This is a genomic window from Streptomyces lichenis (assembly GCF_023218175.1).
Taxonomy (GTDB): domain Bacteria; phylum Actinomycetota; class Actinomycetes; order Streptomycetales; family Streptomycetaceae; genus Streptomyces; species Streptomyces lichenis.
Genome location: NZ_JALPTH010000016.1, coordinates 1 through 56,268, shown reverse-complemented (window position 1 = coordinate 56,268; position 56,268 = coordinate 1). Strand labels below are relative to the sequence as shown.

Annotated in this window: 47 protein-coding genes, 1 tRNA gene and 2 pseudogenes (1 of these 50 only partly in view); 29 read left to right on the top strand and 21 right to left on the bottom strand. The window is 73.4% G+C overall.

Features of this window, described 5'->3' with window-relative positions; all coding sequences use genetic code 11:
- The 3 genes from M1O15_RS17410 to M1O15_RS17400 all read left to right on the top strand — a co-directional run.
- Positions 1-729, top strand: partial view of an LLM class F420-dependent oxidoreductase gene (locus M1O15_RS17410; protein WP_248634799.1) — the 3' portion only. 99 nt of this gene lie to the left of the window's left edge; the window shows 729 of its 828 coding nt (coding positions 100-828); its start codon lies beyond the left edge, outside the window; its stop codon occupies positions 727-729.
- Positions 730-782: 53 nt separating this feature from the next.
- Positions 783-3,389 carry a bifunctional FO biosynthesis protein CofGH gene (locus M1O15_RS17405; protein ID WP_248634798.1) on the top strand — a complete coding sequence of 869 codons (2,607 nt, stop codon included), beginning with the start codon at positions 783-785 and terminating at the stop codon, positions 3,387-3,389.
- Positions 3,390-3,582: 193 nt separating this feature from the next.
- Positions 3,583-4,701, top strand: a complete 1,119-nt coding sequence (locus tag M1O15_RS17400) for an ADP-ribosylglycohydrolase family protein (RefSeq protein ID WP_372499496.1) — start codon at positions 3,583-3,585, stop codon at positions 4,699-4,701.
- 134 nt (positions 4,702-4,835) lie between these two features.
- On the opposite strand, the gene M1O15_RS17395 is transcribed toward M1O15_RS17400, so the two are convergent.
- From M1O15_RS17395 to M1O15_RS17385, 3 genes are all read right to left on the bottom strand, one after another.
- The gene (locus tag M1O15_RS17395) at positions 4,836-5,030 is read right to left on the bottom strand and encodes a DUF397 domain-containing protein (protein WP_248634796.1); all 195 of its coding nucleotides are present in this window, start codon (positions 5,028-5,030) and stop codon (positions 4,836-4,838) included.
- 310 nt (positions 5,031-5,340) lie between these two features.
- Complete coding sequence (locus M1O15_RS17390; RefSeq protein ID WP_248634795.1) at positions 5,341-6,210, bottom strand: helix-turn-helix domain-containing protein; 870 nt, start codon at positions 6,208-6,210, stop codon at positions 5,341-5,343.
- 397 nt (positions 6,211-6,607) lie between these two features.
- On the bottom strand, positions 6,608-7,336 hold the full coding sequence (locus M1O15_RS17385; protein ID WP_248634794.1) for a GOLPH3/VPS74 family protein: 729 nt from the start codon (positions 7,334-7,336) through the stop codon (positions 6,608-6,610).
- A gap of 179 nt (positions 7,337-7,515) precedes the next feature.
- On the opposite strand from M1O15_RS17385, the gene M1O15_RS31675 reads away from it, so the two are divergent.
- Both M1O15_RS31675 and M1O15_RS17375 read left to right on the top strand, forming a co-directional pair.
- Positions 7,516-10,116 carry a serine hydrolase gene (locus tag M1O15_RS31675; protein WP_308282359.1) on the top strand — a complete coding sequence of 867 codons (2,601 nt, stop codon included), beginning with the start codon at positions 7,516-7,518 and terminating at the stop codon, positions 10,114-10,116.
- Positions 10,117-10,455: 339 nt separating this feature from the next.
- Positions 10,456-12,546 carry a DUF8823 domain-containing protein gene (locus M1O15_RS17375; protein WP_248634793.1) on the top strand — a complete coding sequence of 697 codons (2,091 nt, stop codon included), beginning with the start codon at positions 10,456-10,458 and terminating at the stop codon, positions 12,544-12,546.
- A 13-nt stretch (positions 12,547-12,559) separates the two neighbouring features.
- Here the strand turns inward: M1O15_RS17375 and M1O15_RS17370 are convergent, their stop codons facing one another.
- Positions 12,560-13,768 (bottom strand): S1 family peptidase, encoded by a 1,209-nt coding sequence (locus M1O15_RS17370; RefSeq protein ID WP_248634792.1) that lies wholly within the window; start codon positions 13,766-13,768, stop codon positions 12,560-12,562.
- A 316-nt stretch (positions 13,769-14,084) separates the two neighbouring features.
- Between M1O15_RS17370 and M1O15_RS17365 the strand changes: the two genes are divergently transcribed.
- The 7 genes from M1O15_RS17365 (at position 14,085) to M1O15_RS17335 (ending at position 20,124) form a co-directional block, all read left to right on the top strand.
- Complete coding sequence (locus M1O15_RS17365; RefSeq protein WP_248634791.1) at positions 14,085-14,666, top strand: snapalysin family zinc-dependent metalloprotease; 582 nt, start codon at positions 14,085-14,087, stop codon at positions 14,664-14,666.
- Positions 14,667-14,978: 312 nt separating this feature from the next.
- Positions 14,979-15,251 carry a helix-turn-helix domain-containing protein gene (locus M1O15_RS17360; RefSeq protein ID WP_248634790.1) on the top strand — a complete coding sequence of 91 codons (273 nt, stop codon included), beginning with the start codon at positions 14,979-14,981 and terminating at the stop codon, positions 15,249-15,251.
- A gap of 207 nt (positions 15,252-15,458) precedes the next feature.
- Complete coding sequence (locus tag M1O15_RS17355) at positions 15,459-15,815, top strand: hypothetical protein (protein WP_248634789.1); 357 nt, start codon at positions 15,459-15,461, stop codon at positions 15,813-15,815.
- Positions 15,816-15,822: 7 nt separating this feature from the next.
- Complete coding sequence (locus M1O15_RS17350; RefSeq protein WP_248634788.1) at positions 15,823-16,464, top strand: DUF5819 family protein; 642 nt, start codon at positions 15,823-15,825, stop codon at positions 16,462-16,464.
- A complete protein-coding gene (locus M1O15_RS17345) occupies positions 16,461-17,486 on the top strand; it encodes an HTTM domain-containing protein (RefSeq protein WP_248634787.1) in 1,026 nt (341 codons plus the stop codon). The genes M1O15_RS17350 and M1O15_RS17345 overlap by 4 nt, the downstream gene beginning before the upstream one ends.
- A gap of 70 nt (positions 17,487-17,556) precedes the next feature.
- Entirely contained in the window at positions 17,557-18,408 is an 852-nt protein-coding gene (locus tag M1O15_RS17340; RefSeq protein ID WP_248634786.1) for a serine hydrolase domain-containing protein, read from the top strand.
- Positions 18,409-18,654: 246 nt separating this feature from the next.
- Complete coding sequence (locus M1O15_RS17335; RefSeq protein WP_248634785.1) at positions 18,655-20,124, top strand: phytoene desaturase family protein; 1,470 nt, start codon at positions 18,655-18,657, stop codon at positions 20,122-20,124.
- Between the two features lie 85 nt (positions 20,125-20,209).
- On the opposite strand, the gene M1O15_RS17330 is transcribed toward M1O15_RS17335, so the two are convergent.
- The 4 genes from M1O15_RS17330 to M1O15_RS17315 all read right to left on the bottom strand — a co-directional run bounded on the left by M1O15_RS17330 (position 20,210) and on the right by M1O15_RS17315 (position 23,174).
- A tRNA-Arg gene (locus M1O15_RS17330) sits at positions 20,210-20,282 on the bottom strand.
- 83 nt (positions 20,283-20,365) lie between these two features.
- The gene (locus tag M1O15_RS17325) at positions 20,366-21,550 is read right to left on the bottom strand and encodes an amidohydrolase family protein (protein ID WP_248634784.1); all 1,185 of its coding nucleotides are present in this window, start codon (positions 21,548-21,550) and stop codon (positions 20,366-20,368) included.
- Complete coding sequence (locus tag M1O15_RS17320; protein WP_248634783.1) at positions 21,547-22,725, bottom strand: MAB_1171c family putative transporter; 1,179 nt, start codon at positions 22,723-22,725, stop codon at positions 21,547-21,549. Before M1O15_RS17320 ends, M1O15_RS17325 begins: the two co-directional genes overlap by 4 nt.
- Complete coding sequence (locus tag M1O15_RS17315; RefSeq protein ID WP_248634782.1) at positions 22,725-23,174, bottom strand: M48 family metalloprotease; 450 nt, start codon at positions 23,172-23,174, stop codon at positions 22,725-22,727. The genes M1O15_RS17320 and M1O15_RS17315 overlap by 1 nt, the downstream gene beginning before the upstream one ends.
- Positions 23,175-23,300: 126 nt before the next feature.
- On the opposite strand from M1O15_RS17315, the gene M1O15_RS17310 reads away from it, so the two are divergent.
- Positions 23,301-23,609: a hypothetical protein gene (locus tag M1O15_RS17310; protein WP_248634781.1), complete on the top strand. Its 309-nt coding sequence runs from the start codon at positions 23,301-23,303 to the stop codon at positions 23,607-23,609.
- A gap of 166 nt (positions 23,610-23,775) precedes the next feature.
- Complete coding sequence (locus tag M1O15_RS17305) at positions 23,776-25,452, top strand: class I adenylate-forming enzyme family protein (protein ID WP_248634780.1); 1,677 nt, start codon at positions 23,776-23,778, stop codon at positions 25,450-25,452.
- 6 nt (positions 25,453-25,458) lie between these two features.
- Here M1O15_RS17305 and M1O15_RS17300 read toward each other — a convergent pair whose 3' ends face one another.
- Positions 25,459-26,763, bottom strand: a complete 1,305-nt coding sequence (locus tag M1O15_RS17300) for a M6 family metalloprotease domain-containing protein (protein ID WP_248634779.1) — start codon at positions 26,761-26,763, stop codon at positions 25,459-25,461.
- A 381-nt stretch (positions 26,764-27,144) separates the two neighbouring features.
- Between M1O15_RS17300 and M1O15_RS17295 the strand changes: the two genes are divergently transcribed.
- The 3 genes from M1O15_RS17295 (at position 27,145) to M1O15_RS17285 (ending at position 29,942) form a co-directional block, all read left to right on the top strand.
- A complete protein-coding gene (locus M1O15_RS17295; RefSeq protein WP_248634778.1) occupies positions 27,145-28,050 on the top strand; it encodes a LysR family transcriptional regulator in 906 nt (301 codons plus the stop codon).
- Positions 28,051-28,152: 102 nt separating this feature from the next.
- On the top strand, positions 28,153-28,764 hold the full coding sequence (locus M1O15_RS17290; protein WP_248634777.1) for a cysteine dioxygenase family protein: 612 nt from the start codon (positions 28,153-28,155) through the stop codon (positions 28,762-28,764).
- Entirely contained in the window at positions 28,764-29,942 is a 1,179-nt protein-coding gene (locus tag M1O15_RS17285) for a YeiH family protein (RefSeq protein ID WP_248634776.1), read from the top strand. The genes M1O15_RS17290 and M1O15_RS17285 overlap by 1 nt, the downstream gene beginning before the upstream one ends.
- 10 nt (positions 29,943-29,952) lie before the next feature.
- Here M1O15_RS17285 and M1O15_RS17280 read toward each other — a convergent pair whose 3' ends face one another.
- Positions 29,953-30,525, bottom strand: coding sequence for a MarR family winged helix-turn-helix transcriptional regulator (locus M1O15_RS17280; protein WP_248634775.1), 573 nt, complete (start codon positions 30,523-30,525; stop codon positions 29,953-29,955).
- A gap of 110 nt (positions 30,526-30,635) precedes the next feature.
- Here M1O15_RS17280 and M1O15_RS17275 point away from each other — a divergent pair, with 110 nt between their 5' ends.
- A complete protein-coding gene (locus tag M1O15_RS17275; RefSeq protein ID WP_248634774.1) occupies positions 30,636-31,442 on the top strand; it encodes a dioxygenase family protein in 807 nt (268 codons plus the stop codon).
- A gap of 22 nt (positions 31,443-31,464) precedes the next feature.
- Here the strand turns inward: M1O15_RS17275 and M1O15_RS17270 are convergent.
- A pseudogene (locus M1O15_RS17270) lies at positions 31,465-32,000 on the bottom strand (GNAT family N-acetyltransferase).
- Positions 32,001-32,157: 157 nt separating this feature from the next.
- On the opposite strand from M1O15_RS17270, the gene M1O15_RS17265 reads away from it, so the two are divergent.
- Positions 32,158-33,168 (top strand): sigma-70 family RNA polymerase sigma factor, encoded by a 1,011-nt coding sequence (locus tag M1O15_RS17265; protein WP_248634773.1) that lies wholly within the window; start codon positions 32,158-32,160, stop codon positions 33,166-33,168.
- Between the two features lie 183 nt (positions 33,169-33,351).
- Here the strand turns inward: M1O15_RS17265 and M1O15_RS17260 are convergent, their stop codons facing one another.
- Complete coding sequence (locus M1O15_RS17260; protein WP_248634772.1) at positions 33,352-34,404, bottom strand: helix-turn-helix transcriptional regulator; 1,053 nt, start codon at positions 34,402-34,404, stop codon at positions 33,352-33,354.
- A 63-nt stretch (positions 34,405-34,467) separates the two neighbouring features.
- Here M1O15_RS17260 and M1O15_RS17255 point away from each other — a divergent pair, with 63 nt between their 5' ends.
- On the top strand, positions 34,468-36,165 hold the full coding sequence (locus tag M1O15_RS17255) for an MFS transporter (protein WP_372499490.1): 1,698 nt from the start codon (positions 34,468-34,470) through the stop codon (positions 36,163-36,165).
- Between the two features lie 357 nt (positions 36,166-36,522).
- Here M1O15_RS17255 and M1O15_RS17250 read toward each other — a convergent pair whose 3' ends face one another.
- From M1O15_RS17250 to M1O15_RS17240, 3 genes are all read right to left on the bottom strand, one after another.
- Entirely contained in the window at positions 36,523-37,281 is a 759-nt protein-coding gene (locus M1O15_RS17250; RefSeq protein WP_248634771.1) for a DUF6227 family protein, read from the bottom strand.
- Between the two features lie 150 nt (positions 37,282-37,431).
- Complete coding sequence (locus M1O15_RS17245) at positions 37,432-38,490, bottom strand: P1 family peptidase (RefSeq protein WP_248634770.1); 1,059 nt, start codon at positions 38,488-38,490, stop codon at positions 37,432-37,434.
- Between the two features lie 98 nt (positions 38,491-38,588).
- The gene (locus tag M1O15_RS17240) at positions 38,589-39,824 is read right to left on the bottom strand and encodes a low temperature requirement protein A (protein ID WP_248634769.1); all 1,236 of its coding nucleotides are present in this window, start codon (positions 39,822-39,824) and stop codon (positions 38,589-38,591) included.
- A gap of 142 nt (positions 39,825-39,966) precedes the next feature.
- Here M1O15_RS17240 and M1O15_RS17235 point away from each other — a divergent pair, with 142 nt between their 5' ends.
- Positions 39,967-40,563, top strand: a complete 597-nt coding sequence (locus tag M1O15_RS17235) for a pyridoxamine 5'-phosphate oxidase family protein (protein ID WP_248634768.1) — start codon at positions 39,967-39,969, stop codon at positions 40,561-40,563.
- Positions 40,564-40,657: 94 nt separating this feature from the next.
- Positions 40,658-40,882, top strand: a complete 225-nt coding sequence (locus M1O15_RS17230) for a hypothetical protein (protein WP_248634767.1) — start codon at positions 40,658-40,660, stop codon at positions 40,880-40,882.
- An 82-nt stretch (positions 40,883-40,964) separates the two neighbouring features.
- Here the strand turns inward: M1O15_RS17230 and M1O15_RS17225 are convergent, their stop codons facing one another.
- The 5 genes and pseudogenes from M1O15_RS17225 to M1O15_RS17205 all read right to left on the bottom strand — a co-directional run.
- A complete protein-coding gene (locus M1O15_RS17225; protein WP_248634766.1) occupies positions 40,965-41,597 on the bottom strand; it encodes a hypothetical protein in 633 nt (210 codons plus the stop codon).
- A gap of 186 nt (positions 41,598-41,783) precedes the next feature.
- Positions 41,784-42,776, bottom strand: coding sequence for an S-methyl-5'-thioadenosine phosphorylase (locus M1O15_RS17220; RefSeq protein WP_248634765.1), 993 nt, complete (start codon positions 42,774-42,776; stop codon positions 41,784-41,786).
- Positions 42,777-42,902: 126 nt separating this feature from the next.
- On the bottom strand, positions 42,903-43,271 hold the full coding sequence (locus M1O15_RS17215; protein ID WP_248634764.1) for an FmdB family zinc ribbon protein: 369 nt from the start codon (positions 43,269-43,271) through the stop codon (positions 42,903-42,905).
- A 68-nt stretch (positions 43,272-43,339) separates the two neighbouring features.
- Positions 43,340-44,629, bottom strand: a complete 1,290-nt coding sequence (locus M1O15_RS17210) for an MFS transporter (RefSeq protein ID WP_248634763.1) — start codon at positions 44,627-44,629, stop codon at positions 43,340-43,342.
- A 719-nt stretch (positions 44,630-45,348) separates the two neighbouring features.
- A pseudogene (locus M1O15_RS17205) lies at positions 45,349-46,791 on the bottom strand (potassium/proton antiporter); the annotation flags it as partial.
- A gap of 372 nt (positions 46,792-47,163) precedes the next feature.
- On the opposite strand from M1O15_RS17205, the gene M1O15_RS17200 reads away from it, so the two are divergent.
- Positions 47,164-50,025: a penicillin acylase family protein gene (locus tag M1O15_RS17200; RefSeq protein WP_248634762.1), complete on the top strand. Its 2,862-nt coding sequence runs from the start codon at positions 47,164-47,166 to the stop codon at positions 50,023-50,025.
- Positions 50,026-50,127: 102 nt separating this feature from the next.
- Here M1O15_RS17200 and M1O15_RS17195 read toward each other — a convergent pair whose 3' ends face one another.
- Positions 50,128-50,808, bottom strand: coding sequence for a 5-formyltetrahydrofolate cyclo-ligase (locus M1O15_RS17195; RefSeq protein ID WP_248634761.1), 681 nt, complete (start codon positions 50,806-50,808; stop codon positions 50,128-50,130).
- A 143-nt stretch (positions 50,809-50,951) separates the two neighbouring features.
- On the opposite strand from M1O15_RS17195, the gene galU reads away from it, so the two are divergent.
- From galU to sepX, 6 genes are all read left to right on the top strand, one after another.
- A complete protein-coding gene (gene galU, locus M1O15_RS17190) occupies positions 50,952-51,863 on the top strand; it encodes a UTP--glucose-1-phosphate uridylyltransferase GalU (protein ID WP_248634760.1) in 912 nt (303 codons plus the stop codon).
- Positions 51,860-53,185, top strand: a complete 1,326-nt coding sequence (glp, locus tag M1O15_RS17185) for a molybdotransferase-like divisome protein Glp (RefSeq protein ID WP_248634759.1) — start codon at positions 51,860-51,862, stop codon at positions 53,183-53,185. Before galU ends, glp begins: the two co-directional genes overlap by 4 nt.
- Before the next feature lie 75 nt (positions 53,186-53,260).
- Positions 53,261-53,896, top strand: a complete 636-nt coding sequence (gene moaC / locus M1O15_RS17180) for a cyclic pyranopterin monophosphate synthase MoaC (protein WP_372499489.1) — start codon at positions 53,261-53,263, stop codon at positions 53,894-53,896.
- A complete protein-coding gene (locus tag M1O15_RS17175; RefSeq protein ID WP_248634758.1) occupies positions 53,893-54,501 on the top strand; it encodes a MogA/MoaB family molybdenum cofactor biosynthesis protein in 609 nt (202 codons plus the stop codon). Before moaC ends, M1O15_RS17175 begins: the two co-directional genes overlap by 4 nt.
- Positions 54,498-55,124 (top strand): GNAT family N-acetyltransferase, encoded by a 627-nt coding sequence (locus tag M1O15_RS17170; RefSeq protein WP_248634757.1) that lies wholly within the window; start codon positions 54,498-54,500, stop codon positions 55,122-55,124. Before M1O15_RS17175 ends, M1O15_RS17170 begins: the two co-directional genes overlap by 4 nt.
- A gap of 152 nt (positions 55,125-55,276) precedes the next feature.
- A partial coding sequence (gene sepX, locus M1O15_RS17165) for a divisome protein SepX/GlpR (protein ID WP_248634756.1) occupies positions 55,277-56,268 on the top strand: 992 nt, incomplete at its 3' end.

Here is a 56,268-nt window from a genome sequence, read left to right as displayed (position 1 = left end):
CCCGAGCACACCCACATCCCCGTCGAGCGCACCACGCCCTATCCGGCCGGGGGCGAGTTGCCGCCGGAGTACGGGCGGACGCTGGAGCCGTTCAGTGCGCTGGCGCAGGCCGCCGCGGTGACCGAGCGGATCACCCTGGGGACCGGGATCACGCTGGTCGCGCAGCATGACCCGATCGACCTGGCCAAGCAGGTGGCCACGCTGGACCATCTGTCGGGTGGGCGGTTCACGCTGGGGGTGGGGTACGGGTGGAACCGGGAGGAGGCGGAGGACCACGGGGTGGACTGGGGGTCGCGGAGGCGGGCGGTGCGGGAGCGGATCGGGGTGATGCGGGCGCTGTGGGCGGAGGAGCCGACCGCGTACGAGGGGCGCACGGCCTCGGTCCGGGCCTCGTACGCGTATCCCAAGCCGGTCGGAGGGGCGCCCCGGGTGCTGTTCGGCGGGGCGGCCGGGCCCCGGCTGTTCGCGGCGATCGCCGAGCACGGCGACGGCTGGCTGCCCATCGGCGGTGGCGGTCTCACCGAGGCGCTGCCGGCGCTGCGCGCTGCCTGGGAGGAGGCCGGACGGGGAGGGGAGGGCCCGCAGATCGTCCCGTACGCCGTGCGGCCCTCGGCCGGGAAGCTGGCCCGCTTCGCCGACCTGGGCATCGGGGAAGTCGTCGTCCAGCTTCCTCCGGCGGGGGAACCGGAGGTGCTGCGCACCCTGGACGCGTACGCGGAGTTTCTCTGACCGGTGCCCCTGCGGCTCGGGCCGGTGCATGGGCGGCTCGTATGCTCGGGGACATGACGGATGACCAGCCCGTACGCCGCCCCGCCGCTCCCACCGCCCCGACGGCCAACGCGATGCGCCGTGCGCTGAGGCGGGCCCGGGACGGGGTGGCGCTCGATGTGTCGGAGGCCGCCGTATTGCTCCAGGCGCGCGGCGAGGATCTGGCGGATCTGACGGCCTCCGCGGGCCGGGTGCGGGACGCCGGGCTGGCGGCGGCCGGGCGCCCCGGCACCATCACGTACAGCAAGAGCGTCTTCATCCCGCTCACCCGGCTGTGCCGGGACAAGTGCCACTACTGCACCTTCGCCACCGTGCCCGGCAAGCTGCGGCGGGTCGGGCACGGGATGTTCATGTCGCCCGACGAGGTGCTGGACGTGGCCCGGCGCGGCGCCGAACTGGGGTGCAAGGAGGCGCTGATCACCCTCGGTGACAAGCCGGAGGACCGCTGGCCGGAGGCGCGGGAGTGGCTGGACGCGCACGGCTATGACGACACCATCGCGTATGTGCGGGCGATGGCGATCCGGATCCTGGAGGAGACCGGGCTGCTGCCCCACCTCAACCCCGGGGTGATGTCGTGGACGGACTTCCAGCGGCTGAAGCCGGTCGCCCCGTCGATGGGAATGATGCTGGAGACCACCGCGACGAGGCTGTGGAGCGAGCCCGGTGGGCCGCACTACGGGTCGCCGGACAAGGAACCGGCGGTCAGGGTGCGGGTGCTGGAGGACGCGGGGCGGTCCTCGGTGCCGTTCACCTCGGGGCTGCTGATCGGGATCGGCGAGACCTACGAGGAGCGGGCGGAGTCGCTGTTCGCGCTGCGGCGGGTGGCCCGCGCATACCACTCCATCCAGGAGCTGATCATCCAGAACTTCCGCGCCAAGCCGGACACCGCGATGCGCGGGATGCCGGACGCGGAGCTGGACGACCTGGTCGCCACCATCGCCGTGGCCCGGCACATCATGGGCCCCTCGGCCTGCCTCCAGGCCCCGCCGAACCTGGTGGACGAGGAGTACGGGCGGCTGATCGGTGCGGGCATCGACGACTGGGGCGGGGTCTCGCCGCTCACCATCGACCATGTGAACCCGGAGCGGCCCTGGCCGCAGATCGAGACCTTGGGGGAGAAGTCGGGGGAGGCGGGGTTCCGGCTGGCGGAACGCCTCTGTGTGTACCCGGAGTTCGTACGGCGGGGGGAGCCGTGGCTCGATCCCCGGCTGCTGCCGCATGTCACCGCGCTGGCCGATCCGGAGACCGGGCTGGCGGTGCCGGACGCGCCCGTCGTGGGCCGCCCCTGGCAGGAGCCGGACGAGGCGTTCACGGCGAGTGGGCGGACGGAGCTGCATGTGGAGATCGACGGGGAGGAGGGACGGACGGGGGATCGGCGGGAGGACTTCGATGAGGTGTACGGGGACTGGGGGGCGTTGCGGGAGGCGGCGGCGCCGGGGATGGTGCCGCAGCGGATCGACACCGATGTGCGGGGGGCGCTGGCGACCGCCGCCGATGACCCGACACGGCTGACCGACGAGCAGGCGCTCGCGCTGCTGCACGCCGACGGGCCCGCGCTGGACGCGCTCTGCCGGGTCGCCGACGAGCTGCGGAAGTCGGTGGTGGGGGACGAGGTGACCTATGTCGTCACCCGGAACATCAACTTCACCAATGTCTGCTACACCGGCTGCCGGTTCTGCGCCTTCGCCCAGCGCCGCACCGACGCCGACGCCTACACCCTCTCCCTGGAGCAGGTCGCCGACCGGGCCGCGCAGGCCTGGGAGGTCGGCGCGGTGGAGGTGTGCATGCAGGGCGGCATCCACCCGGACCTGCCCGGCACCGCGTACTTCGACATCGCCCGGGCGGTGAAGGAGCGGGTGCCCGGGATCCATGTGCACGCCTTCTCGCCGATGGAGGTCGTGAACGGGGCGAGCCGGACCGGGATGTCGATCCGGGAGTGGCTGACGGCGGCGAAGGAGACGGGGCTGGACTCGATCCCGGGCACCGCCGCGGAGATCCTGGACGACGAGGTCCGCTGGGTGCTGACGAAGGGCAAGCTGCCCGCGGCCACCTGGATCGAGGTGGTCAGCACCGCGCATGAGCTGGGGCTGCGGTCGTCCTCGACCATGATGTACGGGCATGTGGACCAGCCCCGCCACTGGCTGGGCCACTTCCGCACGCTGGCCCGGATCCAGCAGGAGACCGGCGGCTTCACCGAGTTCGTCACCCTGCCGTTCATCCACACCAACGCACCGGTCTACCTCGCCGGGATCGCCCGCCCCGGCCCGACGGTCCGCGACAACCGGGCGGTGACCGCCATGGCCCGGCTGCTGCTGCACCCGCACATCACCAACATCCAGACCAGCTGGGTGAAGCTGGGCAGCGAGGGCGCGGCGGAGATGCTGCGCTCCGGCGCCAACGACCTGGGCGGCACCCTGATGGAGGAGACCATCTCCCGGATGGCCGGATCGGGTTACGGCTCCTACAAGTCGGTACGGGACCTGGTGGCCATCGCCGAGGCCGCGGGCCGCCCCGCCCGGCCGCGTACCACCCTGTACGGGGAGGTCCCCGAGGAGCGGCAGAAGGCGGCGGCCGCCTCCGACGGGCATCTGCCGACCCTGCTGCCGGTGCTGACGGACTGACCCCGGGCCGGTGGCGGGGCCGGGCCCGGCTTGATCCGGCCGTTCACTCCGCGTACCCGGACCGCTCCGCTCCCCTTGGATTACAGTGCAGGCTCCGGCGCCCGGCTTGAGGGTGCACATGTCAGGCCAGAAGCGGCAACCGGTGCGGTGCCGGGCGGGCCGGGGAGGCGGAGGGCGCGAGGTGAGTGCGGCGATCGCGGCGACCGCGGCTGTCTGGGGCCGGACCCAGCAGCAGGACTTCCGCTCCCGGGTACGCGGCTGCCTGCTCGGCGCCGCGGTGGGCGACGCCCTCGGGGCCGGCGTGGACACCCTGTCCACCGAGGCCGTCCGCGAGGCGCACGGCCCCGCCGGGCTGACCGACCTCACCCCCGCCTACGGGCGCCGGGGCGCCGTCACCGCGGCCACCCAGCTGAGCCTGTTCACCGTGGACGGGCTGATCCGCGCCCAGGTGCGCCGGGACACCGGGGCCTGGCACCCGCCGACGGACGTGCACCGCGCCCATCTGCGCTGGGCGGCCACCCAGCGGGACTGGGGCCCCGACGAGCGGCGCAAGGACAACGGCTGGCTGGCCAACGAGGAGTGGCTGTACGTGCGCCGCGACCCGCCCCGGGCCACCCTCACCGGTCTCGCCGACGAGGTCCTCGGCACCCTGGACCGCCCCAAGAACCCCGCCGCGCGCGACGCCGGGGCCCTGGTGCGCTCGGCGCCGTACGGGCTGCTGGTGGGCTGGGAGCCCCAACTGGTGTGCCAGCTCGCCGTGGAGTGCGCCGCCCAGACCCACGGCCACCCGGCCGCCTACCTCTCCGCGGGCGCCTTCGCGGTGATCGTGCACGGGCTGGCCCGGGGCGAGACCGTGGAGGCCTCGGCCCGGCGGGCCCAGGCCCAGCTGACCCAGCGCCCCGGCCATGAACCGGTGGCCGAGGCGCTGGGGAACGCGCTGGATTCCGTACGCCGAGGGGCACCCGGACCGGACGCGCTGGCCGCCCTCGGGGACACCGACGGGGAGCACGCCGAGGACGCCCTCGCCATCGCCGTGTACTGCGCCCTGGTCGCCGAGGACACCGCGCAGGGCCTGCGGCTCGCGGTCAACCACGACGGCCCCTCGGCGGCGACCGGCACCCTCACCGGGGCGCTGCTCGGCGCCCTGCACGGGGAGACCGCCCTGCCGCCGTCCTGGATCGCCGAGTTGGAGGGGCGGCCCAGCATCCTGGCGCTCGCCGACGACTTCGCCATGGAGATGACCCAGGGCCCCGCGCTGCACGGCCCGGAGAGCGCCGCCCCCGGCTGGCTGGCCCGCTACCCGAGGGGCTGAGCCGCCCGCCGGCCCGCCCGGACGTGCCCCGGACACGGCGGAGCCCCCTCGGCCGGGACGGCGGACCAGTCGAGAGGGCTCTTCGCTGTGGCGCGTTCTTCGTGGTGGTGCGTGGGGGAGGGGGGCTCACGCCCTCATCGCGCGGCGACCTCGTGCACGAACGCGCTCCAGGCGGTCGGGGGGAAGGTGATCGACGGGCCGGCGGGCACCTTGGAGTCGCGCACCGCGATCTCGGCGACCAACGGCGACCTGACCTCGACGCAGGCGCCGTTGGCACCCGAGTAGGAGGACTTGGTCCAGTTGTCCGTGCCGCCCTGGATGATGGCCATGTTCTGTGCTCCGTGTTCCTACGAGGCTCGCCCGACGCGGCCCCGTAGCTGCCCGTGCAGAGTCGGCCGAGACGCCGGTACCGGCCTGGCGGATCTCTGCAGGCCGACGTGATCGACGCTACTCGCCGACTTCGCTCTCCGGGGCGGGCGTTCACTCGACCGGATGGCATATTCCAATGAGACTTCCACCGGAGGGTGGGCCGGGTGTACCGTGCCCGCCCTCCGTGCGGAAGCGTCCGTTCAGCGGACGTTCGGACGTCAGCGGACGTTCGGATGTCAGCGGACGTCTCGACTCAGCGGAGGTCTCGACTCAGCGGACGGTGCCGCCCGCGTACTCCTTGATCACGTCTCCGATGAACTGCCGGGTCTGCTCGACGTTCAGCGCTTGGGCGCGCAGGTGCTCGTACATCACGCTGTAGCGCTGCACGTCGTTCGCCTTCTCCAGGTACAGGTCGCTGGTGACGCCCTCGATGTAGACGACCGAGGAGTCCGCGGCGTCCGGGAACTCCAGGATGGCGTAGTGCCCGCCGATCCCGGGGTGGGCGCCCATGTCGAACGGCAGCACCTGCACCGTGACATGGGGCAGGTACGACTGCTCCACCAGGTGCTCCAGCTGCGCGATCATCAGCTGCTTGCCGCCGACCACCCGCCGCAGCGCCGACTCGTCGATCACCGCCCACAGCCGCAGCGGCGCCTCGCCCTCCTTGATCCGGTCCTGGCGGCGGACACGCACATTGACCCGCTTGTCGATGTCGGCCGCCGTCCACTCCGGGGCCGACCCGGTGATCAGCGCCTCCGCGTACGGCCGGGTCTGGAGCAGGCCCGGCACCACCTGGGGCTCGTACACCCGCAGCGAGGCCGCGTCCGTCTCCAGGCCGATGTAGACGCTGTACGGGATGTCGCCGAAGGCGTGCCACCAGCCCTGCTGGCGCGAGTCCTTGGCCATCTGCATCAGCGAGTCGACGACGCGGTGGTCCTCCACCTCGTAGACCCCGCACAGATCGCGGACATCGCGCTGGCTGATGGAGCGGCGGCCGTTCTCCAGACGGCTGATCTTCGACTGCGAGACCAGCAGCCGCTCCGCCACCTCCTCCGCCGTCATGCCCTTCTGCTCACGCAGCCGACGCAACTCCTGGCCCAATCTGCGCCGCCTGACGGTGGGGTTGACGTTGGACGCCACGGACACTGCACCTCCGGCTGTCGAACTGCCGCTCCCGGCGCGACCGGTGCGCGCCCGTGTCCCCACAGGCCTCGGCCGACAGGAGTAGCTCTGCGTATCTACTGCTCAGCAGACTGCCACCAATGGCCGTGCCGCGCTGGAAAACGCCCAGACGCGTGGGCACGGACATCTGCGCGGACCCGGGCCGGGTACGGCCGGACGCGCCGGTGGGGCGGCCGAAGGGGCCGCCCCACCGGGTGGTTCATGCGGTGTGTGCGCTGGGTCACATGGCGCCTGCGCGGTCGTCCATGCGGTTCATGCGGTGACGCGATGCGGTGTTGCGATGCGGTGATTCACGCGGTGGTGCACGCCGGCGCGCGGGTGGTCGCGGAACGGTCCGCGCGGGGCCCGCCCGCCGTCAGTGCGCCACGGCGCGCGCCATCGAGCCGCTGCCGTGCTGCCGTGGCTGCGCCGGCACCGCGCCCGCCGGACGTCCGCCGCCGGGGCCCCGGCGGGGCTGCGCGGCCACGCCGTTCTGCACGTCCATCACGGCGTGCGCCACCAGCCCGCCCATCGGGTCGTGCCGGATCAGGTCCCGGAGCCGCGAGCGCGAGGAGCGCCCCTCGTTCCCGGGGTAGAGGTGCTTGCCGAGACCGACCGCGTGGGCCAGCGCGGCGAGCGCCGCGGTCCGCGGGTCCGGCGGTACGCCGGTGCGGATCGCGCTGTCCAGCCGGGCCCTGATCTCCCGGCTGATCGCCGTCTCCGTCGCCTGGTAGCGCGTCGTCGGCAGCACCCCGCACATCTGGCCCTCGACGGCATGCACCATGCCGCACCGTTCCAGATGCGAGAGATACGTCTGGCGCAACCCCAGCCGGGGCCCGCCGATCCAGTGGACCGCCCGCACCGGACTGCCGCGTCTGCGCAGCAGTTCCAGCGCGGAGTCCAGTGTCGGATCTCCGGTCGGCCGTGGCATCACCACGGCGATACGATCCCCGTCCGGGGCTATCCGTCCTGCCAGAGCGAGCTCCACTAGCTGCGCTCCGGCCAGGCCGAGGTCGAGCGACTGCGGCTGCGCTGTGGTACCCGTGGCCGGGTCCAGAGCGAGCAGCAGAAGCTCCTCCGGAAGTGTTCTGCGGCTCCTGCCCATCCATGCCTCCCCGCGTGGATGAATGACAGGGTGACCCCTCTCACATTCATCTGTCGAGAGCACCCGGGTGCTTTGTACGGGAACCAGTAGGTATGTCGTTCTCGTCTAGCGAGGGAGCCGGGCGGTCACACAGGACACTGGTACATGGTTCGGACAACGCTTTGAACGAAGGAGGCACGGTGGCGGGCGAGTCCCCCGACAGGTCGGAGCAGCGGAAGTCGCCGGGGGAGACGGCGCCGGGGAACCGGAGCGCCGACACGAGCGAGGGTGCCGGGATCGATCAGCCGACGGCGATCTTCCGGGCGCCGGACACCACCTCCCAGCGGACGTCTGAACCTTCGCCGGACGCGGAACCCGTAGCGGAGACCGCGTCCGCCGAGGAAGACGCCGCGGACGGCGCCGAGGGTTCCCGCGAGGGGGAGACACCTGCCGGGTCGGGCACCTCAGACGCTTCCGGGAAGCCCGGCGGGGCGGGCGGGGCGGGCGATGAGCGGCTGCGCGCCGCCGTGGCGGCCTGGGTCGGCCGCGGCGACGACGAGCCGGCGGCGGGGGACGGGAAGCCGGCGGCCGGGGACGACGAGCCGGTGACTGGGGCTGGGAAGCCAGCGGCCGGGGACGACGAGCCGGAGGCCGGGGCCGGGGCCGGGGCGGGGGCGGGGGCGGGGGAGCGGTCGGACGCCGGGAAGCCGGACGACGTGAAGCCCGATGCCGGGAAGCCGGACGATGCTGAGCCCGCCAAGGATGCGGTTGAGCCGGCCGCACCGCGCGGAAACGACACTGCGGCGGATGGCGACGGCGACGGTGACGAGCCCGCCGGGGCCGAGTCGCCCGCCGGGCCCGAGGCGAAGGAGACCGAGCCGGAGGCCTCCGTCTCGGACGGGTCTCCGTCGGACGCCCCGGCCTCGGACGACTCCCCGGTTGCGGACGGCGCCCCGAAGGGTGGCACGGCATCCGACGCCGATGCCGATGGCGATTCCGGTGACGAGGGCGACTCCGGTGGCGGGAAGTCCGTGGACCAGCCCACCACCGTCTTCCGGGCCGTCCAGCGCACCGCGCCCCCCGTCGACCAGCCGACCACGATGCTGAAGACCGTCGGCGCGGGCGCCGGAGCGGCACGCAAGCAGGGCGGCGGCGACTCCACCCGGGGCGACCGTGCGGCATCCCGCCCCGCGCCCGAGTCGGCGGCCGAGCGGACCAGCACGTTCGTACCGCTGCGCACGGACGACGTACGCCCCGCCGGGCGGACGGCCGACCGCGCGACCGGCCCGGCCGCCGCGCCCGCCGCCAAGTCCGCGCCCGCCGCCAAGCCCGGGTCGGCCGAGGCCAAATCCGCCGAGCGCAAGCCCGAGGCCGACAGCACCGCCACCAAGCCGCCCACCTCCAAGCCCGCCGAGCCGAAGCCCGCCGAGCCGAAGCCAGCCGAGCGGAAGCCCGCCGAGGAGACCGCGGCGCTGCCCGCCTCGCTCGGGCCGGAGCAGACCCGGCAGCAGCCCCTGCCGCCACGTCCGCCGCTGGACCTGCTCGCGGAGCTCACCAACACCCCGCCGCCGCCGGAGACCCCGGTCCGCACCGCGGTACGGCGGGTCAAGATCTGGACCCCGCTGGTCCTGCTGCTCGCCGTGGTCTTCGCCGTGGTGCAGGCCGTACGCCCGCTGCCCGCGCCCACGCTGGAGCTGACGGCCAAGCCCACGTTCACCTTCGACGGCGGGAAGCCGAAGCTGCCGTGGCCGGGCGAGGGCCAGGGCTATATGTCCGCGACCGGCCTCGGCACCGTCGACTCGTTCGGCGAGCAGAAGCCGGTGCCGATCGCCTCCGTCACCAAGGCGATGACGGCCTACGTCGTCCTGCGTGACCACCCGATCAAGAAGGGCACCAAGGGCCCGATGATCGAGGTGGACGCGCTGGCGGAGAAGGAGGGCGGCTACGACGCGCAGGGCGAGTCGACGGTGAACACCCTCAAGGAGGGCGACAAGATCTCGCTGCATGACGCCATCGCGGCGATCATGATCCCCTCCGCCAACAACGTCGCCCGGCTGCTGGCCCGCTGGGACGCCGGTTCGGAGGAGGCGTTCGTCAAGAAGATGAACGCCGCCGCCAAGGAACTGGGCATGACCAAGACGACGTACACCGACCCCTCCGGGCTGACCGCCTCCACCGTCAGCACGGCGCAGGACCAGGTCAAGCTGGGTGAGCAGTTGGTCGAGATCCCGGCGCTGATGAAGATCACGGTGCTGCCCGAGTGGACGGACCCCTCCGGCAAGAAGTGGCGCAACTGGAACGAGCTCGTCCCGTTCGACGGCGCGCTCGGCATCAAGACCGGCTCCACCACCAAGGCCGGCGGCAACCTGCTCTTCGCCGCGCACAAGAAGGTCGGCGAGACCGATCAGCTGATCGTCGGCGCGGTGCTGGCGCAGTACAAGACGCCGATCCTGGGCACCGCGGTCGCGGCCAGCAAGGACGCCATGATCGCCACCCAGGACCTGCTGCAGAGCCGGACCGTGGTGAAGAAGGGCGATGTGGTGGGCCGGGTCGACGACGGCCTGGGCGGTACGACACCGGTGGTCGCGACCAAGGACGTCGCGGTCGTCGGCTGGTCCGGGCTGACCGTGAAGCTGGAGCTGTCCGACGGCGGCCGCCCGATCCCGCACACCGCGGCTCCGGGTACGCCGGTCGGCTCGCTCACCGTCGGCGAGGGCGCGAGCCAGGTGAAGGTGCCGGTCGCGGTCCAGGGCGAGCTGGCGGAACCGGGCTTCGGCGCCAAGCTGACCCGTATCGGCTGACGACCGGGCCGGTTCGGATAGGCCTCGGCCGTCCACCCCACCGGTCCCGGCCGTCCTTGGCTGATCCACGCGGGTGCCCCGGAGCGTCGGGGCACCCGCGTGTTAGCGTCCGATCACCGGCGCGGCGCCTCTCAACCGAGGGGTGCCGCGGAGGCGTCTTCCGCGGTACGAGGCGGCTGCCGGGCGTCGCGACGGCCCGGCCCGGAGCACCCCGCACCCCAGGGGCCCGGTTCCGGCCCGCGTGAGCGGAGCACAGCCAGGAAGCCGGCACAGCGGCCGTGACCGCCGCCACGACAGCCGCGAGAGCGGAGAACGCAGAGAGCTGAGGGCCGAGCCGCAGTGACCACCACTGAGCCTGAGCCGACTCGCCGCCCTCCCGGCGCGGCGGCGGACACCGCGGCCGCCCGCCCCCGCGTCCGGGTGCCCGGCACGCGGCTGCCGCACCCCGCCGACACCCCGCCCCCACCCCGTACCACCCCCGAGCCCGGTGCCGAGCCCCCAGCCGAGCCCGGAACCGTATCCGAGCCCCAGCCCGGGACCGCAGCCGAGCCCCAGCCCGGGACCGTATCCGAGCCCCAGCCCGGAACCGCAGCCGAGCCCGGCACCGGCACCGGCACCAGTGCCGACCCCCCTACCGCCCCCGACCCCCGCACCGGTGCCGACCTCCGCACCGCCCCCGCACCCACCTCCGCCGCCCCTTCCGAGGCCCCGCCCCGGCCCCGTGGCGCCCGGCACTGGCTCCGGCACCCCGTCACCGCGGCCACCGCGCTCGCGGCGCTCACCCACGTCCTCTGGTTCCTGGTCTTCGCCAACAGCGGCGGCGACCTCGCGGCGCAGGACGCCTGGGCCGAGTTCGTCGGGCGCCATCCCGACTCCGCGTACAACCTGGCCTGGTACGGCGGGATGCACCCCGTCTCGTACAGCGTGGTCTCCCCGTATCTGATGTCCCTGCTCGGGGTGCGGGCCACCATGATGATCGTCGGCACCGCCTCGGCGGCGCTGACCGCGCTGATCCTGGTCCGGGTGCGGGCGGTGCGCAATCCGCTGGCGTGCGCGCTGGCCGGGGTGTTCGCCTTCCTCTGCAACGCGCTGTCCGGCCGGGTCACCTTCGGCCTGGGCATGATGTTCGCGCTGGGCGCCGTGGCGGCGGTCTTCTGCTGGCCGTACCGCTGGCGCTACAGGCGCTGGGCCAAGGCGGCCGTGGCGGCCCCGCTGGCCGGGCTGGCCACCGCCGCGAGCCCGGTGGCCGGGCTCTTCCTGGGGGTCGCGGCGGCCGCGCTCTTCCTCAACCGGCGCCGCCCCGGGGCGTACGCGCTGGGGCTCGCGCCCGTCGCCGTGGTGGCCCTGTCCGCGTGGCTGTTCCCGTTCTCCGGGACGCAGCCGATGTCCTTCGCCTCCACCCTGCTGCCCTTCGCCTTCGGCCTCGTCGTCCTCGTGCTCGTGCCGCGGGACTGGCGCACTGTGCGCACCGGCGCCGCGGTGTACGCGGCGGGCACCCTGCTGACCTGGCTGGTGGACTCGCAGGTCGGCTCCAACGTCTCCCGGCTGCCGATGCTGTTCGCCGGGGTGCTGCTGCTGGCGGCGCTCCCGTACGCGGTGCCGCGCAGCCGCAAGTGGTACGCGCTGGTGCTGGCGTTCGTGGCGCTCAACGGCTGGATCGGCTTCAAGAGCGTGGACGACGTGGTGCGCACCGCCCCGGACGCCTCCTGGGCGCGGGAGGCGGCGCCGCTGATCAACCAGCTCCAGGGGCTGCGCGCCGAGCGGGCCCGGGTGGAGGTCGTACCGGCCCGCAGCCACCGCGAGGCCTCCGCCCTCGCCCCGTACATCAACCTGGCCCGCGGCTGGAACCGCCAGGCCGACATGGAGCGCAACCCGGTCTTCTACGACGACACGCTCAACGCCGTCACCTACCGGGACTGGCTGCACCGCTGGGCCGTGCACTACGTGGTGCTGCCCAAGGGCGACCCGGACACCGGGGCCGAGCAGGAGGCCGAGCTGGTCGCCGAGGGCCAGCCGTATCTGCGCCCGGTGTGGTCGGACGACAACTGGCAGCTGTTCGCGGTCGCGGACCCGACCCCGCTGGCCGACCCCCCGGCGACGGTCCAGCGGGCCGGGGCGGGCGAGATGACGGTCACGGTCCGCAAGGCCGGGCGGATGCTGATCCGGGTGCCGTACTCGCCCTGGCTCTCCCTCCTCGACGCGAGCGGCCAGAAGGTCGAACCGCCGCAGGAGACCGAGGAGTCCAAGGAGCGCGCGGACGACGAGGACCGGGATTTCACCAACCCGCACGGCTGCCTGCTGAAGGCCGAGGAGGACGCCGAGGGCGACGAGTGGACCGAACTCATCGCCCCGGCGGCCGGTACCTACCGGCTCGGCGCCCCGTACAAGATCTTCCCCCGCGGTACGCCCTGCCCGGAGGAGTTCCGCTAGCCGGTACCGCGCCTCAGGCGGTGTGCAGCCTCAGCCCGTAGCGGTTCAGGATCTCGTTGACCGGCTGGTACCAGGTCTCGCCGCCGCTGGAGCAGTTGCCCCAGCCGCCGGAGGTGACGCCCTGGGCCTGGTCACCGCTGATGAACGAGCCGCCGGAGTCCCCGCCCTGGGCGCAGACGCTGGTCTTGGTCATCTGGTGCACCGCGCCCTGGCTGTAGTTGACCGTCTCGTTCTTGGCGAGGACCCGGCCGCAGTGCCATCGGGTGGTGGAGCCGGAGCGGCAGACGGACGCTCCGACCGGCGCCTCGTTGGAGCCGCGGACCAGCTGGTCAGGGACGGTGCCCCAGCCCAGCACCACCGGTACGGTCCACCAGCCGCTGCCCACGTTCACCCAGGCGTAGTCGTCGCCGGGGAACGAGGAGCCCTGGAAGTCGCCGATGTAGCTGTTGTCCCAGCCGCGCACCTGCTGCCCGGCCCGCCCGCAGTGGCCGGCCGTGACGAAGCCGCCGTGCACCGAGAAGCCGATGGAGCAGCGGACGTTGCCGGTGTAGTACGGGTCGCCGCCGACCGTGCCCGCGGCGAAGGTCCGCGGCGCCTCGGCGACCTCCCGTACCTCCACCGGTCCGGCCGCGGCCGCCTTCCCCAGGAACGCCCGGACATCGTTGTCAGCCCGCTCACCCGCGACCACGCTGACCACGACCTTGTTCGCCTCGGGGTCCACATGCCAACTGCCCACCCCCGAGGGCGCGTCCAGCCGATCCAGCGCGGCCTTGACCCCGTTCAGCCGCCGCTCGCTGTGGCGGACCAACCTCACCTCCGCCCCCGCCCCCCGTACCGACGCCGCGGCCTTCCCGCCCTCTCCCTCGGCTATCGCCACCGTCAGCCGCCCGCTGCCCGCGTCGAACCAGGACCCGCCGTACGCGGCTCCCGCCGCGCGCTTCGCCCGGCCCTCCACGGCGGTCGCCTCGGCCTCGGCGGCCAGTCGCGCCACCGCCTGCGCCTCGGTCAGCCCGAGGTCCCGCCGCATGGCCGCGACCAGCCCCTCCGACAAGGGCTCGGCGACCCGAGCTATGGCGGTGCCGCGCTCCGGGGCGGGCGCGGCGGTGGCCGCCCCGGTCGCGCCGGTGGCATACGCCCCGACCAGTGCGACGACCACGAGCCCGGCCCGAACCCGTCGTCCCGGCACGGTCGTTCTGCACGTCCTCGTACTGCTGCTGTTCATGGGGAGACCCTTCGCTCGTTCCTGCGACAGTGGGGGCGGAACAGGTCTGAGAGCGCTCTCAATCTCGCTCGCCGTGGAGCGTAGCGCCGTCCCAACATCAGGTCCATGCCAATTTTTCCAACGTCGTACGTTGGCCGAAACCACACCCTCGCAACCCCTGATAACCGCGCCCTATCACCCACTGACACCTTGTCACCACACCCCCGCGCTCCCAGACTCACTCCGGAGGACCGCGTCCGGCCCCCACCCGGACCGCACCCCTCCGCATCCCCGCACCTCACCGGGGCCCTTTCCCCCCACCCCCGAAGGGACAGCCATGCCGCACTCCATCTGGCTCAGGTCGGCCACCGCCGCCGCCGTGATCACCCTGGCCGCCGCGACCGCCGCCACCGCCGCACCCGCGCCCGAGCCGGCCGCCGCCAAGGCCGCCGCCGCGGTGACCACCCTCCGCTACGACGACAGCCGCGCCGTCGGCTGGGAGTCGGCCATCGCGGCCGGCGTCGCGAACTGGAACGCCACCGTCAAGAACGTGAAGCTGGTCGAGGCCGCCCCGGGCACCCGCGCCGAGATCCAGATAGTCGCCACCAGCGGCTGGCCCCAGGCCACCCTGGGCCCGGTCCGCCCCGGCGGCTCCGCCCGCGTCGAACTCGGCAGCCAGGCGGTCTCCCAGGGCCACGACAAGACCCGTATCGCCGCCCACGAGATCGGCCACAACCTCGGCCTGCCGGACACCAAGCCCGGCCCCTGCACCCAGCTGATGTCCGGCTCGTCCGCCGGCACCACCTGCAAGAACGCCACCCCCAACGCCACCGAGAAGGCCCGCGTCGACTCCCTCTACGCGGGCGCCGCCGCCACCCTCGCCCCCACCGACGGCCGCGTCCTGGTCGACGCCCCCTGACGCGCGACCGAGGGGCCGGCGGAGAGCGACCGCTCCCCGCCGGCCCCCCCGTCGTCTGCCCGGCGGGGGTGCCGAGGCCGGTCGACGAGGTGAAGCCGGTTTCTCTCGGTGAGGCAACGGTTGCTGACTGTGTTTCAGGTCACTCATGCTGGTTTCCGTTCGCCCCGCGACACTAAACTGCGAGTAAGTATTCGGGCCGGGTGAAACGCTTGCGCGGCGGCTGACCACCGCTTGCCGAAAGTGTGACCGGCCTGCCTTGTCGTGCCTTTTTTCCGCACCGACGGGGCGAGATAGTCAAGGGGGAATTTTCGCATGACCACGGGTGCAGGGAACCGGCCGTTCGACGTTTCCGTCGACATGGCGACGCTGGCACGTCTGACCGGCCGGGAGCGCGAGGTGTTGCGCTGCCTGGCCAGAGGCGAGATGAACCGGGTGCTGGCCCGTCGGCTCGGAATAGCCGAACGGACCGTTCGTGCTCATGTCACCAGTATTGTGCGCAAGTTGGGTGTGGGATCCAGGTTCGAGGCCAGTCTGGTGGCGTTCCATCATTACGAGGCGCTCACCGACGAGGCAATAGCCTCCTGAGGCATTGCCGCATGCGGCAATGCCGGAAAGGCCATGCCCCGGGCGGCGATGCCGGAAAGGTCATGCCCCAGGAGGCAATGGCAGAGCCCGTCCCGCAGGGGCAGGATCGACGGCGTTGTCCGCCATGCAGGGGTAACCACCCGGAGCACCTGGCCGGGCGCATGGCTTCGTCCGAACCTCGATCACCATTTTGGGGGAGTAGACCGAATGAACATGAAGAAGATCGCCACCGCCGCCGGTGTCGCCACCGCCGGTGTCGCCCTGTTCGTCACCACCCAGGGCAGCGCCCAGGCCGCCCCGGCCCAGCCGGCCCCGGCCGTGACCGCCGCCGCCCAGCCTTCGCAGGACAAGGCACCGCAGGCCCTCGGCTCGCTCGTGGGCAAGGCCGCCAAGTCCGTGGGCAAGGCCGCCACCAAGGCGGCCAACAAGGCCACGGCCGTCGGCAAGGGCATGGCCGTGGTGGCGAAGAGCAACGCCGACAACATGCTGGGGCACGGCAGCGTTTTCGCCCCTCCGGCGGACCTGCCGCAGGGAGTCACGGCCGACGCGGTCTTCGACCGCTAAGCATCACGTGACGAACACGTATCGCACGACCAGGAGGGCGGCGCTCGTTGTCGGCGGCGCCCTCCTGGGCGCTCATATGGCCATGGCCGCCCTGTCGCAGGCGCCGCTCAGCCCGGCGAAACTCGTCTACGGCGACCCGGTTGCGGAGTATCTCGACCCGTATTTCTCGCAGAACTGGCAGCTCTTCGCGCCGACACCCGTTTCCGACAACCGGGGAATCCTGGCGAGGGCCACCTGCGCGGACGGATCGGTGACCCAGTACTACGACGTGTCGACCCGTGCGGTGGAGAAGGCGCAGGACTCCCGCTTCTTCCCGTCACGAGAGGTCCGCATCGTCTCCGCACACCTCCAGAACATCACCAACAGCGAGGAGATCGTCAGAAGGATTCGCCAGCGGCAGACCAACGACAAGAAGCCCATGCTTCCTCCGCTGCCCTATGAGAGGGCCACCGAGGCGGAAGCGGTGAAGGGGCTTTCCCGGTACGCCTACGACCAGATGCCCACCGTCTGCAACGGGAAAGCGGCGAAAGTCCAGGTCCGTATGTACGTGGACCAGTTGCCGCCGTGGTCGAAGCGTCATGACCCCTCCGCCGAAGGAAAGGTCCTGGTGAAGGACTTCGCCTGGCAGAAAGCCCGGGATCTGCGATGAGAGACCTGCTGAAGAACGCCACCGCCCGGCTGGATTCCTGGTCCACGGATTACGCGGCCGTCACCGGTGTGTCGGGGACGCGCCTGCTGCTCGGTTTCGTCGGCCTCATGTACTACGTGGGTCAGTACCAGGAGCGGAACTACCTGTTCGGCCCGGACGGGGTGCTGCCGCACGAGGAGTTCACGGCACAGCTGACCGGCTTCAGCCTGTACGCCCTGTCGGCGTCGCCGTGGTACTTCCAGCTCCTCTACCACCTGGGCATCGCCGTCGCGCTGGCCGTGACGCTCGGCGTCGGCGGCCGGCCCGGACTGGCGCTCCACTGGGTCCTGCTGTGGTCGGTCTACCAGCGTCAGCCCGGCCTCCTGGACGGCGGCGACAACCTCGCGTACGTCGTCATCCCGTTCCTGCTCCTGACACGCTGCTACGACCGGTTCGCCCTGCCGACCGGCCTCGCGAACCGTCTCGTCCAGCGGCTGCCCGGCCGACTGCGGGCGCTGTCCGTGCCGTTCCACAACCTGGGCGTCCTCATGGTGGCGGTGCAGATCTGCCTGGTCTACGTGGTCTCCGGCCTCTACAAGGTCATGGGCGAGGAGTGGCAGGACGGCACCGCCCTCTTCTACATCATGCGCGTCGCCGAGTTCGAGTTGCCCGGCTGGTCGAACCTGGTCTACGAGAACGACCTCCTGGTCGTGCTCGGCACCTACGGGACGGTCGCCTTCCTGGTCTACTTCCCCCTGGGCGTGCTCGTCCCGGCGCTGCGTCCCTGGGCGGCCGTTGCTTCCATCTGCTTCCACCTGTCGATCGCGTTCTTCATGGGGCTGACCGGGTTCGCCCTGACGATGATCGCGTGCGATCTTGTCTTTCTGTCCGGAGCCCTCGATCGCGCACTGCTGTGGGCCCGGGGCAGACTGCCCAGGACCTGGGCGGCCGGGGCGGCGGACACGGCGGTACCGGCGGCCCTTCCGGAGGCGGAACGACCGAGCGGGGAGAGCGGAACGAGGACGGCCGCCAAACCCGTCTGACCCACCCGTCTCATCCCACCCGCCCACCCACCCGATCCGACCCGCCTGACTGACAGGAGCGACGGACAACGTGCCCACCCCGATCTGCCTGCTGGGCGGTGCCGGTATAGACGACCGGGTCGCCCACGGCCACGACCCGGACCGGTTCGTGGAAATCGGTTCCCTCAGCAAGGTGTTCACCGGCACCGTCCTGGCCCGGCTGGCCAAGGACAAGGCCGTCGAGCTCGACACCCCGCTGGAGGAGTGCCTGGACGAGGTGCCCGCCGGGACGGGCATCACGCTCCGGCACCTCGCCGGGCACACCTCGGGCCTGCCGCGCCTGCCGGTCCACCCCGCTGGGCCGCCCGGCGACCCGTACGCCGCCTTCACCGAGCAGGCTCTGCGCGCCTCGTTGCGCGAGCTGGACCGCGTGGCCACCGGGCGGCTGGGGCAGGAGGAGTACTCCAACCTGGGGTACGCCGTGCTCGGTCACGCCCTCACCACCGCCACCGGACGCTCCTACCAGCAGCTGGTGGACGAACTCGTCCTGCTGCCACTGGGGTTGGAGGCGGGTGCGGTGACCTCGTCGCCGCCGGGGGAGCGGCGCCTGATCCCCCGCGGTCTGTTCGGCAGGCCCCGGCCCCTGTGGACCATGACGGGACCGATCCTCCCGGCCGGTGGGCTCTGGTCCACCTGCCGGACGCTGTCCCGGGCCGTGACCGGACTGCTCGTCGAACGCCGGCTGGGGCCGCCCGCGCCCGGCTGGCGTCGAGGCTCCTCGCTCACCTGGCACGACGGCGCCACGCGCGGCTCGTCCGTGGTGGCCGCCGCGCACGACGACGGCCGCTGGGTCGTCCTGCACCGCCTGGGCGGCCTGGCCGGCACCGAGAAGCTCGCCAGGAAGGTCTTCCTCACGGCTCCCGCACCGCACGGCCGGACCTGATCACCAAGCGCGGGCCACGGAGGCGCCCCGCGTATCGCCTGGTTCGCCCGGTCGGCACGACACTTCGGCGAGTACGGCCGGCGGCGACGGGCCGCCGCGCCTCGCCGTCGGCACGGGCGCCGCGCTGGTGACCGCCGTGCTGGCGCGGTTCGTACCGCACCGCTCACCGGCCTGCCGCCGTGGCCGCCGCCGGCCCGCTCCGCGCCGGGGCCATCGGATGGCCGGCCTTCCCCTGAGAGGACGTCCATGACGGATGCCGTCGTCGTCGGTTCCGGGCCGAACGGGCTCGCCGCCGCGCTCACCCTGGCCCGTGCCGGGCTCCGGGTCGAGGTGTTCGAGGCACATGAGCACATCGGCGGAGGCTTGCGCACGGAACCGCTCTTCGACTCCGAGGTGCTGCACGACATCTGCGCGGCCGTGCACCCCATGGCGCCGGTGTCCCCCTTCATGAGGTCGCTCGACCTGGAGGGGAACGGCGTCGCCCTGCTGCACTCCCCGGCCGCCTACGCGCACCCGCTCAAGGGCGGCCCGGCCGCCCTGGCCTGGCGTGATCTGGACACCACCTGCGCCGAACTCGGCCGGGACGGGCCGGGCTGGCGGCGGCTGATGCTCCCGCTGATGGAGCGTTCCGCTGACGTGGTGGAGCTGATGCTCTCCTCACAGCGCACACCGCCGAACCCGCGGGCCCTGGCCGTACTGGCCACCCGGCTGCCGGCGCAGGCTCTGCGCGCCGGCGGCGGCCTGCGCACCGAGGCGGCCCGGGCCCTCCTCACCGGGGTGGCCGCCCATGGCATCGGGCGGCTCCCCTCATTGGCGTCCGCCGCGGTCGCGCTGCTGCTCGGGCACCTGGCCCACACCACCGGCTGGCCCGTCCCGCGGGGCGGGTCCCGGGCCGTCGCCGCCGTCATGGCCGCGCAGATCGAGCGGCTCGGCGGCCTGATCCACACCGGCGTCCGGGTGGACAGCCTGCGGGACCTGCCCGCGCGCCGCCTCACCCTGCTGGACGTCTCGCCCCGCGAGCTGGCCCGGATCGCCGTGCTGCCCGCGCGGTATCTGCGCATGCTGTCCCGCTACCGGTACGGTCCGGGCGCCGCCAAGGCCGACTTCCTCATCGAGGGCGCGATCCCCTGGGCCGACCCCCGCCTCGGCCAGGCCGCCACCGTCCATCTGGGCGGGGCCCATGGCACGGCAGCGGAGCTGGCCCGGGCCGAGACCGCCACGGCCCGGGGCCTGCGGGCCCCGCACCCGTACATCATCGTGGTCGACCCGGCCGCCGCGGACCCGGCACGCGCCGTCCGGGGCAGGAGGCCGGTGTGGGCCTACGCGCACGTGCCCCACGGCGACACCCGCGACCCCCTGCCGATGATCCGTGCCGCCCTGGAGAACCACGCCCCGGGCTTCACCGACACCGTGATCGCCGAGCGCGGTGTGTCGGCGGCCCGGCTGGGCGTGTACAACCCGAACTACGTGGGCGGCGACATCGCGTCCGGCGCGATGACCCTGTGGCAGACGCTCGCCCGCCCCGTGCCGCGCTGGAACCCCTACCGGACGCCGCTGCCCGGCACCTGGCTGTGCTCCTCGGCGACCCCACCGGGCCCCTCGGTCCACGGCATGTGCGGATACCACGCGGCCCGGGCGGCGTTGGCCACCTGGCCGGAGGCGGCTCGGTCCACCCCGGCCCGGCTCGGTGGCGGCGGTCGCCCGCTCGAACGCTGACCCCGCCCGCCGCCTGGGCCCCGGGCAGGCAGGCGGCCATGAATCCCGACGGGCACCCGCGAGGTCCGCAGGTGCCCGTCCGCTGTGCCCCCGGCAGGATTCGAACCTGCGACACCCGCTTTAGGAGAGCGGTGCTCTATCCCCTGAGCTACGAAGGCGGGGAGATCGATGTGATCCGGTGCCTAGCGTAGCCGATACGGGCTGACGCCAGGCAGGGCTCCCGTACCCCGGGTGACGGAGGTCAGACGGGGAGATGGCGACCCGCGGTGTAGATGTGGCGGGGGTGGCGGAGGGCGTTCAGGTCGGTGAGGGGGTTGCCGTCGACGACGAGGAGGTCGGCTCGCATGCCGGGGGCGAGGGAGCCGGTGTCGGTGAGGGCGAGGGCGTGGGCGGAGGTGGTGGTGGCCATGTCGAGGATCTCGGGGTGGCCGAAGCCGAGGGAGGCGAAGAACTCCAGCATGCCGACGTAGTCGCCGAAGTGGGCGCCCGGTACGCCGGCGTCGGTGCCGGCGATGAACCGCACGCCGGCCTGCCGCATCTCGCCGATGACGTCGATCATGGCCTGGGCGCGTTCGGGGCCCATCTGCTTCAGGAAGAGCTGCCAGTCGCCGGAGACGCAGCGGCAGACGGCGACGTCCTCGGCGACGATGCGTCGGGTGGTCTCCGGGTCGTGGACGACGCCCTCGGCGGTGCGCCAGGAGCAGTGCTCCAGGGTGCGGACGCCGGCGTCCACGCACTGGGTGATGGTCTCGGTGCCGTGCACATGGGCGGCCACGGGCAGGCCGTGGCGGGCGGACTCACGGACGATCAGGCGCAGTTGGTGGAGGGTGAACTGCGGCTCCCACATCTTCGGGCCGCCCGGGGTGAGCGCGCCGCCCGAGGCCATCACCTTGATGAGGTCGGCTCCGGCGGCCGCGTTGCGGGCGATGCGGTCGCGGATGCCGTCGTCCGAGACGACCTCGCCGCCGAGGAAGTGGCAGTGGCCGCCGTGCGAGGTGAGCGGGGCGGTCGCGGCGAGGATGCGGGGGCCGGACGCCGTGCCGGAATTGATGGAGTCGCGGAGGGGGATGGTGAGGGCGTCGCGGTCGCCGAGGTCGCGGACGGTGGTGATTCCGGCGGCCAGCAGCCGGGTGGCGCGTTCGGCCATGGCGGTGGCCAGGTCGGGGGCCGCCGCCTCGGTCACGGCACGGACCGGGTCCGGCCCGGCGTCGAAGGACAGGTGGACATGGCAGTCGATCAGGCCCGGCAGCACCGTCGCGCCGGGGCAGCGCAGCCGCGGCACTTCGGTGGGGACCGAGGCGTCCAGTGCGGCGGCCGGGCCGACCGCGGCGACGCGGTCGGCGTCGAGGAGCACGGCGCCGTGGGGGATGACATGGTCCGCCGGGCCGGTGATGACGCGGTCCGCGGTGATCAGCAGCTGGTTCACGCTTTCCTCTCGCGGATGGAGGGGGGTTGGGCGGAGGAGATCGTAGGGAAGGCGCGGGATATGGCGACGAGCTCGCGGGCGTCGGCGTCCAGACCGGTCTCCGCGGGCGAGGGCGACGCCACCGGGGTGGCGGGGAGTTCGGTGCCCGTGGCGGGAGCGCCGGTGGACTGCCGTAGGCGCAGGGCCGTGGCGATGAGCCGTGCGACATGGTCGGGCGGGCCGCCGGCGAGGTCCTCGTCGGGGGCGAGGCGCCGCAGGTGCGGGCTCAGCCGCAGCAGTCCGTCCCGGCACTCGATGAGCCGGCGGTAGAAGCGCTGCTGGGGGGAGCTGCGCAGACGGCCCCAGGGCCGCCCGGACGGGTTGCGGACCAGCACGATCTCCGGGTAGGCGGCGGCCAGGGCCGTCCAGAGCGGGGTCAGCTCCCGGTACATCCGGCGGTGGTGGACGGCCGACCGCCACCGGGCGCCCAGGTGCACGGCGGCCGAGTAGCAGGTGCCGACCAGGACGACGCCCATGGACCAGTTGGCCGCCGACCAGTTGACCGTGTTGAACGACTGGTGGGCGCCGGGTGTGTCGATACGGAGCACCACCAGCACCAGGCGCCCCAGGGCCGTGGCGGTCAGCCCGAGGAGCCCGACGGCCATCGTCCGCAGCCCGAGCGCGAGGGGCCGCGACACCGTGCCGGCGAAGCGCAGCGCGTACAGGGCGCAGGCCGCGTACGCGTAGACGAAGTAGGCGTTGCCGACGACGTAGAAGAAGGCGATGGCCGGCTCCGCCATGTGCGGGGTGCTCAGCGAGTGCCCGCGCATCTCCGCCGGCGTGGCGATCATGGCGGCGGTCAGCGCGGTCAGGACGCCGACGAGCAGCGCGGTGTCGATCCGCCGGTACCTGCGGGTGGTGGCGTCCGGGAGGCCCGCGCAGGAGACGAAGAACGAGACGAGGACATAGAGGCCGGACAGGTAGATGCCGTTGTACGCGACCTTGCCCGTACCGGCGGTGGTGGCCCCGTCGATGGCCGAGGTCACCTCGGGGAAGCTGAGGATCTCGCCGGTCAGCAGCAGGAGCAGGCAGAGCACGAGGGAGCGCAGCGCCCGGTCGTACGGTGAGCGCGCCAGGTCCACCGCCTTCCACAGCACGCCGAGGGAGAGAAGGACGATGAGGGGGACTTGGAACATCAGAACCGTCCGGATCCGCCGCCGAGGGCCGGGGCGACGCGGTGCGCGGGGGGAGCGCCCAGGCCGAGCAGCCCGGCCGGTTCCATGATGATGGTGGCGACCAGCTCGGCCTCGCGCTCCTGCGCCTCGTCGTAGCCGGTGCGCTGGAGCACGCGGCGGACGGCGGCGGGCGACAGATGCGGCACCATGCCTTCGAGGGCGTCGGCGATCGGCCGGCTGCCGTGGTGCCCGGCCAGGATGTGCCCCACCTCGTGCGTGATGATGTGGTCCTGGTGGGCGCGGGTGGTCTCGCGCTGGAAGAAGATGTAGTCGGTGGTGGCGGTGGCCATCCACAGGCCCGAGGGGCCGTTGATGGGGAACCGGTACGGCAGCAGGCGGACGGCGCGGCCGCGGTGGTTCCCGAGGAGGGCGCACAGTCCTCGGACGTCCAGCGGCGGACGGAAGCCCATGCTCCGCAGTTCGCGCTTGCACCACCGACGCAACTGTCGCTCCCGCACGGAGGTCCCCTCGACGTCCACTCTGATCACTGATCATGTAACAGCGGGGCAAGGGCCGGGTACAGGGGGATTTTGGACATGATCGGCCCACCGCCGTACCGCCCGGGCTCGCCGCCCACGTCCGGCGCCCCGCGCCCGCGCCCGGCGGTACGGCGGGACCGTGATCTGTGGCGGCCCGGGGGTATCGGCCTGCTGTTCCCCCTGTGGCTGGGCAGCCACGCCGATCTGCTGCTGGGGGTGGAGGCGCAGCTCACCTGTGCGCTGGTGGGCACGGAGTCCGACGCGGCGCGACTGCCGGCCCCCGCGAGCGGCATGCTCCTGGTCTCCGTCCTCGTCCTGACCGTGTTCACGGCCGTCGCCCACTTCACCGCCGCGCGCAGGGAGTGAGCCGCGCGGGGCGCAAGATAGATGGCTCATGCACTTACCTTGACGTGTGCGTCGTGCGGGGCATAGCGTCGCGAGGGCGTGAGCAAGCGCTTAGGTCGAGCGTCGAGCATCGAGCGTCGGGTGCGAGGGTGGTGCCCGGGGACACGAAGGAAGAAGGGCGACCGCCGTGCCGCAGACCGATCCCGTCGAATCGCTCGCCGACCCCGCCGCGCTGCTCACCGCACCCGGTGCCCCGTTCGCGGTCACCACCGGGCCGGACGGCCGGCGGACCTACGCGGACGGGCCCCGCACCCTGCGCGAGTTCGCCGAGGTGACCTGGGCGTACGGCGAGCGGCCGTTCCTGGTGGCGGAGGAACGCACCTACACCTACGGGGAGTTCTTCGCCGCCGCCTGCGCGCTCGCGCGACGGTTCACCGAGGTCTACGGGCTGCGCCGGGGCGACCGGGCCGTGGTGGCGATGCGCAACCACCCCGAGTGGCAGATCGCCTTCTGGGCCACCCAGCTGGCCGGACTGGTCGCCGTACCGCTCAACGGCTGGTGGACCGAGGAGGAGTTCCGGTACGCGCTGGACGACTGCCGCCCCCGGCTGCTGCTGGTCGACGGCGAACGGGTCGCCCGGGTACGGGACTGGGCCACCGCGCACGCGGCCCACCTGCTCGTCTTCCACGCGGAACACGGAGAGGCGGAGGAGCGGTACGAGGAACTCCCCGCCGCCGACCCCGCGCTCGGGCCGCCCGAGGTGGACGTACGGCCCGAGGACGACGCCACGATCATCTACACGTCCGGCACCACCGGCCGCCCCAAGGGCGCCGTGGCCACCCACCTCGCCCAGGCCGGGGCCGCCGCCAACCCGCGCTACCATGCGGCGCTCGCCGCCCTGCAGGCCGGCACCGTGCCCGGGCTCGGCCCCGCCCCCGTCTCCCTCACCACCTTCCCCTTCTTCCATGTGGCCGCCTTCACCTCGGTGTACGCGGTGATGGCGGCGGGCGGCACGCTGGTGATGATGCGCAAGTGGGACGCCCGGCGCGCCCTGGACCTCATCCACGCGCACGGCGTCACCCACTACGCGGGCGTCCCCACCACTGCGCTCCAACTGCTGGACGCCGCCGAGGCGGACCCGCGCGGCCTGGGACCGCTCACCCTGCTCAGCACCGGCGGGGCCGCCGCGCCGCCCGGTATCGCCGCCCGCTGCACGGGCCCGGTCGAGCCGCGCAACGGCTACGGGCTGACCGAGACCAGCGGGGGAGTGCTCTCCCACGCCGGGGACGACTACCGGCTCCACCCAGGCGCGGTCGGACGGCCCACCCCGGCCACCGAGGTGCGTGTCGCGGGGGCCGACGGGGAGCCGGTGGCCGACGGCGAGGTGGGCGAGCTGTGGCTGCGCGGGCAGTCCCTGGTCCGCGGCTACTGGGAGGACCCGGAGGCGACCGCCGCCGCGTTCACCCCCGACGGCTGGTTCCGCACCGGGGACCTGGCGACCGTGGACGAGGGCGGCCGGGTCGCCATCGTGGACCGGCTCAAGGACATGGTGATCCGCGGCGGCGAGAACGTGTACTGCGTGGAGGTGGAGACCGCCCTGCACGGCCACCCCGACGTCCTGGACGCCGCCGTGCTCGGCGTACCGCACCCGCGCCTCGGCGAGGAGGTCGCCGCCGTGGTCCGGCTGCGGGAGGGGGCGGCGGCGGACGAGGAGGAGCTGCGGGCCCATGTGGCGGGCAGCCTCGCCCCGTTCAAGGTCCCGGCGCACATCCGCCTCCAGCAGGCCCCGCTGCCCCGCAACGCCACCGGCAAGGTCCTGAAGCGCGAGCTGCGGGCCGGGCTCGCGGACGGTCCGGACGAGTAGGGCTGCTCAGGAGGAGCGGGTGACGCGGACGCGGTAGGCGCCGGTGCGGCGGTTCTCGCCCAGGACGGTGATGCGCAGGCCGGCCTCGTGGTCGGCGAAGGACTCACCGGGGCGGAACGGGGCGTCCGACAGCTCGGCGTGGACGTTGGGGCGGCGGGTGCAGCCGCCGCTCTCCTCGTCGCTGTCGGCGACGGTGATCGGGCCCTGGCCGGTGTCCACGTCGGCGCGTACGTGGTAGATGAGCACGCCCGGTTCGCAGACCGCCTCGTCGTTGCCGGCCCGGGTGCGGACCTCGATGGCGTACCCGGACTCCGGGGTGAGCGGGACGAAGGCCAGCTTGGGGCCGCCCTTCCTGGCCAGCGGGGTGAGGGTGAAGTCCCGGCTGCCGGGCGCGGCGGCGCACTTGATCTGCTTGTCGTCCAGCCAGCCGAGCTTCCACTTGTGCCAGCCCAGCATGTCGTTGTTGGCCCCCCAGTCCTCGGACATGATGTCCCAGTGCCCGACCGCGCCGCCGCCCTCGGCGGTGTACAGGTCCGGCAGCCCGAAGACATGGCCGTTCTCGTGGGGGAGCACCCGGAAGCCGGTCTCGTGGTAGCTGCCCGAGCCGTCGTCCTGGCGGCTGTAGACGAAGGATGTGTTGGCGAGCGGGGTGCCGTCCGCCTGCGGGGCCTCCCCGTTGCCGGAGAAGGTCACGGAGAGCACGGTGTCCAGGGCGGACGGCCCGGCGTTCGGGGTGACCAGGATGTTGACCAGGTCGTACGTGCTGAAGTCCACCTTGGGGTCGGCGGCGGCCACGATGTCCTGGACCAGCTGGCGGTACCCCGGCTCGTACGGCGAACCGCGCTCGATCCCGTACGCGGAGAAGGGCGCCGGCATCCGCAGCCAGTCCGGCAGCGGGGTCTCGGCCCGGTAGCGCAACCGCCCGTACGAGCTGGCGCGGAACCACCGCTCGGTCTGCGGGAAGAACTCGGAGAACCGCTTCATCGCCGGGCCGTCCCCGGGCGCGTCCGAGAAGTCGACCATCAGGTTGAGGGAGCGGACCTGGCCGGTGGAGCGGGTGTAGCCGGAGCCGGTCGGCACCCCTTCGGAGAGCTGCACGCCCAGCGGCGGCTCGATCCGGCAGGGGTCCAGCCCCCGGTCCTCGGCGGCCTCCCGGGCGGATATCGGCCCGGCGCCCGACGCACTGGACGGGTCGGGCAGCGTGGCACTGGCGGTGGCCAGTCCGGCGACCACCAGCGTGGTGGCCGCGCCCAGGGCGATCGGCCTGCGTATTCGCCGCAGTGGCGGCCGCAGCCGCAGTGCTTGCCGCATACCCACGCCCGCCTTCGCCCGTCCGGCAGCCGGCCGGATCCGGGCTGCGCTCCCTGCGCTCAGCGTCAGCCGGGTGGCGCACCGGCGCGCGCCGAGCTGATCCGATCGGTGGAATTCGGGGCGGGGGAGGCGTGGGCCGGGGGCCCCGCGCGCATGGCGGTGGAGGTCGGGGGCAGGAGATGCGGTCGGGCGGTGGGCCGGGGGCCAGGGGAGTGGCAGGGGGTTGGGAGGGGGCGGATTCCCCACCCCAATTTCCGCTTATGGTTCCGGGCCCCGATCCCGGCCCGTCCATCTCGGGCAGCCGCTGCCGCCCGGCCCCTCTCGGCCGGCCCCTCTCCGCCCGTTCCTTTCAGCCCGCCGCTCTCGGCTTATGCTGCCCGGGTGTTCGATTCCCGGTACATCAGGACCTTCCAGGAAGTGGTCAGGACCGGTTCCTACACGGCGGCCGCCCGCGCGCTCGGCTACACCCAGCCCGCCGTCAGCCAGCAGATGAAGGCGCTGGAACGGGATGTCGGCACCGCGCTCTTCACCCGGATCGGACGCGGGCTGCGGCTGACCGAGGCGGGGCAGGCGCTCACCCGGCACACCGGTCCCATACTCGACAGCCTCGCGGTGGCCCAGCAGCAGATCGACGCCATCGCCCGGCTGCGGTCCGGACGGGTGCGGGTCTGCGCGTTCCCCAGCGCGGCGGCGACCATACTGCCCGGCGCGATGGCCCGGGTCCGGGACGAGCACCCGGGTGTGATGGTGGAGTTGAGCGAGAAGGAGCCGCCGGACTCGCTGCGGGCGCTGGCCAGGGGCGAGTGCGACATCGCGATCGCCTTCGACTACCCGGGCTTCCCGACCGACGCCCCGGAGGAGCTGGCCGGGGTCCGGCTGCTGGAGGACCCGCTGACGGTGCTGCTGCCGGTGGGCCACCCGCTGGCCCGGCGGCGCTCCGTGCGCCTCGCGGACCTGGCCGGGGAGCGCTGGATCGCCGGCTGCGCCCGCTGCCGCACCTACTTCGTGCACGCCTGCGCGGAGGAGGGCTTCACCCCGGAGATCGCCTGCACCACGGACGACAACCTGGTGCTGCAGAGCCTGGTCGCGGCGGGGGTGGGCATCGCCATGGTGCCGTCGCTGGTGCTGTCCTTCCTCTGCCACGGCCAGGTCACCGGGCGGATCCTGGAGCCGCACACCCGCCGCCAGGTCTACGCGTACGCGCTCCGCGACCATCTGCGGATACCCGCCACCGCGCTGCTGCTGGAGGAGATCACCACGGCGGCGGAGGCCCGGGTGGGCTGTTGAGCCCCGTTCCCCACTGAGAACGGCGACTCATAAGCGGGCGTTGGGGACCTGCCAACGGACCGTCCTTGGACGGCTCCGCCCGCGCGCGTCGACGCTGCCGTCATGACCCCCACTGCCAGCTCCCCGACGGCCGACCGGACCACCCACCGGACCACCGCCCGGACCAGCGACGGGACCGCCGCCCGGACCACCGACCGGCTGCGGACGCTCGTCGGCGGTATCCGCGCGGCGGTGGACCGCGGGCTGCCACCGGAGGCCACCGCCTGGCTGGTCGCCGACGCGCTGCGGCCGCACCTCACCGCGCCGGACCTGCTCACCCCCGCCCAGTGCGAGGGCGACCCGGACCGCTACCGCCAGCATGTGCTGCACGCCGAGCCGGACGGGATGTTCTCGCTGGTCGCCCTGGTCTGGCTGCCCGGCCAGCAGACCTCGATCCACGACCATGTCTCCTGGTGCGTCACCGGGATCCACCGGGGCGAGGAGCACGAGCGCCGCTACCGGCTGGTCCCGGACCGCCCGGGCGCACGGCTGGAGGCGGCCGGCGACCTGGTCAGCCCGGCGGGCACGGTCACCGCCTTCGCGCCGCCCGGCGACATCCACCGGGTGTGCAACGGCGGTACGGACACGGCCATCTCGCTCCATGTCTACGGCGCCGACATCACCCGGCTCGGCAGCAGCGTCCGCCGCGTGTACCGGCTCCCGGCCGACCGCTGATGGCCCTCCTCGACCGGGCCGCCACCCGTACGGCCACGGGCTCCGGAACGTCTACGGCGCCCCGTACGGCCACCGGGCCCCGTACCGCCGCCCGGCCCCGTACCGCGGACCCGGCGGCCGGCCGGTGGTGGGCGAGCGAGCCGTGGCCCGGGCTGGCGGTGGCGGCGGCCGGGGTGGGCGCCGCCTGGCTGGTGCACCGGGCGCTGCCGGCCGTCCCCTTCCTCACCGTGGCCGTGGTGCTGGGCATCGCCGCCGCGCACACCCCCCGGGTGCGGGAGGGACTGCGCGGCCGCTGCCGGGCCGGGCTCACCCTGGCCGCCAAGCGGCTGATGCGGGTCGGGGTGGTGCTGCTCGGCCTGAAGCTGAGCCTCTCGGACGTGGCCGGCCTCGGCTGGCGGACGGTCGCCATGGTCGTCGGCGTGGTCGGATTGACCCTGGCCGGCACCTGGTGGCTGGGGCGGCGGCTCGGGCTGCCCGGGGACCAGCCGCTGCTGATCGCGACCGGATACGCCATCTGCGGGGCCTCGGCGATCGGCGCGGTCAGCGCGGTCCGGGACGGGGCGGAGAGCGACGAGGGCCGGGAGCAGGGCCGGGAGGACGCGGCGACGGCGGTCGCCCTGGTCACCCTCTGCGGCACCCTGGCGATCGCCGTGCTGCCGCTGCTGCACGGACCGCTGGGCCTGAGTGACGCCCAGTTCGGGCGGTGGGTCGGCGCGGGTGTCCACGATGTCGGCCAGGTGGTGGCCGCCGCGCAGACCGCGGGCCCGGCGGCGCTGGGCGAGGCCGTGCTGGTCAAGCTGATGCGGGTGGCCCTGCTCGCCCCGCTGGTCGCGATGCTGGTGCTGACCGCCCGGCGCCGAGCGGCGGTCCTGGGCGTACGGGAGGGGGCCGCGGGCGACCGGGGCGGGGCCGGGCGGCGGCCGCCCCTGGTGCCGCTGTTCGTCGCCGGGTTCCTCGCCATGGTGGCGCTGCGCACCACCGGGGTGCTGCCCGAGTCGGTGCTCACCGGCGCCGGGCACGCCCAGGAGCTGCTGCTGGCGGCGGCCCTGTTCGGACTGGGCAGCGCGGTGCATCTGCCCTCGCTGGCTCGGACCGGCGCCAAGGTGGCGGTGCTGGGGCTGACCTCCTGGGTGCTGATCGCGGCGGCCGCCTACGCGGGCGTGCTGCTCACCACCTGACCCCGTAGGGTCAGCGCAGCCAGGGCAGGTCGGCCTTGGGGTCGGCGGGCTGGAGCCCCTCGGCCATCACCCGCATGATCTCCCCCAGCTGGCCGACCTGCTCCGGGGTGAGGCGGTCGAACATCGCCTGCCGTACGGCGTTCACATGCCCGGGCGCGCTGCGGCGCAGCACCGCGTACCCCTCCTCGGTCAGCACCGCGTTCTGGCCGCGCTTGTCCGAGGGGCAGTCCTCCCGCCGTACCCAGCCGCTCTTCTCCAGCCGGGCGACGGCGTGCGAGAGCCGGGAGCGGGTGATCTTGGCGTCCTTGGCTAGCTGGGTCATCCGCATCCGGCGGCGGGGTGCCTGGGAGAGATGGACGAGCAGTCCGTAGTACACGTGCGGCATCCCGGCGTCCCGCTGGAGCTGCCGGTCGAGATGGTCCTCCAGCAGCGTGGTGGCGTGCAGATACGCCCGCCACACCCGCTGCTCCTCCTCGCTGAGCCAGCGCGGGGCCCCCGAAGTCTCGGGAGTCCCTGGAGCCTCGACGGGGTCGCTCGCGGCATCGGGAGCGGAGGGGATCACAGCCTGAGGTGCCCGGTTCATATGTCCCACTCTATGACTTCTTGAATATTTGATTATATGGCGCTACGGTGCGAGTGAGGTTGAAAGTTCAAGTACAGCGTCACCGGCAGTTTCGGGCAAGGAGCACCGCCATGGCCACCACCGCGACCGGCAGCCTCGGCGGCACCACCGAGCGCATGCCCGCCCTCTACCTCTCCCACGGCGCGCCCCCGCTCGCCGACGACCCGCTCTGGCCCGGACAGCTCGCCACCTGGTCGGCGGCCCTGCCGCGGCCGGCCGCGATCCTGGTGGTCTCCGCCCACTGGGAGGAGGCGCCGCTCGCCCTCGGCGCCGTGACGACCGTCCCCCTTGTTTACGACTTCTGGGGCTTCCCTGAGCACTACTACCGCGTGCGCTACCCCGCGCCCGGCGCACCGGCGCTCGCCGACTCCGTGCGCAAGCTGCTGCGCGCCCCCGGGATGCCGGTGGCGGACGTCCCGGACCGCGGGCTGGACCACGGCGCGTACGTCCCGCTGGTCGAGATGTACCCCGGCGCCGACATCCCGGTGCTCCAGATCTCCCTGCCCACCCTGGACCCGGCCCGGCTGATGGAGGTGGGCCGCAGGCTCGCCCCGCTGCGCGACGAGGGCGTGCTGATCGTCGGCAGCGGCTTCTTCACCCACAACCTGGCCGCCCTGCGCTACGAGGGGACGCCCGGCTGGTCGGCCGAGTTCGACGACTGGGGGCGGGCGGCCCTGGAGGCCGCGGACGTGGACGCGCTGCTGGACTTCGCGCACGCCTCACCCGCCGGGTCGCTGGCCCATCCCCGTACCGAGCACTTCGCCCCGCTCTTCGTCACCCTCGGCGCCGCCGACGCGGCCGGGGAGCTGGCCGGCGGGCGCAGCGTCATCGACGGCTTCTGGATGGGACTGGCCAAGCGGTCCGTGCAGTACGGCTGACCCGGCAGGCATCCGGGGAGCCTCAGGACAGCGCCTTCTCGAACCAGGCCGTGTCCCCTTCTGTCCGCGCGGCGGACCGACCGAACTTCCGCCCCACCTCGCCGAACGTGCCGACATGCCGGAAGCCGAACCGCCCGTGCAGCCGCAGTGAGGCCGCGTTCGGCAGGGAGACGACCGCGTACGCCCGGTGCAGCCCCGCGCCCGCCGGCTCCGTCAGCAGCCGCTCGTACAGCAGGATGCCGGTGCCCCGGCCGACGGCCTCGGGCGCCAGGTAGACGCCGGTCTCCACGGTGGTGGCATAGGCGGCCCGCGGCCGCAGCGGCTCGCTGGACGCGTACCCGAGCACGGGAGCGTCCGCACCCGCGCCCCGGGCAACCAGGAGCCGGTGCGGTCCGTCTTCCGAGTGGGAGCGGAGCCACGGAAGGCGCTGCTCGGGGTGAAGGGCTCGGTGTCGAAGGTGACGGCGGTCTCGGTCACCTAGTGGTTGTAGATGTCGGTGAGGGCCCTGAGGTCGGCCTCCGTGCCCGGCCTGACCTGCACCTCTCCTTGATCACTCACGCCGCTCCTCCCCTGGCGGTCCGACAGGGTACTGCATGATCTCGAAAAACGAGGGCCGGCGTGGGAATTCTGTCCGGATTCCAGTCGTTGCTTCCGTCGGATGCAGGGCACCCGGAAGGGTGTCGCGACCTACTCGGCTACTCAGCAAGGAGCTCGCATGGCAACCCGTGCCGTCGCCCGTCGTCAGTCCACCGCCGGTGAGACCTCCGGCCGGGCAAGCAGCGTTCGCGCCGTGGGCGAGATCGCCGACCGCGACCTGGTCGGCATGTACCTCGACGAGATCGCGCGTACGCCGCTGCTCGACGCCGCCAGGGAGGTGGAGCTCTCCCAGACGATCGAGGCCGGGGTGTTCGCCCGGCAGATCCTGGACGGCGAGACAGAGGCCGCGGAGGGCGGTGCCGCCGCCGGCGCCTCCCACGAGGAGCTGGCGCGCCTGGTCGCCGAGGGCGAGCGTGCCAAGGACATCTTCATCCGCTCCAACCTGCGACTGGTCGTCGCCGTGGCCCGGCGCTACCCGCGCAGCGGGTTGCCCCTGCTCGACCTGATCCAGGAGGGGAACGCGGGCCTGGTCCGCGCCGTGGAGAAGTTCGACTACACCAAGGGCTTCAAGTTCTCCACGTACGCGACCTGGTGGATCCGCCAGGCCATCACCCGGTCCATAGCCGACCAGTCCCGCACCATCCGCCTCCCCGTCCACCTGGTCGAGGAGCTGGGCCGGATCCGCCGCGTCCAGCGCGAGTTCAACCGGGAGAACGGCCGGGACCCGGAGGCCGCGGAGATCGCCGGCGAGCTGGGCTCCACCCCGGAGCGGGTCACCGACGTGCTCGACTGGGCCCGCGACCCGGTCTCGCTGAACATGTCGGTGGACGACGCGGGCGAGACGCAGTTCGGGGACCTGCTGGAGGACACCTCCGCCGTCTCCCCGGAGCAGTCCGTGCTCACTCTGCTGCGCAGCGAGGAGCTGGAGGACCTGATCGGCAAGCTGGACCACCGCACGGCCTCCATCATCCGGATGCGGTACGGCATCGAGGACGGCCGCGAGCGCACCCTCACCGAGGTCGGCAAGGAGCACGGCCTCACCCGTGAGCGGATCCGCCAGATCGAAAAGCACGCGCTGCTGGAGCTGAAGCGGATGGCCCACGACACCGGCTTCGACGCGGCCGCCTGACGCCCCCGGGGTCGTACAGGCATTGGACTTGGTACGGGCCTCCGGCGTCGTGCCGAGCTCCGGTGTCGTACGGGCCCCGGGCGTTGTACGGGTCTTCGGCGGTGTACCGGGCTCCGGTGTCGTGCGGGCTCCCGGCTCCGTACGGGCCTACGGCGGCGTACGGGCCTCGGACGTCCTACGGGCCTACGGCTTGGCGCGGGCCCGCCGCTCCGTACGGGTCTCCGGCGCCGAACGGCCTTCCGGTGGCGTGTCGGCCGCCGCGGTGAGGCGGGCGCCGAGGGCGGCGGTGCGGGCGACCAGTTCCGCCGGGCCGTGCACCGTGTACGGGTGGCCGATCCCCGCGAGCCGGAGTGCCAGCCACTCCACCGCGCCCGCCGACCCGGGCGCCGGCATCCGTACCCGGCAGCTCTCCGGGCCGGTCTGCTCGGGGTCCGGCCAGTCCGGCACCTGGGCCCTGACCCGCTCGGCCGGCGCCTGGAAGGTGACGTCCACCAGGGTCTCGTGCTCCCAGCCGTCCGTGCGCTCCCGGTTCTCCGAGATGCCCAGCAGCCGCCGGTTGTCGCCCTGGGCCTCCACCGGCAGCTCGCGCGGGGTGAACCGCGCCCCCGTCGGGAACGGCTCGGTGATCCGGTCCACCCGGAAGGTCCGCCAGTCCGCCCGCTCCACGTCGTAGGCCACCAGATACCAGCGCCAGCCCGCGGCGAGCAGCCGGTACGGCTCCACCAGCCGCCGGGTCTCCGTCCCGTCCGCCGCCCGGTAGCCGAACCGCAGCCGCTCATGCCCGGTGACCGCCGAGGCCAGCGCCGTCAGCGTGGAAGGCGCCACGGTCGGCCCGTCACCGCGCACCAGCGGGGCCGTGGCGTGCTGGAGCGCGGACACCCGGTACCGCAGCCGGGACGGCAGCACCTGCTCCAGCTTGGCCAGCGCCCGTACGGAGGCCTCCTCCACCCCCTCCACCGCGTGCCCGGCCCCGGCGCGCAGCCCCACCGCGATGGCGACCGCCTCCTCGTCGTCCAGCAGCAGCGGCGGCATCGCGGCCCCGGCGACCAGCCGGTAGCCGCCGACCGCGCCCCGGGTCGCCTCCACGGGATAGCCCAGCTCACGCAGCCGGTCGATATCGCGGCGGATGGTACGGGCCGAGACGCCGAGGCGTCCGGCCAGCTCGCTGCCGGGCCATTCGCGCGGCGTCTGGAGCAGGGACAGCAGAGTCAGCAACCGTGCCGGGGTGTCCGTCATGCCGTCCATCATGGACCGTGAACTAGGACGCTTCCCGTCCTAGAGAGCCCCTACGGTGTTCCCATGACCGACCACCCCACCAAGCTCAGCCATCCCGCTGGCCCCACCAGCACCACTGGCCACATCAGCCCCGCCGGACAGCCGGAGGCCGCCGCGCCCCCGGGCGACCGGCGCCGCTGGCTGGCGCTCGCCATCGTCATGACCGCGGCCTTCATGGACCTGGTCGACGTGACGATCGTCAACATCGCCATCCCCAGCATCGAGCGGGACCTGTCCGCCTCCTTCGGCGCCATCCAGTGGGTGACCGCGGGCTATGCGCTGGCGTTCGCCGCCGGGCTGATCACCGGTGGACGGCTCGGTGACATCTACGGCCGCAAGCGGCTGTTCCTGGTCGGGATAGCCGGCTTCACCCTCGCCTCCGCGCTCTGCGGCTTCGCCGCCAACCCGGAGATGCTGGTGGCCTCCCGGCTGCTCCAGGGCGGGATGGCCGCGCTGATGGTGCCCCAGGTGCTCGCCATCGTCCATGTCACCTTCCCGGCGCATGAACGCGGCAAGGTCTTCGGCCTGTTCGGCGCGATCGTGGGGCTCGGCGCGGTGTCCGGCCCGCTGCTGGGCGCGCTGCTCACCCAGTGGAACCTCTTCGGCCTGGAGTGGCGGCCGATCTTCCTGATCAACCTGCCGGTCGGCATCGCCGGTCTGATCCTCGGCCGGAAGTACATCACCGAGTCCAAGGCGGGCCAGGCGCTCCGGCTGGACCTGGTCGGGGTCGCGCTGGTGACGTTGGGCCTGCTGATGCTGATCTATCCGCTCACCCGCGGCCGCGAGCTCGGCTGGCCGCTCTGGGGCCACCTCTGCATGCTGGCCAGCCCGCTGGTCTTCGCGGCCTTGGTGGCGTACGAGCGGTACAAGACCCGCAAGGACGGCTCGCCGCTGATCGAGCTGTCGCTGTTCAAGGTCAAGAGCTTCGCCGCTGGGGTCGCCGTGCAGCTCACCTTCGGCGTCGTCATGGGCGTGTTCTTCCTGGTCTGGACGCTCTACATGCAGACCGGACTGGGCTGGACCCCGCTGCGGGCCGGTCTGACCGGGGTGCCGTTCTCCATCGCGGTCTCGGTCGCGGCGGGCATCTCGGTGCAGAAGCTGGTGCCGCGCTTCGGCCGCAAGGTGCTCCAGACCGGCGCCCTGACGATGGCGGCCGGACTGCTGCTCTACATCTGGGAGGCGGACCGGTACGGCACCGGCATCCACTCCTGGCAGATGATCCTGCCGCTGGTGGTCATGGGCGCGGGCATGGGCCTGATCGTCGCCCCGCTGACCGACGCGGTGCTCTCCGAGGTGCCGCGCGAGCACGCCGGCTCCGCCTCCGGGCTCATCAACACCACCCAGCAGATGGGTACCGCGCTCGGGCTCGGCCTGGTGTCGGTGGTGTTCTTCGACACCGTGGACGACGCGGCGCCGCGAACCCCGGCCGAGGTCGGCGGGGCCTTCACCGAGGCCTTCCAGGGCGCGCTGTGGTGGGTCGCGGCGGTGCTCGGCGTCATCTTCCTGGTGATGTTCGCCCTGCCGCGCCGGCCCAAGCAGCACCAGGAGACGGCCGGCCTGGAGCCGGAAGCCTCCGCACCGGCGCCCGCGGAGGGCGCTGAGGGCGAGGGGGCCGCCGGGGGTGCCGGGGACGCTGGGGCCACCAAGGTCGCCACGGCCGCCGAGTCCGCCGAGGCGGACCGGGAGCCCGTCTCGGCGGGCCGGGGCAGCGGCGGCCGCTGAGCCACGCTCCTCGGCGGGGCCGGGGAGGCGCCCCGCCCGGTCGGTGTCCGGCCGGGGGCGCCCGGCCGCTATCCGGCCGCCGAGGGCCCCGGCTCACCACGGGGCCCTCGGCGGCTCACCGCGTGCGGGCCACCACCCAGGGCTGGTGGCGGCCCCGCCGAAGCACCGGCCCCCGGGTGGGACCGGCCCCGGGAGGCACCGGGCCCGCCGAAGGACTGGGTCCGCCGAAGCACCGAGCCCGGGCCCCGGGGGGCTGGGCCCCGGGAGGGGCTGGGCCCTGCGAGGGGCTGGCTCCCGAATGGCCGGGCCCCGACGGACCGGGCCCGAGGAGCTCACCGCACCCGGCCCCTGATCGGCTCACCGCACCCGGGCGCGGTGCTCCATCGCCTCGCGGGCGGCCCGCTCGTGCTCGTACACCTCGCACATATGGCGGCCGTCGGGGGTCGCCGTGTGCTCCACCTCCCAGAGGCTGGTCTCGCTGCCGTCCAGCAGCAGGAAGGCGTGCTCGTACAGGGTGAAGCCGATGTACCGGTCGGCCGGCCCGCACTGGCGGCCGAAGACCTGCCGGATGTGGTACGCGAAGGCGCCCCGCAGCCGGGCGGCCGTCCGCTCGCCCGGCCGGTCCGCGTTCTCCGCGCGGCGCAGCACCCGGCGGGCGTGGTCCGCCGCCCCGTCCGGCTCGCAGGTCCACGGGGCCACCGCCGGGCGCCCGTACACCGCCACCGAGTCCTGCGGCACCTCCAGGGTGTCCAGGTCGAGGGAGAGTCCGGCCGGGTGCGGCCAGGCACCGAACCCGTCCGGCAGCCGCGAGGCCGCCAGCCGCAACTCCGTCTCGTCGGCATACAGCTCGTGCTGGTCGCGGGCGTCCCGCCCGGTGTTGTGCACCAGCTCCCACAGGGTCAGCGAGGAGCCGTCCGCCAGCAGATAGGTGTGCCGGTGGGTCAGCCGGTGCCGTGGGCCGCTGTGCACGCAGGAGTGCAGCGAACTGGCGTGGGCCAGCGCCGAGTCCAGCCGGTCGACCAGGAAGTCCGGCAGGTCGAAGGAGTTCAGCGCCCGCCCCAGCAGGCGCTCGACATGCGTCTCGGTCGTCTCGTACTGCTCATCCGGAACGTTCAAGAGTGAATCTCCAGGCCGTCGCCGCGTGTCACACGATGCTTGCTCAAGGTAGTCCCTGGGTCTGACAACGTGTCCCGGCTTCCGCGAAACGAAGGGCGCGCATGGCGAGTTCCCGCGCCCCCTGGGCACGCCCCGAGTACCCGCCCCGTGCTACCTCCGGTGCCACAGCTCCCGGTACGAGGGGAAATCACCGCCCGGTCCGGCCACCGGCTCCGCCGCCCGTACCGCCCGGACGACGGCCCTGGTCACGACCGTCGCGGCCGCCGACAGCAGGGAGTTGAGCGCCAGCGGACCGTCCGCCTCCGGCAGCGGGCGGGCGCCCGTCGCCAGGGTGAACACCGTGTCCCCGTCATTGAGCAGATGCACCGGCCGTACGGCGCGCGCGATGCCGTCGTGCGCCGTCCCCGCGAGCTTCTGCGCCTGGGCGCGGGTCAGTTCGGCGTCGGTGCCGACCACCGCCAGCGTGGTGTTGAGCGGCGGCGGGCCGCCCCGCTCCCCGGCCGCCTCCGCCAGCCGGCGCACGGCGGCGGCATGAACGGCCGGATCGGGTACGGTCAACGGCCCGTCGCCGTACGCCCCGTAGAGCACCCCGGTGTCCGGGTCCACCGCCGAACCCACCGCGTTGGCCACCACCAGGGCGCCCACCGTGATCCCGGAGGGCAGCACCACGGACGCCGTGCCCACCCCGCCCTTGAGCCCGCCGATCACCGCGCCGGTGCCCGCGCCCACGTTCCCGCACTCCACCGGGGCGCCCTCGGCGGAGGCGGCCGCCGCCTCCACGGCGGCCCGGCCGGTCGCCGGGTCCGGGCGGGCCCGCCAGTCGCCGCCGCGGCCGAGGTCGAACACACAGGCCGCCGGGACCACCGGCACCACCTGCGCGGGGTCCGGCCCGACCCGCACCCCTCGGCCCCGCTCCTCCAGCCAGGCCATCACCCCCACCGCCGACTCCAGCCCGTAGGCGCTGCCGCCGGTCAGCACCACGGCGTCGATGCGCTGGACGACGTTACGGGGATCCAGCGCGTCGGTCTCCCGGGTGCCGGGTCCACCGCCGCGCACATCCACCGCCGCGACCGCGCCGCCTTCCGGGGCCAGCACCACCGTCGTCCCGCTCAACGCCCGCTCACCCGGCACCCGGGCATGCCCCACCCGCAGCCCCGGAACATCCGTCAGCCCATCGGCACGGCCCCCATTCCCCCGGGCCCCGCCCATCCAGGTCCCGTCCCCCCGGGCCCCGTCCTTCCGGGTCCCGTCCCCCCGGGCCCCGTCCCCCCGAGCCTCGTCCATCCCAGCGCTGCCATCAGCGTGTGTCATCCCTCCTGCGTACCACGCCCACCGTCCACCGCGCCCGGGTTTCCCCGTCCCTCCGCCTTGGCCGCCCGAGCCGTCCGCGCCGTGAGCGACACCCCGATCACCACCGTGCCCGCCGCCACCAGCCCCGCCGCGAACACCCCCCACTTCCCGGCCAGGGTGCAGAGCAGAATGCCCAGCGCCGCACAGGGCAGCACCAGTTGCTGCGCCGTCCCCGCCTTGAAGTACCGGGCGTGCAGTCCCCACACCAGCAGCAGATACAGCGCCGCGGGCAGGGTGACCGCCGCGGCGGCGGCCGTCGCCGACAGATGGGCCACCCCGACCGCCTGCTCGACGGCGACCTCGATCCCGGCGCCGATCGCCGCGGCCGCGCCGAGGATGCCGTAGTGGCCGTAGCCCCAGATGAAGGCCTGGCGGCTGGTGAGCAGCCGCTGGTGCGCCGGGACCACGAAGTACACCCACCAGGCGGCGAACACCAGCAGCAGTCCGCCCGCCGCGATCGGCAGCAGCTCGGCCAGCTCGTCGCTCTCCGCCACACCGGTCTTCACCGCCACGGTCGCCGCCGCGATCGTCTCGCCCAGCACGATGATGGTGAACAGCCCGTAGCGCTCGGCGATGTGGTGCGGGTGCCACTTGGAGTTGTGGCGCCGCTCGGCGAGCGGCGGTACTGCCAGCTCGGCCAGCGCCATCACCAGGAACACCCAGGGGCGGGCCCCTTCCGGCGCCAGCACCAGCGCCGTCCACCCGACCTGGCAGAGCAGCACCCCGCCCGCGTACCGCCGCGCCATGGTCCGCTCGGGCCCGGAGGCGTGGCGGGCGGCGCGCAGCCAGTGCGTGGCCATCGCCAGCCGCATCACCAGATAGCCGAGCCAGACCATCAGGAAGTCGTGCTCCTCGAAGGCCCGGCTCACCCCGGCCGCCAGCACCAGCACGCCCGCGATCTGCACCAGGGTGACGACCCGGTAGAGCGCGTCGTCGTTGTCGTACGCCGAGGCGAACCAGGAGAAGTTCATCCAGGCCCACCAGATGGCGAAGAAGACCATGGCGTAGTTCGCCACGCCCTCGCCCGCGTGCCCCTCGGCCACGGCGTGCACCAGCCCCGCCCCGGCCTGCGCGACCGCCACGACGAAGCAGAGGTCGAAGAAGAGCTCCAGCGGGGTGGCCGCGCGGTGCTTCTCCTGGCGGCTGCGCGCCACCAGAGGACGCAACGGATGCTCGGGTGGTGTCGATGTCATGCCCCCAGCAGACCAGACACCCTCGCCCCTCGCCTACGGACCCCCGGACGGCAGCCCCCCGGCCGCCATGGGCCGGACGGCGTGCCCGTGCGCCATCGGGCGGGGCTGCATAGCCTCTTACGGAGACGGAAGGGAGGGCCGCATGACTCCGCAGCAGCCCGAGAGCCGGTCCGGGAGCCAGCCAGGAAACCGGCCCGGCGAGCGGCCCAGGACCGAGCTCGACGCCCGCTACAGCTCCGCCCTCAACCCGCGTCCGGGCGCGGAGGGCGTCACCGCCACCGACTGGGCCGAGGCCCAGCGCCGGATGCGGGCCGCCGAGGTCTTCTGGATCACCACGGTGCGGCCCGACGGCCGGCTCCACGTCACCCCGCTGATCGCCGCCTGGCACGACGGGGCGCTGCACTTCAGCACCGGGCCGGGCGAGCAGAAGGCGAAGAACCTGGCCGGCAACGCCCACTGCGTGCTCACCACCGGGCAGTCCGCGCTCTCCGGGAGCCTCGACATCGTGGTCGAGGGCCTGGCGGAACGGGTGACGGACCCGGCGCGGCAGGACGAGGTCATCGACGCGTTCGAGGAGCAGTACGGGGACCACATCACCTCGCCGGACGGCACCTTCCACGGCTTCGGCGACAGCATCCGCACCGGCGACGACCTGCTGTTCGCGGTGGCACCCGGCACCGCGTACGGCTTCGGCCGGGACGGCCGGACCTTCAGCCACACCCGCTACAGCTTCTCGTAGCACCCCGCCGGGCCGGCGGCCGGACCCGGGGCGGGCCGGTGGCGGGAGGCGGCCGCCCGGACCGGGGGCCTGCCTCCGCCCGTACGCTGGAGGCATGAGGAACACCCACGCTCCGAGCAGCAGCCGGAGCACCGACGAGAGCGAGCCGAGCGGTCCGCCCGCCGAGAAGCCGACCACACCGGCACTGATCTTCGACGATCCGCTGGACCAGCAGTCCTCGGACGACACCGACCGGGGCTGGGGCGACCGACCCCAGTCCGGTGGCGGCGCCGCCGACCTGGCCCGCTTCCTGGACGAGAAGCCGCCCCACCACCTCTGACAGCCGCTCCACCGCCTCTGACAGGCGCCCCTCCACTTCTGACAGCCGCTCCACCACCTCTGGCGGCGACCCACCCCGCTGCTCAGCACACGACCACCGCCAGCCGGGAGCGCCCGCCCGCACCGGCCAGTGCCGCGGCGGTCACCCGTGGCACGGAGAGAACCACCAGGGCACCACCGCCCTCGTCACCCCGGGCATACCGCCCGGCGCGCGGCACCTCGGCCACCCTCGCCGCCCGAGCCAGCACCCGGGCCGCCGGCTCCTCCTCCTCGGAAGTGCCACCCCATGGCCGCGCGGACTGCCCGAGCGGGGCGGCGATGACATCGACCCGGTCGCCCGGCCGCAGCAGCCGTACGGTCTCCGCGTCCGCGATCCGCACCGGTGCCGCCACCAGCTCCGCCAACCGCGCCGGACGGCGCTCGGGCTGCGCTGCCGCCGCGATCCGCGGCCCGTCCCCCTCCTCGGGGCCGCGCTGCCCGGAGGCGGCCAGGGCGGCGGCGGCCATCGCCAGTCCGGCGGCCATCGCCCGCCGTCTCCTGCGGACCGCGCGCCGCAGCCGGTGGCGCCCACCGCGCACCCGCAGCGGGGCGAACCCCGGCACCCCGTGGGCCCCGGGCACCGACGACAAAGAAGACGACGAAGGCGACAGAGGCGACGAAGGCGAGGGAGACGACAGAGGCGACGGAGACGAGGGACGAAGAGGAAGCGAGCTCATGGGCCACCACCAGCGGAGACGCGGAGCCGGGAGGACTCCGGACGACAGGAAAGGCGCGCCGGCCGTTCGCCGACGCGCCTCACGATCCCGTACGTCTTCCGATCCCGCTCGGGCCTGTGGACAACCTGGTCACAGCCCGGCCCCGAGGAGTTGGGCTGTGGACAGTGCCGTCACCCGTACGGGGCGTCAGGGCAGCTCGATACCCAGGTCCCAGCCCTCGTGCACCTGGGTGCACAGGCAGGACCGGCTGCCGTTCTCGGGCAGGGCGGCGATCGCGTCGAACAGCACCTCGCGCAGCCGGCCCAGGTTCTCCCCGAAGACCCGCAGCACCTCGGTGTGCGAGACGCCCTCGCCGGTCTCCGCGCCCGCGTCCAGGTCCGTCACCAGGGTCAGCGAGGTGTAGCAGAGGCCCAGCTCACGGGCGAGGACCGCCTCCGGGTGCCCGGTCATGCCCACGACCGCCCCGCCCATCGCCGCGTGGAAGCGCGACTCCGCCCGGGTGGAGAAGCGCGGGCCCTCCACGACCACCAGGGTGCCGCCGTCCACCGCCGCCCAGTCGCGGCCGTGCGCCGCCGCCAGCGCCACCTTCCGCCCGATCGGGCAGTACGGGTCGGCGAACGTGGTGTGCACGACGTTGGGCACCGTGCCGTCCGGCAGCGGTTCGCCGTCGAAGTAGGTCTGGACGCGGGCCTTGGTGCGGTCCAGCAGCTGGTCCGGGACCAGCAGCGTGCCCGGCCCGTACTCCGGGAGCAGCCCGCCCACCGCGCAGGGGCCGAGCACCTGGCGTACCCCGGCGGCCCGCAGCGCCCACAGGTTGGCCCGGTAGTTGATCCGGTGCGGCGGCAGATGGTGGCCGCGGCCGTGCCGGGGCAGGAAGGCCACCCGGCGCCCTGCCACCTCGCCGATGAACAGGGAGTCGCTGGGCGTGCCGTACGGGGTGGTGACCGTCACCTCGGTGACATCGTCCAGGAAGGAGTAGAGGCCCGAGCCGCCGATGACGCCGATCTCGGCCCGTGGGGCCGGGGCCAGCGCCTCGAACTCGGCCTCCGCGGCCGCCTCTGCCAGCGCCGCGTCCGCCGCCCGCTGGGCGGTGTCCACCGTGTCGGCCGCGACTTCCGCCCCCGCCTCGGTGGTGGCCGCCGGTGCCTCCGTGCTCGCTGCCTTCGCTTCGTTCCCCATAGCCGCTTCGTTCCCCAGAGCGTTCGCCATGCCGTTCACCCTAACGGGGGGCGGACGGACGCGGTCGGGCAACGCGAACGGCCCCGCCGTACCCGTACGGCGGGGCCATGCGCAAAGGGCCAGGCGTCAGGCGGCGGAGCTGGAGGCCGCCGCGGACTTCGAGCCACCGGAAGAGCCAGAAGAACCGGAGGAACCGGAACCGGAGGAGGCCGAGCCCGAGGAGGACGAAGAAGAAGAGGACGAGGACGAGGAGTCCCCGGACGAGGAGGACGAAGACCCCGAGGAGGACTTCGACGCCGGCGAGCTGCTCGACGACGAGCCGCGGCTGTCGTTGCGGTAGAAGCCGGAGCCCTTGAACACGATGCCGACGGCCGAGAACACCTTCTTCAGGCGGCCCTGGCAGCTCGGGCACTCGGTCAGGGCGTCATCGGTGAACTTCTGCACCGCCTCAAGGCCCTCGCCGCACTCGGTGCACTGGTACTGGTAGGTCGGCACTTGTCTTCCTCCTGGCACTCTCACTCGATGAGTGCTAACGACGCTCCATAGTGACGTATTTCGCTCGATCAGTCCACCGTGACCGGCACGCGGTGACCGACGCCACGTGCGACCGTCCGGCCCGCCGGCCGCGGAACGAGCCGCGAGCGCAGGCTCGCCAGGGTGAGCAGCGCCAGCGCCGTACCGCCCAGCGGGACCAGGAAACCGGCGGTCGAGCCGTACCCGTCCGCGAGCTGCCCGGCCACCGTGACGGCGGACGCCTGGCCGAGCGCCACCGCGCCGGTGAGCCAGGTGAACGCCTCGGTACGGGCGGAGGCCGGCACCAGGTCGTCCACCAGGGTGTAGCCGCTGATCAGCGCGGGGGCGATGAAGACGCCCACCACCAGGCCGAGCGCGCCCAGCAGCGCGACGGAGGAGGTCGTCGTCCACAGCAGCGAGGCCGCGATGGCCAGCCCCGTGTAGCCGACGAGCAGCCGGCGGCGCGGGCCGTTCTTCCAGGCGATGGCGCCCACGGCGACACCGGCCAGCATGTTGCCGGCCGCGAACAGCCCGTACAGCAGGCCGTTGGCGCCCGGGTTGCCGATCTCCTCGGTGAACGCGGTCAGCGAGACCTGCATACCGCCGAAGACGGAGCCGATGCCGAGGAAGGCGACGGCCAGCACCCGCACCCCGGGCACCGAGAGCGCGGAGGCGTGCTCGGCCCGCTCCGAGGCGGTGACCAGGCCGTGCGCGGGCTGGGTGCGGCGCTGGGCGGCGAAGAGCAGTCCGCCGACCAGGGTCAGCGCCGCCTCGGCGACCAGACCGGCCGCCGGGTGGACGCCGGTGCACAGCGCGGTCGCCAGCACCGGGCCGACCACGAAGGTGAACTCGTCGGTCACCGACTCGAAGGCGGCGGCCGTCGACATCAGCGGGGACTTCTCCAGCGTGGCCGCCCAGCGGGCCCGCACCATGGGCCCGACCTGCGGCACGGAGGCACCGGTCGGCACCGCGGCGGCGAACAGCGCCCACAGCGGCGCGCCCGTCAGCACCAGCGCGACCAGCGTCGACACCGAGGCGGTGTGCACCAGCACACCGGGGACGAGCACCGCCCGCTGGCCGTAGCGGTCGGCGAGCTTGCCGCTCTGCGGGGCGAACAGCGCCATCGAGACACCGGTCACCGCGGCGACGGCGCCGGCGCTGCCGTACGAGCCGGTGGTGGACTGCACCAGCAGCACGATGCCGATGGTGAGCATGGCGAACGGCTGCCGCGCGGCGAACCCGGGCAGCAGGAACGTCCAGGCGCCGGGGGTGCGCAACAGGCGTCCGTAACCAGGACGCGCGGAAGCGCGAGAGGAGTCGGAGGCGACCGTGGATGCCACGGCGGCGGGCCTTTCTGCCGCCTGGTAGCGCACCCCCCTGGGGTACCGGGGCGGCCGAGAGCTGTCCTCTTGCGCGGAACTGCGGTAGATACCGGCTCGCTCTGTACGTTCCGCACAGAGCGGCACCCTGGGGAGGGGATGTAGCGCCTCCCGGGCGTCACCGGCCGCCATACGGTCGCGCCAGCTCTGCGTCAGGCAGAGTTGGATCGATCAGTGTGCCTCTGATGGTACAGGGGAAGTGCAGGAAAAGCCCGGCATATGCCTGTGATCTCGCGGGTGACACGGCGGACTGAGTGCGAGATCACGCCCGCGCCCGGGCTCGCCCCCTGCCGTCACCCCTTCGTCCCCTCTCCCGTCCCTTTCTCCGTCCCTTTCTCCGTCCTCTTCTCGGGCTCGGGGCCCGGCCCCGGGGTGCGGACGCTGCCCGACCTGCGGCGCATCCGGCCGAGCGCCCCGCCCGACAACCGGCGCACCGGCCCGTCCGCCACACCGCCGCCGCCCGCCCGGGACCGCGCCCCGCCGGCCGTACCCGCCCCCGTGCCCGCACGCGTACCGCCGGACCGATCCCCATCGGAGGCACCGGAGGCACCAGAAGCACCGGAGGCACCGGAAGCACCGGCCCACCGCCCGCGCCCCGACCGCTTGCCGGCCGACCGCGCGCTCCCCGTCCGCTTGGTGGCGGACCGCACCCCTCCGCCCGTACCGGCGCGGCCGGAGGGGCTACCGCCCGGGCCCGCCCCCGTACCCAGCCAGTCGGCGAGCTTTCCGCCCTGGCCGACCGCCCGCAGCCGCCGCTCGGCCGCGTCCCGGACCGGGTCGGTGGCCACCACCAGCAGCTCGTCCCCGCGCCGCAGCACGGTCGTGGGCGCCGGCACGAAGCTCCGCTCGTCCCGTACCACCAGGGTCACCGCGGCCCCCGGGGGCAGCCGCAGCTCGGCGACCTCCACGCCGTGCATCCGAGAGCCCGCGGGAATGGCCACCGAGAGCAGATGGCCGCGCAGCCGCTCCAGCGGGGCGGACTCGATGCCCAGGTCGGCCGCCTCGGCCGGGCGCCCGAGCCCCAGTGCCTTGGCGAGCCAGGGCAGGGTCGGCCCCTGGACCAGGGTGTAGACGACCACCAGCACGAAGACGACGTTGAAGATGTTCCGGCTGCCCTCGATCCCGGACACCATCGGGATGGTCGCCAGGATGATGGGCACCGCCCCGCGCAGCCCGGCCCAGGACATCAGCGCCTGCTCCTGCCAGGGGATGCGGAACGGAGCGAGGCTGAGCAGCACCGACAGCGGCCGGGCCACCATGGTGAGCACCAGCCCGACCATGATCGCCGGCCAGAAGTCGTCACCCAGCTCATGCGGGGTGACCAGCAGTCCCAGCAGCACGAACATCCCGATCTGGGCGATCCAGCCCAGCCCCTCGGCGAAGCCGCGGGTGGCGGGGGCGTGCGGGAGCTTGGCGTTGCCCAGGATCACCGAGGCCACGTAGACCGCGAGGAAGCCGCTGCCGTGCAGCATGGCGCCGACCGCGTACGCCGCCACCGCGATCGCCATCACGGCGATCGGGTAGAGGCCGGAGGCGGGCAGGGCGATCCGGCGCAGCCCCAGGGAGCCGGCGGCGCCGACCACGAGCCCGACCACCGCGCCGATGGCCAGCTCCAGCACGATGGTGCCGAGCAGCGTGTACCAGGCGCCGACCGGGCCGGCCGTGGAGAAGGCCACCACCAGGATCACCACGGGGGCGTCGTTGAACCCGGACTCCGCCTCCAGCGCCCCGGTCACCCGGGACGGCAGCGGGAGCCTGCGCAGCACCGAGAAGACCGCCGCAGCGTCGGTTGAGGAGACCACCGCGCCGATGATCAGCGCCTGCCGCCAGTCCAGGCCCACCAGGTAGTGCGCGGCCGCGGCCGTGACCCCCACGCTCACCGCGACGCCGACCGTCGACAGCACGGCCGCCGCGGGCAGCGCCGGCCGCATCTCCTTCCACTTGGTGCCCAGACCGCCCTCGGCCAGGATCACCACCAGGGCGGCGTAGCCGATCACCTGGGTCAGCTCGGCGTTGTCGAAAGCGACGTTGCCGATCCCGTCCTGGCCCATGGCGACGCCGATCCCGAGATACAGCAGCAGGCTGGGCAGCCCGCTCCGGGACGAGACGCGCACCGCCGCCACCGCGACGAGCAGGACGAGGGCGCAGACGAAGAGGAGTTCGTTGAGCTGGTGGACAGTCAGTGGCCGATTCCTTTCCCGGCGGACCCTGGCGGACCCTTGCGGGCCTGAGGGCGGGCTGGTCGGTGGGTGCGCCGCCCGCCGCCGGATCGTCCCCCGGCGGCCTCTCGGCGGCGGCACAGCACTTCGTTACTTTACCTAATCATTAACGCTTCCTTGACGCGGGTCCGTGGCCAAGTGGTCACATCATCCCGCCCCCGGACGGTACGGATCGGGATCAATGGGGCCTTACTGACACCGCGTCCGGACGGCTCAGGCGCTGCGCCTATGGTTGCTCCAGCACTCCCGGACCAGCCTGCGCCTCGAAGGACAGCGATGCCCGCCAACACCACCGCCCCGGCCGCCAAGAAGAAGGGGCGACGCGCCCGACTGCTCGTGCTCGTGCTGGTGCTGGCCCTGGTCGGGGGCATCGGCTACGGCGCCTACTGGGGCGTCAGTACGGTACGCACACCCTTCCCGCAGACCACCGGGACCCTGGAACTCGACGGCCTGTCGGAGCCGGTGGACGTCAAACGCGACGGCTACGGCGTCCCGCAGATCTACGCCTCCACCGACGAGGACCTGTTCCGGGCGCAGGGCTACGTCCAGGCGCAGGACCGCTTCTGGGAGATGGACGTCCGCCGCCATATGACCGCGGGCCGGCTCTCCGAGATGTTCGGCAAGGAGCAGGTCGAGACCGACGCCTTCCTGCGCACTCTGGGCTGGCGCCGGGTCGCCCAGCAGGAGTACGACAAGCTGCTCTCGCCGGAGACCAAGAAGAACCTCCAGGCCTACGCGGACGGCGTCAACGCCTACCTCAAGGACAAGGAGGGCGGTGACATCGCGGTCGAGTACACCGCGCTCTCCTTCGCCAACGACTACAAGATCGAGCCCTGGACCCCGGTGGACTCGGTGGCCTGGCTCAAGGCGATGGCCTGGGACCTGCGCTCCAACCTCCAGGACGAGGTCGACCGCTCGCTGATGACCAGCCGGCTCACCCCGGAGCAGATCAAGCAGCTGTACCCGCAGTACCCGTACAAGACGCACCGCCCGATCGTCGACCGCGGCGGCGTCGACCCCGCCACCGGCTCCTTCGACCCCTCCGCCGAGGGCTCCACCGACAACGGCTCCGGTACGGGTACGGGGACGGGCTCCGGCTCGGGCGGCGGTACGGGAACGGGCACCGGCACGGGAACAACCGGCACAGGCACCACCGGCACCGGTACCGGCACAGGCACCGCCGGGACCCCCCAGGGCGCGTCCGAGGGCTTCCAGACCCAGATGTCCTCGCTCGCGAGCTCCCTGGAGAAGATCCCCGCCCTCTTCGGCCCCAACGGCAACGGCATCGGGTCCAACTCCTGGGTGGTCTCCGGTAAGTACACGACCACCGGCAAGCCGCTGCTCGCCAACGACCCGCACCTGGCGCCCCAGCTGCCCTCGCTCTGGTACCAGATGGGCCTGCACTGCCGGAAGGTGAACAACACCTGCGGCTACGACGTCTCCGGCTACACCTTCTCCGGCATGCCCGGCGTGGTCATCGGCCACAACCAGGACATCGCCTGGGGCATGACCAACCTCGGCGCCGACGTCAGCGACCTCTACCTGGAGAAGGTCACCGACAGCGGCTACCAGTACGGCGGCAAGGAGCTGCCGTTCACCACCCGCGAGGAGACCATCAAGGTCGCCGGCGGCGGCAGCCGCACCATCACCGTGCGCACCACCAACAACGGCCCGCTCGTCTCCGACCGCAGCAAGGAGCTGGGCAAGGTCGGCGAGGAGGCCCCGGTGGACAACCTCGCCCCGGACCGCGGCGACGGCTACGCGGTGGCGCTGCGCTGGACCGCGCTGGAGCCCGGCAAGACCATGGACGCGGTCTTCAAGCTGAACCAGGCCAAGGACTTCCAGCAGTTCCGCGCCGCGGCCGCCGACTTCGCCGTACCGTCGCAGAACCTCATCTACGCCGACTCCAAGGGCGCCGAGGGCAACATCGGCTACCAGGCGCCGGGCCGTATCCCGGTCCGCCAGGAGGGCCACGACGGCACCCTGCCGGCGCCGGGCTGGGACCCCGAGTACACCTGGAAGAAGGAGTACATCCCCTTCGAGGAGCTGCCCTGGGAGCAGAACCCCTCCCGCGGCTACATCGTGACCGCCAACCAGGCCGTCGTCGACGAGGACGAGTACCCCTACCCGCTCACCAAGGACTGGGGCTACGGCGCGCGCAGCCAGCGGATCAACGACCTGATCGAGGCGAAGACCAAGGACGGCGCCAAGGTGTCGACCGAGGACATGCGGGTGATGCAGACGGACTCCAGCAGCGAGATCGCCCGGCTGCTCACCCCGTACCTGCTGAAGATCGACTTCAGTGACCCGCACGTCCGCGAGGCGCAGAAGCTGCTGGAGGGCTGGGACTACACCCAGGACTCCGACTCCGGGGCCGCCGCCTACTTCAACGCGGTCTGGCGCAACACCCTGAAGCTGGCCTTCGGCAACAAGCTGCCCAAGGAGCTGCGGCCCAAGGGCGAGTGCCTGACGGTGCCGCCGGCCGACTCCACCGGACCGGCCGACGAGCAGGACCGGCTGGTGCGCGAGTGCGGCCAGCGGGACGCCGACACCGCCCAGCCGGACGGCGGCGACCGCTGGTACGAGGTGGTGCGCGGGCTGCTGAAGGACCAGGACAACGACTGGTGGACCTCGGCCCGCAGCCGTACCCACGAGGCCACCAAGACCCGGGACGGGCTGCTGAAGCGGGCCATGGAGGACGCCCGCTGGGAGCTGACCGCCAAGCTCGGCAAGGACGTCTCCAGCTGGAGCTGGGGCCGGCTGCACCAGCTGAACCTGGAGAACCAGACCCTGGGCACCAGCGGCCCCGGACTGCTGAAGACCCTGCTCAACCGCGGCCCGTGGAACCTCTCCGGCGGTGAGGCCGCGGTCAACGCCACCGGCTGGAACGCGGCCGGCGGGTACGGGGTGGTCTGGGTGCCGTCGATGCGGATGGTCGTCACCGTCGGCGACTGGGACAAGTCCCGCTGGATCAACCTGACCGGCGCCTCCGGGCACGCCTACAACGCCCACTACACCGACCAGACGGACAAGTGGGCCAAGGGCGAGCTGCTGGAGTGGGCCTACGGGCCGAAGGCGGTGGACGCGGCGACGGACGAGACCCTGGTCCTCACCCCGCCCGGCGGCAAGAACTCCTGACCCGCCCGGCGACAGGGGCTCCTGACCCGCCCCCGCCTGCCGAACGGCCCCCTTCCGGAACTCCTCCGCAAGGGGGCCGTCCCCATGTCCTCCTACGGGCCCTCAGTCCCCGTAACCGCCGCCCGAGGCCCGGAACCGCAGGGTGGCCTCGGGGGTGACCACGGCGTGCACCGGGTGGTCGTGCGGCTCCTCCGGGACGTGCTCCAGGACCTCGCCCGCGTACAGCAGCACCACCAGCGCCGGATCGGTGCCGGCCCGGGCGATCCGGGCCAGCACCCGGTCGTACGAGCCGCCGCCCCGCCCCAGCCGCATCCCGCGCGCGTCCACCGCCAGCCCCGGCAGCAGCACCGCCCCCGCCCCGAGCACCGCCTCCGGGCCCAGCCGCGGCCCCGTCGGCTCCAGCAGCCCCCGCCGCGCCTTCGCCAGGCTGCCGGGACCCTCGTACACCGCCCAGTCCAGGTCGTTGTCCGCCAGCAGTACGGGCAGCAGCACGCGTACGCCCCGCTCGCGCAGGGCGTCCAGCAGCGCCCGCGTCCCGGGTTCGCGCCCCACCGAGACATAGGCCGCCACCGTGCGGGCGCGGGTGAGCTCGGGCAGCGCCATCGCCGAACCGGTCAGAACCGCGGCGGCCGTCTGGACGTCATCACTGGTCAGAAGGGCCCGCGCGGCGAGCAGTCGGCGGCGCAGCAGGGCCTTGTCGGACGGTACGGCCGCCGGCACGGCGTCGTCGGACGGAACGGTTCTCCCGGACCACGCGGCCTCGTCGGGCTGGTCGCCCACCATGATGACCTCACAAGCATGTCGTATGCAGAGCAATAGCGGAGCGCCCGTTGCTATGACGTGTCTATGTGTTTGTATGAGAGCAAGTGGGGCGAAAGGTGACAATCGTTAACCTTCCGCTCATAACGAACAGATATGGTTACCGCATGACTCAGTCGCACATCGGACTCAGCAAGGCTGTCATCCCCGCCGCAGGTCTCGGCACCCGGTTCCTGCCGGCGACGAAAGCCACTCCCAAGGAGATGCTGCCGGTCGTCGACAAGCCGGCCATCCAGTACGTCGTGGAGGAGGCCGTCGGCGCGGGCCTGTCCGATGTGCTGATGATCACCGGCCGCAACAAGCGCCCGCTGGAGGACCACTTCGACCGCAACTACGAGCTGGAGGAGGCCCTCAGCCGCAAGGGCGACACCGAACGGCTCGGCAGGGTCCAGGAGTCCAGCGACCTGGCCACCATGCACTACGTCCGCCAGGGCGACCCGCGCGGCCTCGGCCACGCCGTGCTCTGCGCCGCCCCGCACGTCGGCGACGAGCCGTTCGCCGTCCTGCTCGGCGACGACCTGATCGACCCGCGCGACCCGCTGCTCTCCCGGATGGTCGACATCCGCGAGCGCGAGGGCGGCAGCGTGGTCGCGCTGATGGAGGTCGACCCGGCGCAGGTGCACCTGTACGGCTGCGCCGCCGTGGAGACCACCGCGGACAGCGACGTCGTCCGGGTCACCGGGCTGGTCGAGAAGCCCGACCCGGCCGACGCCCCCAGCAACTACGCCGTCATCGGCCGCTATGTCCTCGACCCCGCCGTCTTCGGGATACTGCGCGAGACCCCGCCCGGACGCGGCGGCGAGATCCAGCTCACCGACGCCCTGCAGAGGCTCGCCGCCGACGAGAGCGTGGGCGGACCGGTGCACGGGGTGGTCTTCAAGGGCCGCCGCTACGACACCGGCGACCGGGCCGACTATCTGCGCGCCATTGTCAGACTCGCGTGCGAACGTGAGGATCTGGGTCCGGAGTTCCGCACCTGGCTCCGCCGTTACGTCACCGAGGAGATGCAGAGCCTGTGAGCACGACCTGGTCGGTGGACGAGCACCTGGAGGACATCCTCCAGTCGGTCCACCCGCTCGACCCGATCGAGCTGCCGCTGCCCGAAGCCCAGGGCTGTGTCCTGGTCGAGGACGTCATGGTGCCCGTCGCCCTGCCGCCCTTCGACAACAGCTCCATGGACGGCTACGCGGTACGGGTCGCCGATGTCACCGGCGCCACCGAGGAGTACCCGGCGGTGCTGACCGTGATCGGCGACGTGGCGGCGGGCAGTGCGGGACTGCCCACCGTCGGCCCCGGCCAGGCCGCACGCATCATGACCGGCGCCCCGCTGCCGCCCGGCGCCGAGGCCGTCGTCCCGGTCGAGTGGACCGACGGCGGCACCGGCGAGGGCGCGGCCACCGGCATGCGCCCGGCCGGCTCCGCCCCCGAGGGCGCGAGCGGCGAGGTCCGCGTCCACCGCCCCGCGGAGGCCGGGGCGCACATCCGCCCCCGCGGCAGCGACGTCAAGGCCGGCGACCTGGCGCTCGCCGCCGGCACCGTGCTCGGCCCGCCGCAGATCGGCCTGCTCGCCGCCATCGGCCACGGCACGGCCAAGGTCCGCCCCCGCCCCCGGGTGGTCGTCCTCTCCACCGGCAGCGAGCTGGTCCAGCCCGGCGAGGAGCTGACCCCCGGCCGGATCCACGACTCCAACAGCTTCGCCCTGGCCGCCGCTGCCCGGGACGCCGGAGCCATCGCCTACCGGGTCGGCGCCGTCACCGACGAGCCCGACGCCCTGCGCGCCACCATCGAGGACCAGCTGATCCGCGCCGACCTGCTGGTCACCACCGGCGGGGTCAGCGTCGGCGCCTACGACGTGGTCAAGGAGGCCCTCTCCACCGCGGGCTCCTTCGGCGAGGAAGCGGAGCCGGACGAGGCGGCCCCCGGCGTCGACTTCCGCAAGCTGGACATGCAGCCCGGCAAGCCCCAGGGCTTCGGCGCCATCGGCCCCGACCGGACCCCGCTGCTCGCCCTCCCCGGGAACCCGGTCTCCTCCTACGTCTCCTTCGAGCTGTTCGCCCGGCCCGCGATCCGGGCCCTGCGCGGCCTGCGGGACGTCCCGGACGACGCCCGCCCCCGCCTGCGCGCCGCCGTCGCCACCGACCGGGCGCTCACCTCCCCGCCCGGCAAGCGCCAGTTCCTGCGCGGGACCTACGACCCCGAGGCGGGCACCGTCACCCCGGTGGGCGGCGCCGGCTCCCACCTCATCGGCGCCCTCGCCCTCGCCGACGCCCTGATCGTCGTCCCCGAGGACACCGACTCCGTCGAACCGGGCCAGGAGCTGGAAGTCATCCTCATCGGCTGACCGGTACCGTATGGCGCGCCGTGCCTTCCCGGGGCGTCCCCGGGACCCCTGGGTCACACTGGTCGATACGGGGCAATGGCGCCGAACGCGAGGCGGAGTTCAGCAGTGAGTACGACGCAAGGCAGCGGACTGACCCATATCGACGAGTCCGGGGCCGCCCGCATGGTGGACGTCTCCGCCAAGGACGTCACCGCCCGCACCGCCCGCGCCACCGGCCGGGTGCGGGTCTCCCCGCGGGTGATCGAGCTGCTGCGCGGCGAGGGCGTCCCCAAGGGCGATGCCCTTGCCACCGCCCGGATCGCCGGGATCATGGGCGCCAAGCGCACCCCCGAGCTGATCCCCCTCTGCCACCCGCTCGCCCTCTCCGGCGTCACCCTCGACCTGTCCGTCGCCGACGACGCCGTGGAGATCGCCGCCACCGTCAAGACCACCGACCGCACCGGCGTCGAGATGGAGGCCCTGACCGCCGTCTCCGTCGCCGCCCTCACGGTGGTCGACATGGTCAAGGCCGTCGACAAGTCCGCCGTCATCACCGACATCCAGGTGGAGGAGAAGACCGGCGGCACATCCGGCCCCTACCACCGCACCTCTCCCGACTCCGCCGAGGAACCGACCGGCGGCGTAGGCCCCACCGCTGCCCCCGCCTCCGCCCCCGAGCCCGGCGGCGCCACCGAGTGGGCCGCCGAACCGGCCGCCGAGGGCACCCGATGACCCCCCGAGCCGGCCACGTCACCGGCGCCCACACCCCCCACCCACCGACCACACCGCAGTCACCCCACCCACCGACCGCACCGCAGTCATCCCCTCCACCGCCGCTGTCATCCCCCTCCACCCCCCACCGCGCCCTCGTCATCACCGCCTCCAACCGCGCCGCCGCCGGGGTGTACGAGGACCGGGGCGGCCCGCTGCTCGCCGAGGGCCTGGCCCGGTTCGGCTTCACCGTGGACGGCCCCCAGGTCGTCCCCGACGGCGACCCGGTCGGCGCGGCCCTCCGCGCCGGGGTGGACGCCGGCTACGACGTCATCCTCACCACCGGCGGCACCGGTGTCTCGCCCACCGACCGCACCCCCGACGTCACCCGGGCCCTGCTCGACCACGAGGTGCCCGGCATCCCGGAGGCGATCCGGGCGTACGGCCGGGACAAGGTGCCCACGGCGGCGCTCTCCCGGGGCCTCGCCGGGGTCGCCGGCCACACCCTGATCGTCAACCTGCCCGGCTCGCCCGGCGGGGTACGCGACGGACTGGCCGTCCTCGAACCGCTGCTCGGCCACGCGGTGGACCAGCTCCGCGGCGGCGACCACTCCAGGCCGTCATGACCCCCGGCTGGCCGGTGGTCCTGGTGGACGGACCGGTGACCCTGCGGCCGATAAAGCACCGCGACCAGCGCGGCTGGCGGGAGGTCAACCGCCGCAACCGCGACTGGCTGCGGCCCTGGGAGGCGACCATCCCGCCGCCCGCCCCCGGCACCCCGTTCGCCCGCCGCCCCACCTACCGCCAGATGGTCCGCCATCTGCGCGCGGAGGCCGGCGCGGGCCGGATGCTCCCCTTCGTCGTGGAGTACGAGGGCCGGCTGGTCGGCCAGCTCACCGTCGCCGGGATCACCTGGGGTTCGATGTGCTCGGGGCACGTCGGCTACTGGGTGGACCGCGAGGTGGCCGGCCGCGGGGTGATGCCGACCGCGGTCGCCCTCGCCGTCGACCACTGCTTCCGCCGTGTGGGGCTGCACCGGGTCGAGGTGTGCATCCGCCCCGAGAACGCCCCCAGCCGCCGCGTCGTCGAGAAACTCGGCTTCCGCGAGGAGGGCCTGCGCCCCCGCTACCTCCATATCGACGGCGCCTGGCGGGACCACCTGGTCTTCGCGCTGACCGCCGAGGAGGTCCCCGAGGGCCTGCTGCGCCGCTGGCACCGGGCCGGCCGCACCGCCCACCCCACCAATTAATTCATATGTTCGAATTAATTCCCCCTTTTCCCCTCCCTCTCCTTCCTTTTCCTCCGACCGTCCGAAAAAATTTCGTTGATATCAGCCAGATCGTGCGACACACCGGCCCAATTGGGCGATGGCTTGATGCAAACCCCTCTACGGTGTGACACGTGAGCAGCAGCGGCCTCATCTACGCAGTCATCGTCGGGGCCTGGGCCGCCTACCTGGTGCCGATGTGGCTCCGCCGGCAGGACGAGTTGAACGAAGCCCGTCCGACGGAACGCTTCAGCACCGCCATCCGGCTCCTGTCCGGACGCGCCGGCATGGAACGCCGGTACGCCAAGGAGCTGGACCGGCGCAGCGCCGAGGGCCCGCCCGACGTGGACCCGGACGCCGAGACCGAGCATCTGGCCTCGGTCGACGTCCGGGCCTTCGCCGCGCCCCGGACCGAGGCGCGGCCCGGCGCGCCGGACGCCCCGCAGGCCCCGCCCGCGCGGCCCCCCGCCGACCGGCGCCCCCGCTCCGCCAACGGTGCCGCCGAGCGCGCCCGCCGCTCCAAGGCGCTGGCCCGCCGCCGGCGCACCACCGTGGTCCTCTTCGCCTGCTTCACCATCGGCGCCGTCGCCGCGGCCGTGGGCGGCCTCGCCTTCCTCTGGGCCCCCGCCGTCCCCGCCATCCTCCTCAGCGCTTACATCGCCCATCTGCGCCGCCAGGAGCGCCGCCGGTTCGCCTACGTCATGGACCGCCGCCGCGCCGAGGCCGCCGCGCAGCGGCTGCGCGAGAACCGCCCGCGCCGCCGCCCCGCGGCCCCCGAGCCGCCCGCCGCCGACGCCTCCGAGCCGCAGCCCACCGCTCCGGAGCCCGCCGCCTCCCCGCTCACCCCCCAGGAGGCGGGCCGCCGCGCCCTGGTCGAGCAGACCGACCACGCCGAGTGGGTGGACCAGCAGCGCGACCAGGGCCCCTCCCGCGGCGACAGCTGGGACCCCGTCCCGGTCCCCCTCCCCACCTACGTCACCGCCCCGGTCGCCCCCCGCGCCACCAGCGGCGTGGACGTCACCGACCCCGACACCTGGTCCGCGGCCCGCTCCTCCGCCGCCGAGCCCCCCCCCCCCCCCCCCCCCCCCCCCCCCCCCCCCCCCCCCCCCCCCCCCCCCCCCCCCCC

Excerpts from the sequence above, each read along its gene's own strand:
- M1O15_RS17315 (WP_248634782.1), bottom strand. The coding sequence starts at position 23,174 with ATGGGCTTCCGTCCGCCGCTGGACGTCCGAGGACTGTGCGCCCTCCTC.
- M1O15_RS17255 (WP_372499490.1), top strand. The coding sequence starts at position 34,468 with ATGACCGACCACCCCACCAAGCTCAGCCATCCCGCTGGCCCCACCAGC.
- moaC (WP_372499489.1), top strand. The coding sequence starts at position 53,261 with ATGGCGCCGAACGCGAGGCGGAGTTCAGCAGTGAGTACGACGCAAGGC.
- M1O15_RS17395 (WP_248634796.1), bottom strand. The coding sequence starts at position 5,030 with ATGGCCATCATCCAGGGCGGCACGGACAACTGGACCAAGTCCTCCTAC.
- galU (WP_248634760.1), top strand. The coding sequence starts at position 50,952 with ATGACTCAGTCGCACATCGGACTCAGCAAGGCTGTCATCCCCGCCGCA.
- M1O15_RS17370 (WP_248634792.1), bottom strand. The coding sequence starts at position 13,768 with ATGAACAGCAGCAGTACGAGGACGTGCAGAACGACCGTGCCGGGACGA.
- M1O15_RS17365 (WP_248634791.1), top strand. The coding sequence starts at position 14,085 with ATGCCGCACTCCATCTGGCTCAGGTCGGCCACCGCCGCCGCCGTGATC.
- M1O15_RS17300 (WP_248634779.1), bottom strand. The coding sequence starts at position 26,763 with ATGCGGCAAGCACTGCGGCTGCGGCCGCCACTGCGGCGAATACGCAGG.
- M1O15_RS17405 (WP_248634798.1), top strand. The coding sequence starts at position 783 with ATGACGGATGACCAGCCCGTACGCCGCCCCGCCGCTCCCACCGCCCCG.
- M1O15_RS17235 (WP_248634768.1), top strand. The coding sequence starts at position 39,967 with ATGACTCCGCAGCAGCCCGAGAGCCGGTCCGGGAGCCAGCCAGGAAAC.
- M1O15_RS17260 (WP_248634772.1), bottom strand. The coding sequence starts at position 34,404 with ATGACGGACACCCCGGCACGGTTGCTGACTCTGCTGTCCCTGCTCCAG.
- M1O15_RS17275 (WP_248634774.1), top strand. The coding sequence starts at position 30,636 with ATGGCCACCACCGCGACCGGCAGCCTCGGCGGCACCACCGAGCGCATG.
- M1O15_RS17175 (WP_248634758.1), top strand. The coding sequence starts at position 53,893 with ATGACCCCCCGAGCCGGCCACGTCACCGGCGCCCACACCCCCCACCCA.
- M1O15_RS17285 (WP_248634776.1), top strand. The coding sequence starts at position 28,764 with ATGGCCCTCCTCGACCGGGCCGCCACCCGTACGGCCACGGGCTCCGGA.
- M1O15_RS17195 (WP_248634761.1), bottom strand. The coding sequence starts at position 50,808 with ATGGTGGGCGACCAGCCCGACGAGGCCGCGTGGTCCGGGAGAACCGTT.
- M1O15_RS17385 (WP_248634794.1), bottom strand. The coding sequence starts at position 7,336 with ATGGGCAGGAGCCGCAGAACACTTCCGGAGGAGCTTCTGCTGCTCGCT.
- M1O15_RS17225 (WP_248634766.1), bottom strand. The coding sequence starts at position 41,597 with ATGAGCTCGCTTCCTCTTCGTCCCTCGTCTCCGTCGCCTCTGTCGTCT.
- M1O15_RS17245 (WP_248634770.1), bottom strand. The coding sequence starts at position 38,490 with ATGGGCGGGGCCCGGGGGAATGGGGGCCGTGCCGATGGGCTGACGGAT.
- M1O15_RS17360 (WP_248634790.1), top strand. The coding sequence starts at position 14,979 with ATGACCACGGGTGCAGGGAACCGGCCGTTCGACGTTTCCGTCGACATG.
- M1O15_RS17310 (WP_248634781.1), top strand. The coding sequence starts at position 23,301 with ATGATCGGCCCACCGCCGTACCGCCCGGGCTCGCCGCCCACGTCCGGC.
- M1O15_RS17220 (WP_248634765.1), bottom strand. The coding sequence starts at position 42,776 with ATGGGGAACGAAGCGAAGGCAGCGAGCACGGAGGCACCGGCGGCCACC.
- M1O15_RS17290 (WP_248634777.1), top strand. The coding sequence starts at position 28,153 with ATGACCCCCACTGCCAGCTCCCCGACGGCCGACCGGACCACCCACCGG.
- M1O15_RS17265 (WP_248634773.1), top strand. The coding sequence starts at position 32,158 with ATGGCAACCCGTGCCGTCGCCCGTCGTCAGTCCACCGCCGGTGAGACC.
- M1O15_RS17355 (WP_248634789.1), top strand. The coding sequence starts at position 15,459 with ATGAACATGAAGAAGATCGCCACCGCCGCCGGTGTCGCCACCGCCGGT.
- M1O15_RS17335 (WP_248634785.1), top strand. The coding sequence starts at position 18,655 with ATGACGGATGCCGTCGTCGTCGGTTCCGGGCCGAACGGGCTCGCCGCC.
- M1O15_RS17320 (WP_248634783.1), bottom strand. The coding sequence starts at position 22,725 with ATGTTCCAAGTCCCCCTCATCGTCCTTCTCTCCCTCGGCGTGCTGTGG.
- M1O15_RS17345 (WP_248634787.1), top strand. The coding sequence starts at position 16,461 with ATGAGAGACCTGCTGAAGAACGCCACCGCCCGGCTGGATTCCTGGTCC.
- M1O15_RS17230 (WP_248634767.1), top strand. The coding sequence starts at position 40,658 with ATGAGGAACACCCACGCTCCGAGCAGCAGCCGGAGCACCGACGAGAGC.
- M1O15_RS17200 (WP_248634762.1), top strand. The coding sequence starts at position 47,164 with ATGCCCGCCAACACCACCGCCCCGGCCGCCAAGAAGAAGGGGCGACGC.
- M1O15_RS17240 (WP_248634769.1), bottom strand. The coding sequence starts at position 39,824 with ATGACATCGACACCACCCGAGCATCCGTTGCGTCCTCTGGTGGCGCGC.
- M1O15_RS17170 (WP_248634757.1), top strand. The coding sequence starts at position 54,498 with ATGACCCCCGGCTGGCCGGTGGTCCTGGTGGACGGACCGGTGACCCTG.
- M1O15_RS17280 (WP_248634775.1), bottom strand. The coding sequence starts at position 30,525 with ATGAACCGGGCACCTCAGGCTGTGATCCCCTCCGCTCCCGATGCCGCG.